Origin of the sequence: Xanthomonas sp. XNM01 (assembly GCF_014851915.1) — a bacterium.
Lineage (GTDB): Bacteria > Pseudomonadota > Gammaproteobacteria > Xanthomonadales > Xanthomonadaceae > Pseudoxanthomonas.
This window is the reverse complement of record NZ_JACVAP010000007.1, coordinates 1-57,032: the sequence shown is the minus strand read 5'-3', so window position 1 is coordinate 57,032 and position 57,032 is coordinate 1. Positions and strand designations below refer to the sequence as shown.

Genomic DNA, 57,032 nt, shown 5'->3' with positions numbered 1-57,032 from the left:
CGGCCGAGCACGTCGGCGATCGCCTCGGCGGCCAGCGTGGCCTGTTCGGGGGCGTTGACGCAGGGCGGGCAGGAATGCGGGATCCGCAGATCGATGCTGCAGCCGGAGATCTGCGCGTGGCCCTCGCACAGCGCGCGCAGGCGCTTGAGCAACTCGTCGTGCACGTCCCGCGACAGCGAGCGGATCGTGCCGCTGAGCGCCGCGGTGGACGGGATGATGTTGTGGGTGGTGCCGGCCTGCAATGAACCGACATTGATCAGCGCCGCTTCCATCGGGTCGATGTGGCGGCCGACGATCGCGCCGATGTCCACCGCCAGGCGCGCGGCGACCTGCAGCGGATCGTTGGCGCGGTGCGGCGCGGCGGCATGCCCACCGACGCCCTCGACCGCGATCTCGAACACCGCCAGCGACTGCAGCGTCGGACCGCTGCGCACGCTGGCCTGGCCGCCCGGCAGCGCCGGCATGTTGTGGAAGGCGTAGACCTCGTCGCAGGGCCAGCGCGTGAACAGGCCGTCCTCGACCATCTTGATCGCGCCGCGTCCGCCCTCCTCGGCCGGCTGGAAGATCAGCACCACGCGGCCCGTGGCCGGCGGATGCGCGACCAGATACTCGGCGGTGCCGAGCAGGGCCGAGGTGTGGCCGTCATGGCCGCAGGTATGGGCCACGCCCGGACGCTGCGAGCGGTAGGGCAGCTCGCCCCGCTCGTCGGCGACCTCATCCATCGGCAGCGCGTCCATGTCCGCGCGCAGGCCGATCGACAGGCCCGGCGTGCCGCTGTCGATCACCGCGACCACGCCGGTGCCGCCCAGGCCCGTGTGCACCTCCAGGCCCAGGCCGCGCAGCACCTCGATCACCAGCGCCGAGGTGCGCTCCTCCTCGAAACCGAGCTCGGGCCAGGCATGGATGCGCTGGCGCCAGGCGGTCATGCGCGGGGCGAGAGCGAGCAGCGGGGCGGGAACAGCAGCCATCGGGCGGAACTCCGGAACGTCATCGAACGGCCGATCACACCAGAGCGCCGCCGGCTTGTCACGGCCGCGGACCACGCGCGCCAGCGCAGACCGCCTGCGTCCATCGCGACACTGCGGGCGGACAGCACGCCGCCGGTGCCGGCTTCATCGTGCGCTGACGGGTGCCGGTCCAGCCTGTGGCCGATCCCAGACAGGAGCCGACCATGCACCGCCTTCTCCCCGTCCTCTGTGCCGGCGCCGCGCTGACGCTGTCCGCCTGCACCAGCACCCGGGTCGCCTCGATCGAACCGATCGACGGCCGGATCTCCGGGCAGTGCCACGTGGACATGGTGCGCGGTGCGGTCGGCCTGGCGGCGGCCGCGCCGACCGTCGAGCGGGCACGCGTGGACAGCGACAGCCTCGAGGTCCGGGTCGTGCCCGGGCAGCCCGACCGCCCGGCCAGCGCCACCCTGCCCGAGGCCGAACCCGTGAGCGATGGCGGCCCGCGGCTGACCATCGAGACCGGCGACAACAACGCGATCACCGCGATCTACTGCGGCTGAGCGGCCAGCGGCGCGGGCCTCAGCGCCCGCGCTGCCGGTGCGCGCGGCGCAGGAAGGCCAGCGCCGCGCGTTCCCATTGCCGCTCGCCGCGGCAGTCGGTGCAGAAGCGCTGCAGCCGGCCCTCGCGCCAGCCTTCGAACACCACCGGGTCGATGTACGCCGAGCGGCACACCGCCGGGGTGTTGCCCAGGCAATCGGCGACCTCGCGCGCGACCGCCGCCTGCACCCGTCGCAGCACGGTCGGTCCCTCGGCCGGCGGATGCGCGCGCAGCGCGCGGATCGCGGCCAGGGTGCCGCCCCAGGTGCGGAAGTCCTTGGCGGTGAAGTCCTCGCCCAGCACCTCGTGCAGATAGGCGTTGACCGCGGTCGAGTCCACCGGCACCACCTGGCCATCGTCGTCGCGGTACTGGAACAGCGACTGCCCGGGCAGTTCGCGCACGCGCCGGATCGCGGCGACCAGCCGCCGGTCGTCGATCACCGCGTCGTGCCACTGCCCGCTCTTGCCGCGGAACCGCAGCTGCGCGCGGCCGTCGCGGACGAAGGCGATGTGCCGGTTGCGCAGCGTGGTCAGGCCATACGACTGGTTGTCGCGCAGGTAGGTGACGTTGCCCACGCGCAGCAGCGTCTCGTCCATCACCGCCACCACGATCGCCAGCACCTTGTCGCGCGGATGGCCGCGCAGGCCGAGGTCGCGGCGCAGGCGCCGCCGCAGCGCCGGCAGCGCCTCGCCGAAGGCGACGATGCGTTCGAACTTGCCGCTGCCCCGATGGCTGGACCAGTCCGGGTGATAGCGGTACTGCTTGCGGCCGCGCACGTCGCGGCCGGTCGCCTGCAGGTGGCCGTTGGGCCGGGCGCAGATCCAGACATCGCGCCAGGCCGGCGGGATCGCCAGCGCGCGGATCCGCGCCAGCGTGGCGGTGTCGGTGATCCGCGCGCCATCGGCATCGCGGTAGACGAACCCGCGGCCGGCGCGGCGACGGCCGATGCCGGGTGCGGTATCGCACAGGTAGACCAGGCCGGCCTGACGCGCCGCCTGGCGCGAGGCGTCATCGGCGACCGGCAGCGGACTGGAAGGCATGGTGTGTGCGGGCGACGGGGGACATGGACCGAGTCTGGCCACGACCATGCCGCGGCCGCGTCAACGCGGGCACCGGCTGGTTAACGCTTCGCGAATGCGGCATCTTCCATCCTCCTTTTCCCCATTGCTTCCCGGAGGTCCCATGCGTCCGCACTCCTCGCGCCTGCTCGTGCTGCTGCCCGTCCTGATGGCCCTGGCCGCCTGCGCACCGACGCCACCGGACGAGGACGCACAGGAACAGGAACAGGCCCTGGTCGATGCGCAGCAGGCCGCCGACTCGGCCGCCACGCCGGCCAGCGACTCGGCCGCCACGCCGCCACCGGCACCGACCTGCGACGCGACCCAGGTGCAGGGACTGATCGGCAAGGCCGGCGACGAGGCGACCGTCGAACAGGCGCGCGTCGATGCCGGCGCCGAACGCGCACGCACGCTCGCGCCGGGCCAGGCGGTGACGATGGAATTCGACGGCGCACGCCTGAATGTCGAGGTCGACGCGGCCGGCAACATCGTCTCGCTGCGTTGCGGTTGAGCGCACGCACGACGATGACGCGGCATACGCACCAGGACGGAGCGGGACGCACATAAACGCCTGAAAAAAGGCCGCTTGCGGCACTGCACCAAGTTGTGCTCTAGTCGGGATTCCGGTGGCATTCAGGTAGCGTCGGTTTCGAAAGAAACCGTGCGCGGTGCCGCCTTCGCTCCGCTTCCGGCTCAGCACCGGTTGCCTGCTACTCGAGGCACAGATGGCCCCCCGCAACCGCCAAGGGCTTTACGACCCCAATTCGGAACGCGATGCCTGTGGTTTCGGCATGATCGCGCAGCTCGACGACCAGCCTTCGCGCGCGCTCGTCGATACCGCCATTGCCGCGCTGTCGCGCATGACCCACCGAGGCGGCGTCGCCGCCGACGGGCTCACCGGCGATGGCTGCGGGTTGCTGATCCGCAAACCGGAAACCTTCCTGCGCGCTTTGGCGCAGGAAGCGGGGATCGCCCTCAAGGCCACCGCGCGCTTCGCCTCGGGCCTGGTGTTCCTGCCGCACGACGCCGCCCAGGCTGCGCATTGCCGCGACGTGCTGGAAGCCGAGCTGCACCGCGTCGGCGTGTCCGTCGCCGGCTGGCGCCTGCCGGCGACCGACCCGGACGTCTGCGGCCAGCTGGCGCGCGACACGTTGCCGGCGATCCAGCAGCTCTACGTCGAAGCCGGCAGCGCGCAGGACGAGGCCGCGTTCACCCTGGCCCTGTTCCTGGCGCGCCGCCGCGCCGAACAGCGCCTGCATGAGGTCGCCGACTTCTACGTGGTCAGCCTGTCGCCGCACGCGATCGGCTTCAAGGGCATGGTGCTGCCGGACAAGCTGGCGCGGTTCTACCAGGACCTGCAGCGCGCCGATCTGGCTTCCAGCGCGATCGTGTTCCACCAGCGCTTCTCGACCAATACCCTGCCGCGCTGGCCGCTGGCGCATCCGTTCCGGATGATGGCGCACAACGGCGAGATCAACACGATCGAAGGCAACCGCCAGTGGGCGCAGGCCCGCGGCAAGGTCTGGAAGACGCCGAAGTTCGACGTCGCCGAGTTCGAGCCGATCATCTCGATGCACGGCTCGGATTCGCAGAGCCTGGACAACATGCTCGAGCTGCTGGTCTCCGGCGGCATGGAGCTGATCCAGGCGCTGCGCATCCTGGTGCCGCCGGCGACCCAGTCGCTGGAGTTCAAGGACGCCGACCTGGCCGCGTTCTACGAGTTCTACGGCCTCAACAGCGAGCCGTGGGACGGCCCGGCCGGCATCGTCTCGATGGACGCGCGCTACGCCGCCTGCACGCTGGACCGCAACGGCCTGCGCCCGTCGCGCTGGCTGCTGACCTCGGACCGTCACTTCATCGTCGCCAGCGAGGCCGGCGTGTGGGAAGTGCCGACCGAGCGCATCGTGCGCAAGGGCAAGCTCGGCCCGGGCGAGATGATCGCCATCGACCTCAAGCGCGGCGACCTGCTCGACTCCGAGGCGGTGGACCGGATCAACCGCGGCCGCGCGCCGTACAAGCAGTGGCTGCAGCAGGGCGTGACCTACCTGCAGACCGAACTGATCGACCCGTCGCTGGCCGAGGAGCCGTTCGACGAGAAGACGCTGCGCAGCTACCACAAGCTGTTCCAGCTCAGCACCGAGGAAGTCGAGCAGGTGCTGCGGCCGATGGCCGAGACCGAGCAGGAAGCCACCGGCTCGATGGGCGACGACATCCCGATGGCGGTGCTGAGCCAGCGCGCGCGCCCGCTGTACGACTATTTCCGCCAGGCGTTCGCGCAGGTCACCAACCCGCCGATCGATCCGCTGCGCGAGGACTGCGTGATGTCGCTGTCCACCCAGCTCGGCCGGGAGACCAACATCTTCCATGCCGGCCCGGAGACGGTGAACCACGTCATCCTGAACTCGCCGGTGCTGAGCCAGCGCAAGCTGCGCCAGTTGCTGAAGATGCCGCAGTACGAACAGCGCAATCGCCTGATCGACCTGTCGTACGGCAGCGAGGAAGGCCTGAAGGCCGGCATCGAGCGGATCTGCCGCGAGGCCGAGCAGGCCGCGCGCGACGGCGTGGTCATGCTGCTGCTGTCGGACCGCTATCCGGTGCAGGACCGGCCGATGGTGCACGCGCTGCTGGCCACCGGTGCGGTCCACCACCACCTGTGCCGCGCCGGGCTGCGCTGCGACGTCAACCTGATCATCGAGACCGGCACCGCGCGCGACGCGCACCACATGGCCTGCCTGCTCGGCTTCGGCGCGACCGCGGTGTATCCGTACCTGTCCTACCAGACCCTGTTCGACATGGGCCGGCGCGGCATCCTGCAGCTGAAGAAGGGCGAGGTCGCCCAGGTCGGCCGCAGCTACCGCAAGGGCATCTACAAGGGGCTGTCCAAGATCATCTCGAAGATGGGCATCGCCACGATCGCCAGCTACCGCGGCGCGCAGCTGTTCGAGATCGTCGGCCTGGAATCCGATGTGGTCGAGCTGTGCTTCACCGGCGCGCCCTCGCGCGTGGGTGGCGCCGGTTTCGAGCGCCTGGACCGCGACGCGCAGGCACTGCGTGCGGCGGCCTGGAACGAGCTGAAGAAGCCCGAGGTCGGCGGCGTGCTCAAGTACGTGCACGGCGGCGAGTACCACATGTACAACCCGGACGTGGTCATGACCCTGCAGCGCGCCGCGCGCACGGGCGAGACCAGCGACTGGCAGGCCTACACCGACGCCGTGCATGCGCGTCCGCCGTCGGCGCTGCGCGATTTCCTGCAGCTCAGGCCCGCGGCCGAACCGCTGCCGCTGGAGCAGGTCGCGCCGGCGTCGGACCTGCTGCGCCGCTTCGACAGCGCGGCGATCTCGCTGGGCGCGCTGTCGCCGGAAGCGCACGAGGCGCTGGCCATCGCGATGAACCGCCTCGGCGGGCGCAGCAATTCCGGCGAAGGCGGCGAGGATCCTGTCCGCTACGGCACCGAGAAGCGCAGCAAGATCAAGCAGGTCGCGTCCGGCCGCTTCGGCGTCACCCCCGAGTACCTGGTCAATGCCGAGGTGCTGCAGATCAAGGTCGCGCAGGGCGCCAAGCCCGGCGAAGGCGGCCAGCTGCCCGGGCACAAGGTCAACGAACTGATCGCACGGCTGCGCTACGCGCGACCGGGCATCGGCCTGATCAGCCCGCCGCCGCACCACGACATCTATTCGATCGAGGACCTGGCCCAGCTGATCTTCGACCTCAAGCAGGTCAATCCGCAGGCGCTGGTGTCGGTGAAGCTGGTCTCGCATGCGGGCGTCGGCACGATCGCCGCCGGCGTGGTCAAGGCCGGCGCCGACCTGATCACCGTGTCCGGCCACGACGGCGGCACCGGTGCCAGCCCGATCAGCTCGATCCGCTATGCGGGCGGGCCGTGGGAACTGGGCGTGGCCGAGTCGCACCAGGCGCTGGTCGCCAACGACCTGCGCGACCGCGCGATCCTGCAGACCGACGGCGGCCTGAAGACCGGCCTGGACGTGGTCAAGGCCGCGCTGCTGGGCGCCGACAGCTTCGGCTTCGGCACCGGCCCGATGATCGTGCTGGGCTGCAAGTACCTGCGCATCTGCCATCTCAACAACTGCGCCACCGGCGTGGCCACCCAGGACGAGCGCCTGCGCGAACAGCACTTCACCGGCCTGCCCGAGCGCGTGGAGAACTACTTCCGGCTGATGGCCGAGGAAGTGCGCGGCTGGCTGTCGCTGCTGGGCGCGCGTTCGCTGGACGAGATCGTCGGCCGCACCGACCTGCTGGCGCAAATCGATGCCGCGCCGCGCGAAGGCGTGCGCGTGGACCTGTCGCGGCTGCTGCATCCGGCCCCGCGCGATGCCGACCGCTGCGCCGCCGCGCGGCTGTACGAGTCGCCGGACAGCCTGGCCACGCAGCTGGACATCCAGCTGGCCGATGCGATCGCGAACAGGTCCGGTGGCGAGCACCGCTACCTGATCCACAACACCGACCGCTCGATCGGCACCCGCCTGTCCGGCACGATCGCCAGGGCACACGGCAACCACGGCATGGACGCGTCGCCGCTGACCCTGCACTTCCGCGGCACCTCGGGCCAGAGCTTCGGCGCGTTCAACGCCGGCGGCCTGCACATGGAACTGGAAGGCGAGGCCAACGACTACGTCGGCAAGGGCATGGCCGGCGGCCGCCTGGTGGTGCGTCCGCCGCGCGCGGCCCGCTACGAGGCGCGCAGCACGCCGATCCTCGGCAACACCTGCCTGTACGGCGCCACCGGTGGCGAGCTGTTCGCCGCCGGCCGTGCCGGCGAGCGCTTCGCGGTGCGCAACTCCGGCGCGCTGGCGGTGGTGGAAGGCGCAGGCGACCACTGCTGCGAGTACATGACCGGCGGCGTGGTGCTGGTGCTGGGCAAGGTCGGCCTGAACTTCGGCGCCGGCTTCACCGGCGGCCTGGCCTACGTGCTCGACCAGGACCGCGACTTCGTCGACCGCTACAACCACGAGCTGATCGACATCCACCGGATCAGCCCGGAAGGCTTCGAGAGCTACCGCCAGCACCTGCACACGCTGATCGGCCGCCACCGCGAGCTGACCGGCAGCATCTGGGCGCAGCAGATCCTCGACGAGTTCCGCGACTACGTCGGCAAGTTCTGGCTGGTCAAACCGAAGGCGGCCAGCATCGAGTCGCTCGCCGACTCGCTGCGTCGCGCCGCCTGATCCCAGCGACTGCGCACCCTCTCCCGTCCGCGGGAGAGGGACCGGGACGCGGCCCGCCGCCGCCCCCATCCGCCCTCCGGGGCAGCGTCCGCCGCGACGTGGGCCCAGGCCCCGACCACGACGGAAGGCACCAGCCAGGATTTCCTTCGATGAGCCGCAAGCACGTTTTCCAGTTCCTCGACCTGCCGCGCGAGATGCCGCGCCGGATTCCGCTCGAGCTGCGCACCGCCGGCGACTGGGGCGAGCTGTACGGCAAGTTCGGCCTGCCCGAGGCCCAGCACCAGTCCGGCCGCTGCCTGGACTGCGGCAATCCGTACTGCAGCTGGAAGTGCCCGGTGCACAACGCGATCCCGCAGTGGCTGCAGCTGGTGCAGGAGAACCGCATCCTCGAGGCGGCCGAGCTGTGCCACAGCACCAACCCGCTGCCGGAAGTCTGCGGCCGGGTCTGCCCGCAGGACCGCCTGTGCGAAGGCAGCTGCACGCTCAACGACGGCTTCGGCGCGGTCACCATCGGTGCGGTCGAGAAGTACATCGTCGACACCGCGTTCGCCCAGGGCTGGCGCCCGGACCTCTCCGAAGTGACGCCCACCGGCCACCGCGTCGCGGTGATCGGCGCCGGCCCGGCCGGCATCGGCTGCGCCGACCGGCTGGCACGGGTGGGCATCAAGGCGGTGGTGTACGACCGCTACGAACAGATCGGCGGCCTGCTGCAGTTCGGCATTCCCAGCTTCAAGCTCGACAAGGCGGTGATCAGCAAGCGCCGCGAAGTGCTCGAAGGCATGGGCATCGAGTTCCGCCTCGGCGTGGAGATCGGCCGCGACATCACCGTCGACCAGCTGCTCGCCGAGTACGACGCGGTGTTCCTGGGCACCGGCGCCTACCGCTACACCGATGGCGGCCTGCCCGGCCAGGATGCCGACGGCGTGCTGCCGGCGCTGCCATTCCTGGTGCAGAACGGCCGCATCGTCGGTGGCAACGATCCCTGGGGCCGGCCGATCGCCGGCTGGGAAGACCAGATCAAGCTGCCCGAGCTGGCCGGCAAGCGCGTGGTCGTGCTCGGCGGCGGCGATACCGGCATGGACTGCGTGCGCAGCGCGATCCGCCTGGGCGCCGGCAAGGTCACCTGCGCCTACCGCCGCGACGAGGCCAGCATGCCCGGCTCGGCACGCGAGGTCGGCAACGCGCGCGAGGAAGGCGTGCGCTTCCTGTTCAACCGCCAGCCGCTGGCGATCGAGACCGACGCAGACAATCGCGTCACCGGCGTGCGTGTGGTCGAGACGCGCCTCGGCGAGCCCGACGCGCGCGGCCGCCGCAACGCGGTGCCGGTCGAGGGCAGCGAGTCGGTGATCGAGGCCGACGTGGTGGTGATCGCGTTCGGCTTCTCGCCCGAACTGCCGCCGTGGCTGCAGGCGCAGCAGGTGGAGGCCACGCCGAACGGCCGCATCGTCGCCGGTGGCGGCGAGCGCCTGGACTACCAGACCACGCATCCGCGGATCTTCGCCGGCGGCGACGCCGTGCGCGGCGCCGACCTGGTGGTGACGGCGGTGGCCGAAGGCCGCGACGCGGCGCAGAGCATCGCCGAGCTGCTCGGCACGCAGATCCCGGCCAGCACCGCCCACGTCGGCTGAGATGCGCGCGGCGGCGTGCAGTCGCCGCGCGCAGCGAACGATCCGCATGCGGCGGCACGCGCCGCGGCAGATCCTCCTTCGCCGCCCGTGCCGGTCACGGCGAGGCTGCGGTCGCCGCGGCCACGACGCTGCCGGGGCGGGGATGGACTGGGCGACAATATGCGCATGAACGCCCTCTCCCATGGCCGCCTGCTGCGCGACCAGTCCCTGTCCGCCATCGCCGCCGGGTTCGTGACCGTCCTGGTCGGGTTCGCCAGCTCGGCGGCCATCGTGTTCCAGGCCGCGCAGGCGCTGGGCGCCACACCGGCGCAGACCAGTTCGTGGATGTGGGCGCTGGGCCTGGGCATGGGCGTGACCTGCCTGGGCCTGTCGCTGCGCTGGAAGATGCCGGTGGTGACCGCATGGTCGACGCCGGGCGCGGCGATGCTGGTGGCCTCGGCCGCCGGCGTGCCGATGAGCGAGGCGATCGGCGGCTTCCTGCTGTCGGCGCTGTTGATCACCATCGCCGGCTTCTCCGGCATCTTCGAGCGGATGCTCAGCCGGATTCCGGTCCCGCTGGCCGCCGGCATGCTGGCCGGCGTGCTGCTGCGCTTCGGCCTGGATGCGTTCGCCGCGATCCAGACCGAGCCCGCGCTGGTGCTGGGCATGCTGGGCACCTACCTGGCCGCGCGCCGCTGGTGGCCGCGCTACGCGGTGATCCTGACCCTGGCCGCCGGCATCGGCATCGCCGCACTCGCCGGCTCGCTGCACGTGGCGGGGCTGCGCCTGGAGCTCGCCCGCCCGGTATGGACCACGCCGCAGCTGAGCGTGGCCGCGGTGCTCGGCATCGCCCTGCCGCTGTTCGTGGTGACCATGGCCTCGCAGAACGTGCCGGGCGTGGCGGTGATCCGGGCGTCAGGCTATCCGGTGCCGATCTCGTCCGCGGTCGGCTGGACCGGTGCGGTCAACCTGGCGCTGGCGCCGTTCGGCGCGTTCGCGCTGAACCTGGCGGCGATCACCGCGGCGATCTGCATGGGCCCCGAGGCGCATGCCGATCCGGCCCGACGCTACATGGCCGCGGTCTGGGCCGGCCTCTTCTACCTGCTGGTCGGCGTGTTCGGCGCGACCGTGGCCAGCCTGTTCGCCGCGTTTCCGCAGGCGCTGGTGCTGGCCATCGCCGGCATCGCCCTGCTCGGCACGCTCGGCGGCAGCCTGGCCGCCGCGCTGCGCGAGGCGGACGAGCGCGAGGCGGCGCTGGTCACCTTCCTGGTCACCGCCTCCGGCCTCAGCCTGGCCGGGATCGGCGCCGCGTTCTGGGGCCTGATCGCGGGCGTGGTCGTGCGCGTGGCCCTGCGCCGCCGACGCTGACGCCGCCGACGCACGTCACGTCACGTCACGCGGACAGGATGTCCCCGCATCGCGGTCCGTCATCGGCGGCGGCGCGGCGCCATGCCTGCCACCTGCGTACGGCGCCGGACCTGCGCATGAGATGCGGCGCATCTCCACACGTCGTCCGACGCGGTTGACTGCGCCAGACGCGCAACGCCATGGCGCCGTGCTGCGGCCGGCGGATCGCGCCGCCACGCGCCGTCCCGGCATGCATCGGCAACCGGCAACCCATGCAGTCCGGCCTCTGCCGGGTCCATCGCGGCGCGCGGGTGAACCATGACGCGCATGCCGCCAGTCGCCCCCCGCCACGTCGCCGGGCCCCCCGCGCGTGGCCGGCGTCCGTCCCACTCCACCGCTCCACGCGTCGGTACCGAACGGCGCGCGGCGGACGCCCGGGCGGGTCACGCCCCTGTCATCGGCCGCGGCCACACTCGCCGCGCTTCACGACAGGGGGATCGGCATGGGTGGCTTCTGCAAGCGTGGCGCGATGGCGCTGCTCGCCGGCATCGCGCTGGCATCGTCGGCATGGGGGCAGGACGATGTGGAGCGGCTGCGTGTCCACGGCTCGCATTCGGTCGGCAGCGACCTGATGCCGGCGCTGGTCGAGGACTGGCTGCAGGCGATGGAGTACGGCGGAATCCGCCGGGTGCGCAGAACGGCCGCGCTGCTCGAGGTCCATGCGGTGCGCGACGGCGTGCCGCTGGTGGTGGAGATCGACGGATCCGGCAGCGCCGCCGGCTTCGCCGCGCTGGTCCGGGGGGACGCGGAACTGGCGATGCTGGCGCGCGCGCCGGATGCGCGCGAGCGCGATGCGGGCTGGCAGCTCGGCGACCTGGCCTCGCCGGAACAGGAGTACACGATCGCGCTCAACGGTGCGGCGGTCCTGGTCCACCGCGACAACCCGGTGCAGGCGATCGACCTCGCCCAGCTGCGGGCGCTGCTCGCGGGGGAGCTGCGCGACTGGTCGCAGCTGGGCGGCCGCGCCGCACCGGTGGCCCTGCAGGTGGGGCCGGCCGACGGCGGCCTGCACGAATTCCTGCGCGAGCGCCTGGGCGCACCGGCCGCCCCGCGGACGGGGGCGCTGCGGCGTCACCGCGACCTGCGCAGCGCGGCGGCCGCGGTCGCGCGCGATCCGCTGGCCGTGGCCGTGGTCGAACTGAGCACGCCGCTGCCGCCGGGCACGCGCACCCTGGCCGTCTCCGACGGCGCCACGGCGATTGCCGCCGATGCCGCCGGCGTCCGCAGCCGCGACTATCCGCTGGTGCGCGCCTACCGCCTGTATGGCGGGCAGATGATGTCCGCGCTGGGTCGCAGCTTCGCGCTGCATACGCTGACCCCGCGTGCGCAGCGCGTGGTGCATGCGCGCGGCCTGGCATCGCTGCAGCTGGCCACCGCGGAGACGGCGCCGGACCCGGCCGGGCTGCCGCAGGATTACCGCGACGCGGTCGCCGGTGCACGCCGGCTGCCGGTCGCGCTGCGCTTCAACCTCGGTTCCCTGAGCACGCCGTTCGACAGCGGCTCGGCGCAGGACATGGAACGGGTAGCGGCGTGGATGCGGCAACCGGAGAACCGCGGCCGCGCGCTCAGCGTGGTCGGTTTCGCGCCCGAGGATCCGGGCAGCCGGATGTTCGCGACGATGACCTCCAGCAGCCGCGTCGACATCGTGGCGGCCTGGCTGATCGAACACGGCATCGCGGTGCAGCGCAAGCGCGCGCTGGGCGCGCAGCGGCCGCTGACCGGCGGCAGCGATGCCGGCGCACGCGCACGCAACGAACGCGTCGAGCTGTGGGTGCTCTGAGCCACCGCGACGCGCCGCACCCGACGACGGCACCGCGCGCGCGTGAGGTGATCGCGCGCGGGTAGACTGGCCGCTCCACCGTGATCACGAAGGAGTGCGGATCCATGCGCCTGGGGCTTGCCGCCAACCGCCTGCACCACAGCACCGAAGACGCCGCGCTGTTCCGCCTGCTGCGCGCCAGCGGCCAGGGCATCCGCGAGCTGGGCCTGGACCTGCATGCGGTGGGCCGCACCTACGATGCGATCGTCGCCGCCGGCATGCTCGGCGGGCACGCCGGCCTCAAGCGCTATCCGTACGGCCGCGAAGGCGGCCTGATGAAGCTGGTCGCCGAGGTCGTCGGCATGGAGTCGCCCGAGCGCACGCTCGACGGCGCGATCTACCTGATCGATCCGGTCGATCCCTCGTCGATCTTCCCCGAGGCGATCGCGCTCAAGCGCCAGTGCGTGATCCAGGGCAAGCCCTTCATCTCCACCGTGGCCAGCGCCCGCGACTGGATCGAGAACGAACGCATCCATGCCGGCCTGGCGCCGGACCCGGGCGCCGACCGCTTCCACGCGTTCGAGTCGCAGACCCTGGCGCTGATCGCGCACGACGCGATGAAGCCGCAGATGCTGGCCTTCGCCGCCGAGCACTACGACGTGCTGTCGCGGTTTTCCCGGCGCGTGGCCACCGGCACCACCGGCCAGCGCCTCAACGAGATGGCCTGGAGCCAGGGCTGGCCTCAGGACACGCCGTGGGTGCACCGCTTCCACAGCGGCCCGATGGGCGGCGACGCGCAGATCGCCGACCTGGTGCTGGAGCGGCGCTGCCAGCGCGCGGTGTTCTTCGAGGACCCGCACGTGGCGCGCCAGCACGAGGCCGACATCCAGCTGCTGGAGCGCGCGGTGACCACGGTCACCGACGAGGCCGTGTGCATCACCTCGCCGGCGGTCGCGGCGCGCTGGGTCGCCGCGGTGCGGCGCCGCGCCGGGCAGCGCGCGGCCTGAGCGGAGCGCCGCGATGTGCGTGGTCGCCTTCGCCTGGGACGTGCATCCGCGCTGGCGGCTGGTGCTGGCCGGCAACCGCGACGAATTCCACGCCCGCCCGACCGCGCCGCTCGCGCGCTGGGACGATGCCCCGTCGATCACCGGCGGCCGCGACCTGGAGGCCGGCGGCACCTGGCTGGGCGTCGACGACAGCGGCCGCTGCGCACTGGTGACCAACGTGCGCGACCTGCGCGCACCGCAGGACGGCCTCTCGCGCGGGCTGCTGGCCAGCGACTGGCTGCGCGGCGGACAGGGCGCCCTCGCCCATGCCGCCGCACTGGTCCCGGCCGCGTCGGGCTATCGCCCGTTCAACCTGCTGCTGTTCGACCGCCGGGACGGCCTCTGGCTCGGCAACCGGCCCGGCACGCGCCAGCAGCCGCTGGCAGCCGGCGTGCATGCACTGTCCAACGCCGAGCTGGATACGCCGTGGCCGAAGACGGTCGCGCTGGCCGCGCGCATGCGGCAGTGGCTGCGGACCGGCAGCGAGGACGTGCGCGACCTGGAGCCCCTGTTCGCCGCGCTGGCCGACGACACCGTCTGGCCGGACGCGGACCTGCCCGATACCGGGATCGGCCTGGCGCGCGAACGCTGGCTGTCGTCGGCCTTCATCCGCGGACCCGTTTACGGCACCCGCGCCAGTACCGTGGTCGCGCTGGACCGGTCGGGCGGCGGGCTGGTCATCGAGCGCCGCTGGGGACCGGACGGCGTGGCGCTGGGCGAGACCACGCTGACCCTGCGCCGCTGAGCGGCCGGCGCGTCGAGGTCGGTGGCATGAGGCGTCGTGGATGCGCCGCCGGCGCATGCCACGCCCGCGTCAGCCGGAGGCGGCCGGGCGCAGTTGCAGCAGCCAGTGCGCGCCGCCGGTCGAGGATTCCTGCGGCAGCGGCTCCAGCTCGATCTCCCACTGGCGCAGCCGCCCGGCGCCATCCTGCAGCTGCAGCGCCGCGGTCTGGCCCACGCCCGGCTCCAGCCGGTCCTCGAGCAGCTGCAGCGCCTCCTGGCCGGCGCCATTGCGGACCGGCAGCGCGGTCAGCCGGCATCCGATCAGGCTGCCGGTGTCGAAGCCGCATTCGGCGGCGAAGGCGGGATTGGCGAACACGATGCGGACCGGCGCGTGCGGCGAGGCGCGCTCGACGATGCCCACCGGCGCGCGCAGGCGCATCAGGGTGGCCTCGAGCATCGACACGTCCTTCTGGTAGCGCTTGCGCTCCATCAGCTCGATCAGCACGCGCAGGTTGCGCGCCGACTCCAGGTGCAGCTCCGACCAGGCGCGCGCGCGGCCGCGCACCGTGGTCTGCCACAGCTCGAAGCTCTTGCGCGGCGACAGCCGCGCGCCGTCGAAGTCCTGCAGCTTGGACAGGTCAGGATTGCCGGCCCAGTTGACCGTGCGCACCTGCTCGCGCCGGGTCCACAGCAGCGCGCTGCGCGACTGCGGCAGCAGCGGCACGAAGATGAAGCCGGCCGCCTCCGCGGCCAGATCCTCCAGCAGCGGGAAGACCTCGCCGATGGTGTCGGTGTGCATCGCGCCGATGGTGCCGGACGTCGGCACCACCGCTCCGCCCTCCTCGATCGCGCTGCGGATCCGCAGCAGGCCGTCCTCGTCCGGCAGGCGGCCATGGCGGGTGACGCGGTCGCCGTGGAAGATCGCCACGCCGTCGGCGTCGACCACCTCGACCAGGTCCGGCGCCATGTCCGCCAGCATCTGCGGGGTCATGCTCTGGGCTTCGCTGAAGGCGGTGATGAGCTTCTCGCGCACCGTCATCAGCAGCTCCTCCTCGCGGCTGCGCTCGATCGCCGCGAGCCCGCCGACGCGGGCCGACAGCGCGCGGCTGACGGTCTCGGCCACGTCGCGCATGACCTGGCTGACGAAGTACGGCGCGTAGTGGTGGCAGGCGATCAGGCCCCACAGACGGTCGTTGACCACCAGCGAGGTCACCAGGGTCGCGCTGACGCCCATGTTGCCCAGGTATTCGCAGTGCACCGGCGAGACGCTGCGCAGGCTGACGTCGCTCAGGTCCAGCGGCTGGCCGTCGCGCGGGTCCAGCGCTGGCTCGATCGGCACCGGCGTGTACCCCACATCGACGATCTGCCGGATCCGGGTGCGCAGGTACAGCGCGCGCGCCTGCGCGGGGATGTCGGTGGACGGGTAATGCAGGCCGTAATAGCTCTCGAGCCCGTCGCGGTGGGCCTCGGCGATCACGTCGCCGTGCCACTCGTTGTCGAAGCGGTAGACCATGACGCGGTCGTAGCCGAGCAGGCTGCGGATCGCATTGGCCGCCCGCTGGCTGGCCTCGGCGATGGTCGGCGCGACTTCCAGCTCACGCAGGATCGGCACGGTGTCGGCCATCACCGACTGCACCAGGCCGCCGCCCTGCGCCGGTTCCAGCTCCACCAGCCAGCGCTCCGGCGCCAGATGCCAGGCGGCGACCCAGCCCGCGTCATCCGGGCGCAGGCGCAGGCGCACCGGCGTGTGCGGCAGATGCGCGTGACCGGTGCCGGAGCCGACCTGCGACAGCGTGCCGACCATGGCCAGCAGCTCGCGGTGGTCGCGGCCGACCACGCCGCCGTCGTCCACGCCGAGCACCCGCGCGGCGTTGGCGCTGGCCTGGATCACGCGCCCGTCGGCCGGATCGATCGCCAGCAGCACCCCGTGCGGCTGGATCGAGCCGGGGATGTGGATGGGTTCGCGCGCGCAGGCGTCGAGGTCGACGGGAGCGTTGTTCATCGGGTCGTGCATGCCAGGTGGTCGTGGAAACAGCCGAACATGGTCCTGGCCCCGCCGACCGCGAGCCGCTGCGAGGCGGCATCGGGCAGGGCCGCCTGCAGGCGTGTCTGGAAGTCGCGCCAGGCCGGTGCGGCCGGCGGATCGAAGTAGCTCAGCGCCGCGCCCAGTTCCGGTCGGCGGTCGCGCACATGCCGTGCGATCAGGCGCCCGCCGAGCGAGGACCCTTCGATCACGTAGAGCATGCCCCAGCGCTCGGCCGCGGACGGGGCATCGGGAATGGCCTGTCCGCTGCCCGCCTCGGCCGGGATGTCCAGCGCATGCAGGTCGGCCAGCAGCCGCGGCGTGCGCCAGGCGTAGTGCCAGCCGATGGACAGCCCGTCGAGCCAGTCGTGATAGCGCGTCTCCCAGGCCGACAGCAGCGCCAGGTGCCGCCGCAGGACGTCGACATAGCGCTCGCGCGACAGGCCGGGGTCGAGCAGGGCCGCCATCGCCGGCAGCGCCTCCACCGCCGCGTGCACGTCGCGGGTCGCCTCCCGCAGCCGTTCCCAGGCGCCGGGCGGCGGGGACGATGACGCGTCCGTGTCGGTCAGCGCGGTGCGATCCATGGGGTGCGGTGGTGTGAAGGGCGGGCGCCAGCCTAGCAGGCCGTGTCCCGCTGGTCCGTGTACCGGCACGCACCCGCCACGTCCCGCTCATGCAGCTGAACGGCGCCGCGTGGACCGCCGGTGCGTTCACCCGGCGCTGAGGTCGGCGTGGGCAGGCTGGCGCCCCGTTCCCATATCAGGAGTCCGGCAATGCGTACTTCGATCGGCACCAGCCTGCTTGCAACCGCCCTGGCGCTCGGCCTGTCCATGGCCGCCCCCGGCGCCGATGCGCGCGACCGCAAGGGCGACGCGACCATGACCGGCCAGCAGGTCCGCGAACTGCTGACCAGCGAGGGCTACACGAAGATCGACGACCCCGAGTTCGAGGACGGCATGTGGGAGACCGATGCCACCAGCGCCGACGGCAACCGCGTGGACGTGCGCGTCGACCCGGCCAGCGGCAAGGTCTACGCCGAGGACATCGTCTCGCGCCTGAGCGCCGAGGACATCAAGGCGCGGGTGACCGCCGCCGGCTATTCCAAGGTGCATGACGTCGACTACGACGACGGCGTATGGAAGGCCGATGCCGAACGCCAGGACGGCAAGAACGTCGAACTGAAGATCGATCCGAACGACGGCCGCATCCTGGCCGTCGAGAACGACTGACGCGGCGGCGCGGTCGCCGCCTCCGCGGTGGTGCGGCGCGCGGCGGCCGCGCCGGCCGTCAGGCCGTGGGCGTGTCGCCTGCCACCGGCGGCGTCCGCGCCGCACGGTACCAGGCCACGCCCCAGGCGCCGGCCAGCAGCAGCGCCGCCAGCAGCCACGGCGCGCCGGGCAGATGGGCCGGTGCGTCGTCGCCGATGAAGGCCGCGAACACGCCGGCGAACAGCATCGGCCCGAACACGCCGGCCAGGCTGACCAGGCTCATCAGCGCGCCCTGGATCCGGCCCTGTACCTCCGGCCCGACCTCGCGCGTGATCAGCGCCTGGGTCGATGGCGAGGCCAGCGCCCACAGCGCGCTGACCGGCAGGCCCAGCAGGAACACCCATCCGCTGCCGGCCAGTCCGTAGATCACGAAGCCCGCCACGCCGCAGCCCAGGCCGAGCAGCAGCGTGCGCCGCTCGCCCAGCGCGCGCACGATGCGCCCGACCAGCACCGCGTTGACCACGATGCTGCAGACGCCCACGCAGGCCAGCACCCAGCTGACCTCGCGCGGTCCCCACGCGAAGCGGTAGTCGGCGAACAGCACGAAGATGCTCGGATAGACGAAGTGGGCCAGGTTGGCCAGGAACACCACCGCCGCCAGGCCGAACACCTGCGGATGGCGCTTGAGCAGCATCAGCGCGCCGAACGGGTTGGCATGGGAGAGGTCGAAGCGCGGCGCGCGCCGTTCCGGTGGCAGCGACTCGGGCAGCACGAACCAGCCGTACAGCACGTTGAGCAGCGCCAGCCCGGCGGCGAACCAGAACGGGAAGCGCAGGTCGATGCTGCCCAGCCAGCCGCCGACCAGCGGCCCGGCGACGAAGCCCAGGCCGAACGCCGCGCCAATCAGCCCGTAGCCCTTCGCGCGCTCGGCCGGCGTGGTCACGTCGGCGATGTAGGCGTTGGCGGTGGTGAAGCTGGCCGAGCAGATGCCGGCGATGATCCGCCCGGCCATCAGCATGCCCAGCGAGCTGGCCAGCGCCATGAACACGAAATCCAGGCCCAGTCCGAGGCAGGACACCAGGATCACCGGACGCCGCCCGAACCGGTCCGACAGCGCACCCTGGACCGGCGTGCAGACGAACTGCACCGCCGCGAACACCATGCCGAACACGCCGACCCAGCGCGCGGCGCTGGCGACGTCGCCGCCGGTGAATTCCTCGACCAGGTGCGGCAGCACGGGAATGATCACGCCGAAGGACAGCACGTCGATCAGCACGGTGACGAAGATGAAGACCAGGGCCCCGCGGCGGACGCCGGGCCGGTGCGGGGATGCGGTCACGCGCGCGATGCCGGGTGGGAAGGCGCGAGTGTAGCGGCAGCGCGCGGGGCACGCGCCGCGGCCGCAGCGCCCTGACATCCATGGATGTCAGGGACGCCGTGCGCAGGCCGGCGCGCGTTACAGCAGCGGCGTCACCGAGATCGTCTGCACCAGGGTATGGCTCGCGCCCGGCGCCAGCTCGACCACTTCGGGACCGGCGTTGGCCGGCTCCAGGCACAGGAAGCCGCGCCAGTGGTCGGCGCCGACGTCGGCCATCCGCGCGGCGGCCTGCGCACCGGGATTCCACAGCACCAGGGTGCGGCTGCCCTGCACGGCGATGTCGATGCGCCGCTTCAGGCCCGGGTCGTGCAGCTGGTAACGGCCGCCGCCGTTGCCGTAGATGCGGTCGGCGCGACCGGGATCGCGCGGGTCGGCCAGCACCCAGTCGCCCTGCTGGCGGTGCGGGTTGAAGCCGTCGTTCTTGTCCAGGAAGGTCAGCCCGTCCAGCCCGCTCACGCGCACCTGGTTCACGTCGGAGACGCGGAAGTAGTTGTGCAGCGCCTGGGTGAAGCGCACGGTGTCGGCGCCGGCGTTGGTGGTGATCAGCCGCTGCTCCAGGGTGCGGCCGATGCGCAGCTCCATCCGCAGGCGCAGCGCCAGGTCGTCGAACACCGGCGGCAGCAGTTCCAGCACCACCGTGCCGTCGACCTCGCGGCGGGCGCTGCCCAGCTGCCACGGCATCGTCCGCACCAGGCCATGCGAGGGCACGTCCTTGCCCTGGTCCTGGCGACCGAAGTACGGCCAGCACACCGGCGTGCCGCCCCGGGTCGGCGACGGCGGGCCCTGGTTCAGCGGCGACAGCCAGAACACGTCCTGCTGGCCGGCCGGCACGAACGACAGCACATGGCCGCCGAACAATCCGATCGCGGCCGTCGCGTGCGGGGTCTCCACCAGCAGCGCCTCCAGGCCGTTGAAGCTGCCCAGGCGCAGGCCGGGTACGTTCTGTTCGCGCAAGACGGCGGTCCTCTGGATCGCGGGGGAAGGCGACTGCAGCAGCTGCGGATAGGCGGCCGGCAGGGTGAACGCGGTGCCGCGCGGCGGCGGCGCTTCGGCCTGCAGCGCGGCCAGGATCTTCGTGCCGGCGCGGCCGTCGGCGGGGGTCAGGCCCAGCCGCTGCTGCTCGACCACGATCGCCTGGCGGCTGGCGCTGCCGATCATGCCGTCGACCTGGCCGATCGCATGGCCGCGCGCCAGCAGCAGGGTCTGCAGCTGGCGGCGCTGGGCGCGGTCCAGGCCGGGATCGTCGGTCGGCCAGGCGGCGACCAGGCCGGCACCGCCGCGCAGGCGGTCGGCCAGGGTGCTGATCGCCAGCGCGTAGCTCTCGGCGGCGTTGTAGGAAAAGATCGCGTCGTAGTTGCGGAACACCAGGAACGCCGGGCCGTTCGCACCGGCCGGCAGCAGCACCGCGGCCGGCTGGTCGGACGGCGCGATCGCGCTGCCGTCGATGCCGGTGACACCGCGCGCGACCCAGTCCGACAGCGGGCGGCGCTTGGTCCGTCCGGCCAGCCCCGCATCGAAGCCGGCCGGCAGCCGCACCTCGTGGCCCCACGGTTGGCCGCTGCGCCAGCCAGCGCGCTTCAGATAGTTGGCGGTGGAGGCCAGCGCGTCGGGAATGCTGTCGACCAGGTCGCGGCGGCCGTCGCCATCGCCGTCCACCGCGATCCGCGCGTAGGTCGACGGCATGAACTGGGTGTGGCCGAACGCGCCGGCCCAGGAGCCGGTCAGCTGCGGATCGCGCAGGTCGCCGCTGGCCAGCAGCTTGAGCAGGGCGATGAACTCGCCGCGGAAGAACGCCTGGCGCCGGCCCTCGCAGGCCAGCGTCGCGAGCGACACCCGCAGCGGGCGCTTGCCGGAGACGCGGCCGTAGTCGCTCTCCACGCCCCAGACCGCGACCACGGTGACCGGATCGACGCCGTAGTCGGCCTCGACCTTCGCCAGCAGGTCGCGGTGCCGGTCCAGCATCGCGCGGCCATCGGCGACGCGCTGGTCGTCGACCAGGCCGGCCAGGTAGTCCCAGATCGGGGTCTTGAACTCGGGCTGGGCGTCGAGCAGCTTCAGCACGCTGCGGTCCGGCTGCAGATCGGCGGTCAGCCGGGTCCAGGCGTCGGCCGGCAGGCCCTGCTTCACCGCCTCCGGCTGCAGGGTCTGCAGACAGCGCGCGAACGCCGGATCGGGCGCGATGGCGGCGGTCGCGGCGTCCACCGGTGACGTGGCGGTCTGCGCGGCGACAGGCAGCGCACAGCAGGCCAGCAGGCCGAACAGCAGGGAAGCGGATCGCGTCATCGTGGGGTCCGGCGGCACGGCGGGCCATCATAGGCGAGGCGCGCCGGCGCGGTCGTGCCGCGCCGCACCGGAAGCGCAACCCGGATCGGCCATCCGCGGTGCGCCCGCCCCACGGCGCGAACAGGACGCACGTATCCGCGCGATCCGCCGCCCGGTGCCCGGCACCGCGGACACACGCTCAGCGCAGCTCGCCGTCCAGGTAGTACCAGCGGCCATCCTCGCGGACGAAGCGGCTGCGTTCGACCATCCGCACCGCGCTGCCGCCACCGACCCGGTAGCGGGCGACGAACTCGACCTCGGCGCTGTCGGCGCCGGTGACCGCATGCTGCTTCACCTGCAGGCCCAGCCAGGTGGTGCGTGCGCCGGGCGCATCGTCCAGCGGCAGTTCGTCCGCGCCGGGCCGCGTGGACGGGTGCCAGCTCGCCAGCAGGTAGTCGCGCAGCTTCAGCACGTAGGCGCTGTAGCGCGAGCGCATCAGCGCGGGGGCATCGGGCGCGGCCTCGCCGGCGTGCCAGCGGCCGCAGCAGCGCGTGTAATCGGCCGCCGCACCGCAGGGACAGGCCTGGCGCGCGGCGGTGCTCAACGGCGGCCGGTCTCGATGAAACGCAGGAACTCGGCGCGGGTGCGCGCGTCCTCGCGGAAGCTGCCCAGCATCTTGCTGGTGACCATGCTGACGCCGCGCTTGTGGATGCCGCGGGTGGTCATGCACTCGTGCGCGCCTTCGACCACCACGCCCACGCCCAGCGGCTGCAGCACGTCCTGGATGGTCTGCGCGATCTGCGCGGTCATCTTCTCCTGCACCTGGAAGCGGCGGGCGAAGGTCTCGACCACGCGCGCCAGCTTGCTGATGCCCACCACCTTGCCGGCCGGCAGATAGCCGACGTGGACCTTGCCGATGATCGGCGCCATGTGGTGCTCGCAGTGGCTTTCGTACTCGATGTCGCGCAGCACGATCATCTCGTCGTAGCCGGCGACCTCCTCGAAGGTCCGCTCCAGGTAGGCGCGCGGATCGTTGCCGTAGCCGCTGAACCAGTCGCCATAGGCTTCGGCCACGCGGCGCGGCGTATCGAGCAGGCCCTCGCGGGTCGGATCCTCGCCGGCCCAGCGCAGCAGGGTGCGCACGGCGTCCTCGGCCTGGGTCTGGGTGACGGGGGTGGCGGGATCGGTCTTGTCGGTCATGGGAACGGCGCCCGGACAGGGGGCGAGCATCGTACCCGACCGGCAGCGGCCCGCCCCTGCTTTCCGGTGAACCGCCGGGCCACCGGCATCGCCGGCCCGTGCCGCCATCAGGGCCGATCGCGGTCGCGCGCCCGGCACGTGGGCGATCCAGCCGCCTCGTGCCGGGCCGCTGCCCGGCGAAGCGCGCGGGAACGGCGGAGCACGCATTCCCTGGCACACCCGCGCGCCGGCGCAGGCCCGTCCGGCGTGCGCGTGCCTGGCGTGGCGGCCAACTCCGCAGATCCTGCCGGCGGGTCCGGCCGTGCCAGTGCGGCAACGGCGCGAAGCCCCTGCATGGCCGGCCGCGCGCGTGCGATCGCCGCCGTCGAGGTCACCGCTGAAACCATTGCGGCGGCCGGCGCGTGGCGGCCGTGCCTGCTAGCATTGAGCGGCTCTCCGCACAGCCGCCGGCTGCGACGGCGACGCCTTCCTCCCCTCTTCTGCCGAGTGCTGCCGTGTCCTTCTTCTCCACCGTCGAACTGGTCCCGGGCGATCCGATCCTGGGACTGACCGAGGCCTACAACGCCGATGCCCGCCCGACCAAGGTCAACCTGGGCGTGGGCATCTACTACGACGAACAGGGCCGCATTCCGCTGTTGAAAGCCGTGCGCCAGGTCGAGGAAGCGCTGGCCGCCGCCGGCCGTCCGCGCGGCTACCTGCCGATCGACGGCCTGGCCGCCTACACCCAGGCCACGAAGGAACTGCTGTTCGGCAAGGACTCCGAGCTGCTGGCCGCCGGCCGCGTCGCCACCACCCAGACCGTCGGCGGCAGCGGTGCGCTGCGCGTCGGCGCCGAGCTGCTGCGCAAGGTGCTGCCGCACGCCACCCTGGCGCTGAGCAACCCGAGCTGGGAGAACCACCGCGCGGTGTTCTCCGCCGCCGGCTTCGAGGTCGTCGACTACACCTACTTCGACGCAGCCAGCCACGGCCTGGATTTCGCCGGCATGCTGGCCGACCTGTCCAAGCTGCAGCCGGGCACCACCGTGCTGCTGCACGCCTGCTGCCACAACCCGACCGGCGCCGACCTCACCGTCGCGCAGTGGAAGCAGGTCGCCGCGTTGCTGAAGGAACGCCAGCTGTTCCCGTTCGTCGACATGGCCTACCAGGGCTTCGACAAGGGCATCGCCGAGGACGCCGCCGCGATCGGCATTCTGGTCGAGGCCGGCATCGACAGCTTCGTCGTCGCCAGCTCGTACTCCAAGTCGTTCTCGCTGTATGGCGAGCGCGTCGGCGCACTGACCGTGGTCGCGCCGAGCGCCGACCAGGCCAAGGCCGTGCAGTCGCAGATCAAGCGCATCATCCGCCAGATCTATTCCAGCCCGTCCACCCACGGCGCGGCGCTGGTCGCCGGCGTGCTGTCCAGCCCGGAGCTGCGCACGCTGTGGGAGCAGGAACTGACCGAGATGCGCGAGCGCATCCACGCGCTGCGTGGCGGCCTGGTGCAGAAGCTGGCCGCGCTGGGCGCACCGGAGTTCGGCTTCATCGAACGCCAGGCGGGCATGTTCTCGTACTCGGGCCTGAGCAAGGTCCAGGTCGACCGCCTGCGCGACGAGTACGGCATCTACGCCGTCGGCACCGGCCGCATCTGCGTGGCCGCGCTGAACCAGCGCAACCTCGAGTACGTGGCCCAGGCCGTGGCGACCGTCTCGAAGGACTGAGGCGGGCCGGCAGCGCCGGCGCATCCACGCTGGGAACGAAGCCGGGAGCGCGGACGCCTCCCGGCTTTTTCGTTGCGGCGAACCAGCGCGATGGCCCTGGCTCGAACGCGCATCGGTTCCGCCATCGGCGGCATCCGCCAGACGGCCGTGCTGCACGATGTGCTCCGGCCAGCAGCGGCGCCATGCTGTCAGCGCTGTCAGTGCCGCGGGGCACGCGGCATCGCGCAGGCGAGCGTCTCCAGCACGGCCGCGCGGGTCGTCTTTGTCGTGCGCAGCGGCGACAATACGCGCCCCCTCGCTGCAAAGGCCGTCCTCGATGTCGCGTACGTCGCTGACCCGTTTCCTGATCGAAGAACAGCAGGCCGGCCGCATCGGCCCGGAACTGCGCCAGCTGATCACGATCGTCTCGCGCGCCTGCAAGCGCATCTCCATCGCGGTCAGCAAGGGCGCCCTCGGCGGCGTGCTCGGCGATGCCGGCACCGGCAACGTGCAGGGCGAGGCGCAGAAGAAGCTGGACGTGCTCAGCAACGACATCCTGCTGGAGGCCAACATGTGGGGCGGCCACCTCGCCGCCTGCGCGTCGGAGGAGATGGACCACAGCCAGCCGGTACCCAGCGAATACCCGGTCGGCGACTTCCTGCTGCTGTTCGATCCGCTGGACGGCAGCTCCAATATCGACGTCAACGTCTCGGTCGGCACCATCTTCTCGGTGCTGCGCTGCCCGCCGGGCGTGGCCTGCGCCGGCGACGAGCACTTCCTGCAGCCGGGCACGCAGCAGGTCGCGGCCGGCTACTGCATCTACGGCCCCAGCACGATGCTGGTGCTGACCCTGGGCAACGGCACCCACGCGTTCACGCTGGAGCGCGAGGAAGGCAGCTTCCTGCTGACCCAGGCCGACATGCGCATTCCCGAGGACACGAAGGAATTCGCGATCAACATGTCCAACCAGCGTCACTGGGAAGCGCCGATGCAGGCCTATGTCGGCGACCTGCTGGTCGGCAGCGAGGGTCCGCGCGGCAAGGACTTCAACATGCGCTGGATCGCCAGCATGGTCGCCGACGTGCACCGCATCCTGACCCGCGGCGGCATCTTCATCTATCCATGGGACCGCAAGGACCCGACCAAGGCCGGCAAGCTGCGGCTGATGTACGAGGCCAACCCGATGGGCCTGCTGGTCGAGCAGGCCGGCGGCGCGGCCACCGACGGCCGCCGCCGGATCCTGGAGATCCAGCCCGACCAGCTGCACCAGCGCGTGCCGGTGTTCCTCGGCTCGAAGCACGAGGTGGCCGAGGCGACCCGCTACCACCTGGAGCACGATCAGGCGCAGGCCAGCGCGCACTGAGCGTCCGGTGCCGGCGGCATCGCCTCCGGCCCTGCATCCCCATCGTCCGCGCGGCTGCGGACACGGTCGCGCCCCCGGCGTGACCGGCATCACGCCGCGCTGACATCCCGCATGCGACGTTCGCCGATCGGTTCCAACAAGCGCCGGACATCGGCGCGTCCGCGGAGGATCCGTACGCGGCCGCTGCGGACATGATGTCCGGCGATCCTGCGTACACCCGCGAACGCGCGTCCAGGGCGGCATCGACGCGAACAGGGGGATGGATGGGACGCAATCTGCCGGGCTTCGGCACACGGACAGGCCACGGACGCACGGCCACGGGCCGGCACGCACTGCCGTCGGTCGATCGCGCACGCAGCGGCGCGCACGCAGCGGTGGACATCGAGGACGACGGCCTGGCCGAGGCCGTGGTGTTCCTCGACGCGGGGCGCAGGCTGTTCGCCTCCGATCCGCTGACCAGGGGCGACGTCGCCGACTACTACCGCCAGGTCGCGCCCTGGCTGCTGCCCGAGGCCGCCTACCGTCCGCTCGCCCTGCGTGCCGTAGCGCCCGACGGGGCGCTGGCCGACGCGCAGATGGACCATCGCGCCGGCCTCGGCAGCTACGTGCATCCGTTCCCGCGGCACCCGCAGGGCGGCGACGGCACCGGCTTCTACATCGGCGGCGTCACCGGTCTGCTGCAGCTGGTCCAGGCCGATGCCTTCGAACTCGAAGCCGGCGCGGCCACGATCGGGCAGCCGACCGGGCCGGACCGGCTGGTGCTGGGCCTGGACGCGGCGCCGGCACCGCTCGCCGATGCCGCGCTCGCGCTGCGCACGCGCCTGCAGTCTCACGGCCTGGCCAGCTTCGTCCGCCTCAGCGGCGATGGCGGCCTGCACGTGGTCGCACCGCTGGCGCCGGGCGTCGACTGGGAGACCCTGCAGGAGTTCGCGGCCGCGATCATCGAGGCGCATGCCGCCGGCCGGGACGGCGACCTTGGCGTGCGGATCCGCGCACTGGCCACGACGCCGGCGCAGACCGCGACCTGCAGCTGGTCGCTGCGGCGGGGGCCGGCCGGCATCGGCGTCGCCATGCCGCTGGGCTGGGATGCGCTGGCCGGACACGACCTGTCCGTGCCGGTCGCTCCGGCCGCCGCGCTCCGGCAGGCCGCGCGGCTACGCGAGGATCCCTGGGCCGGCATGTCCGCGCTGCGGCAGACGCTGCCCGGCTGAGCCGCGCCGCCTGCCGACCGCCACTCGCGCCGGGTCCGCGACGACGGCACGCACCGCCAGCCCGCGCCGGCCACGAAGGACGGCGCGATGCCGCTGCGCGGCACGCCGCAAACATCACGAACGGCTGACGCAGCCCATGCGACGGTGCCGGTCCCGTCGCTGGAGACGCGCCCATGGCCCGCCCGATCTGGACCGGCACCCTGTCCTTCGGACTGCTCAACGTTCCGGTCTCGCTGATGTCGGGCGAGCGCCGGATCGACCTGCAGTTCCGCATGCTCGATTCGCGCGACCGCAAGCCGGTGCGCTACGAACGGGTCAACGCCGACACCGGCGAGGAAGTGCCGTGGAAGGACGTGGTCAAGGCCTACGAGTACGACAAGGGCAGCTACGTCGTGCTCGAGCAGGAGGACATCAAGGCGGCCGCGCCGGAAAGCCATGAGACGGTCGAGGTCGAAGCCTTCGTCGACGCGACGCAGATCGACCCGCGCTACTACGAGAAACCCTACCTGCTGGTGCCGGGCAAGAAGGCCGAGAAGGGCTACGTGCTGCTGCGCGAGACCCTGCGCAGTTCCGGCCGGGTCGGCATCGCACGCGTGGTGATCCGCACCCGCGAATACCTGAGCGCGGTGATGCCGCACGGCGATGGCCTGGTGCTGATGCTGCTGCGCTGGCCACAGGAACTGGTCGACCCGGAGGACTACAAGCTGCCCGGCGAAAGCCTGGCGAAGTACCGGATCAGCGACAAGGAGGTCGCGATGGCCTCGCAGCTGATCGACTCGATGTCCGGCGACTGGAATCCGGACGACTACCACGACGAGTTCCGCACCCGCCTGCAGGCCATCCTGCGCAAGCGGATCAAGCAGAAGGGCGGCACCGCCAAGGTCGAGGACGAGGTGGCCGACACCCACGAGGACGCCAGCACCAACGTGGTCGACTTCATGTCGCTGCTGCAGAAGAGCCTGGACGCCAAGAAGCGCACGCCGGCGAAGAAGACCGCTGCTGGTGCCGCGTCGGGAAGCACGGCCAGGGCGCCGGCCAGGAAGGCGGCGAAGACGACTGCGAAGAAAACCGCGAAGAAGGCAGCGAAGAAGACCGCCGCCAAGCGCACCACCAGACCCCGCAAGGCGGGCTGAGCCATGTCGCTGCGCGACTACCAGCGCAAGCGCCGCTTCGACGCCGGCGGCACACCGGAACCGCAGGCCGATGCGCCGGGCGGGCCCTCGCGGCGCCCGATCTTCGTCGTGCAGCTGCATCACGCCAGTTCGCGCCACTACGATTTCCGCCTGGAAGCCGATGGCGCGCTGAAGAGCTGGGCCGTGCCCAAGGGTCCGTCGCTGCGTCCCGGCGAGAAGCGGCTGGCGGTGCAGGTGGAGGACCATCCGCTGTCCTACGCCGGCTTCGAGGGCGACATCCCCGAGGGCCATTACGGTGCCGGCCATGTCGACGTATTCGACCACGGCACCTGGGCCTGCGACGGCGATCCGCTGGAAGCGATCGCCGCCGGCAAGCTCGACTTCGTCCTGCATGGCGGCAAGCTCGAAGGCGGCTGGAAGCTGGTGCGCACCGCGCCGCGCGGGCGCCAGCCGCAGTGGCTGCTGATCAAGCGCGACGACGCAGGCGCGGCGGATCTGGAGGCCGACGACCTGGTCGACTCCGCGCCGCGGCGTTCCGCGCCGACGCGAGGCCGTGCCGGGAAGGCATCGGGCGCGAACAGGACCGGCGCCGGACGTAGTACCCAAAAGCCCGCACCTGCCGCACGGCGCCGGCGGCGCGCCGATGCCACCTGGCACAGGCGCGCCCTCGCCCTGCCCGGTGCTCGCGACCGCCCGCATCCGACCGGCTTCGCCGCGCAGCTGGCGACGGCGCGCAGCGGCGCGCCGAGCGGCGAGGACTGGCTGCACGAGATCAAATGGGACGGCTACCGGCTGCTGGCCGACCTGGTCGATGGCGTCGCCACGCTGCGCTCGCGCGGTGGCCTGACCTGGACCGGCGATTTCCCGGAGGTCGCCAGGGCCATCGAAGCGCTGCCGGTCGGCGATGCCCGGCTGGACGGCGAACTGGTGGTGCTGGACGCCGATGGCCGCAGCGATTTTTCCGCGCTGCAGCGGGTGATCGACGGCACCTCGAAGGCGCCGCTGCGTTACGTGGTGTTCGACCTGCCCGGCCTGGCCGGAGTGGACCTGGCCGGCACGCCGCTGCAGCAGCGCAAGGCGCTGCTGCGCCAGGTGCTGGGCGAGGAGCCGGGCATCCTCGCCTACAGCGACCACGTGCTCGGGCATGGCCCGGAGGTGTTCGCCGCCACCGGCGACAAGGGCTTCGAAGGCATCGTCAGCAAGCGCGTCGACGCGCGCTACGTCAGCGCGCGCAGCCACGACTGGGTCAAGGTGAAGCACGAGAACACCGACGAGTTCGTCGTGGTCGGCTACACCGACCCGAAAGGCGCACGCAGCGGCTTCGGCTCGCTGCTGATGGCCAGACCCGGGAAGTCCGGCGGCTGGCAGTACGTCGGCCGGGTCGGCACCGGCTTCGACGATGCGATGCTGGCCCGGCTGCTGCCGTTGCTGGAAGCGCGTGCACGCGGGGACGGCGTGGTCGCGCTGCCGGCGCATGTGCCGTTTTCGCTGCGCAGCGTGCACTGGGTCGAGCCGGAGCTGGTCGCCGAGGTCGCGTTCCGCGGCTGGGGCAAGGAAGGCCTGCTGCGCCAGGCCGCGTTCAAGCGGCTGCGCGCGGACAAGCCACTGGAGGATGTGCAGCCTGCGCCCGCGCTCAGCGCACGCTCGACATCGGCCGGCGAGCGACGGACGGCCGCGAAGCGCTCCAGCGCCGCGCCGGCACCGAGCGCACGCGGGACGGACGACGCGGGCGACACCGTCACGATCAGCAGCCCGGACCGCGTGGTCTATCCGTCCACCGGCATGACCAAGGCGCAGGTCGCCGACTACTACCGCGCGATCGCGCCCTGGCTGCTGCCGGAGGTCGCACGCCGGCCGTTGTCGCTGCTGCGCTGCCCGGATGGCGTGGCCGGCGACTGCTTCTTCCAGAAACACGAAAGCCGCGCGCTCGGTACGCACGTGCATGCGGTGCCGCTGCGGCAGAAGAGCGGCATGGAGGACTACCTCTACATCGAGGATGCCGCCGGCCTGCTCGAGCTGGTGCAGATGAACACGCTGGAGCTGCATCCCTGGGGCGCGGGCGTGGACGATCCCGAGCATCCCGACCGGCTGGTGTTCGATCTCGACCCGGGCGAGGGCGTGGGCTGGAACCAGATCCGCGCCGCGGCGCGCGACATCCGCGCCAAGCTGCAACAGGCCGGCCTGGAGAGCTTCGTGCGCCTGTCCGGCGGCAAGGGCCTGCATGTGGTGGTGCCGATCGCACCGGAAGCCGACTGGGAGCAGGCGCGCGACTTCAGCGAGGCCTTCGCCCAGGCCTTGGCCGCACAGGCGCCGGACCGCTACGTGGCGACGATGAGCAAGGCGAAGCGGCGCGGGGTGATCTTCGTCGACTGGCTGCGCAACGGGCGCGGCAATACCAGCGTCTGCTCGTGGTCGCTGCGCGCACGGGACACGCCGGCGGTCGCGGTGCCGCTGCGCTGGGACGAACTGGGCCGAATCGCATCGCCGCAGGCGTTCAGCCCGGACAAGGCGCTGGCGCGCGCGCGGCGCCTGAAGGCCGATCCCTGGGCCGGCTTCGCGACGCTGGCGCAGCGTCTGCCCGGCATCGGCTGAGCGGCCTGGTCAGTGCGCGGACCGCTGCCGCGCCTTGCGCAGACTGGACAGACCAAGCAGGCCGAACACCACCGTGAACGCATACAGCACCGGCCTGTCACCGATCATCGCGCGGGCAGCCCAGCAGACCGCGGCAAGCGCGTACAGCAGCGCGTCAAGCTTCGCCTTCCTGGATGCATCCATTGCATGTCTTCCTCCGGTAACACCACGACGGCAGGCAGCCGCGGGCGTGCCCCATCCTGACCGGCACGGCCTGGCACGGCAACCACCGTTCATCGCCATGGCATCAGCGGGCAGGAGCGGACGGGCGCGGATCCGGCTGGTCCAGCGGCTGCAGCCGCGGGAAGCGCATGCCCTCGAAGTCGATCGCGATCACGCGTCCGTCCTGCACGTCGAAGTCGAGGAAGCGGCCGGCACCGGGCATGAACTCGACCCGTAGCTGCTCGTCGGCATCGCCGCCGTCGGCCACCGCGTCGAGCACGCCCCAGCGCAGGCGCAGCCGCGCGTCCGCATCCAGCGTGACGGTGATCGTGCCGAGCAGCGGGTCTTCGTAGCGCCCGCCATACGCCGCGCGCGGCAGCGCCAGCCGCCAGGGGCGCGCGGCGATCTGCGCGCGTTGCCGGGCGATCGTCGACGGGAGTGCGAGGGCCTGCGCCTGCAGCGCATCGAAGCGCGCCGCGACGCGCGCCTGCAGGTCGGGCTCGTGCAGCAGCGTGCCGTAGGCGTAATCGGCGACCAGGCTGGTCAACCGCGGCGCGAGCACGTCCTCGTTGGCCAGCACCACCAGGGCGAGGCCGGCGTCGGGCATGAACGACAGGTGCGCATGGAAGCCGGCGAAACCGCCGAAGTGATGCAGCAGCCGCCGGCCCTTGTACGCGCCGGTGTACCAGCCCCAGGCGTATCCATCGCGCGCGAAGTCCTGGTAGTGCGCGTCCACCGCCACCTGCGGCTGCTGCGACTGTGCGATCAGCGCGCGCGGGATCCCGCCGCTGTCGCCGCCGGACAGCTGCGCTGCCAGGAAGCGGGCCAGGTCCGGCGCGGTGGAGACCACGCCGCCTGCCGCGTGCATCGTCGCATCGGTCTTGGACAGCGGCAGCGGCCGCTGCGGTGTGATGGACCCGAGCGAGTAAGGCCGCGCCAGCGTCCATCCGGCACGCTGCGCATGGTCCATCGAGGCACTGGTGTGGTGCATGCCGAGCGGCTGGAAGACGCGCGCCTCCAGCTGCTGCTGCCAGGGTATGGCCGAACGCCTGTCCAGCCAGGCGCTGAACAGGTTGTAGCCGACATTGGTGTAGCGGAACGTGCGATGGGGCGTCTCCGGATCGGCATGCGTACGCGCGACCAGCGCCTGTCGCGATGCGGCGTCGTGCACGCCGCTGAACGCTGCAGCCCAGGCCAGGTCCGGGTTGTCCACGCCGGAGGCGTGGAACAGCAGCTCGCCCGCGGTCACCGCATCCGCGTCGATGCCGTCGAAGGCGACGTCCGGGAACATCGTCCGCAACGGCGCCTGCAGGTCGAGCCGACCATCCGCCTCGGCCAGCAGCGCGTTCAGCGCGAACATCGGCTTGGTCGCCGAGGCGATGTAGAACACCGTGTCGCGCGTCACCGGCACCTGCGCATCGATGTCGGCATGGCCGGAGTAGGCTTCGTGGACGATACGACCATCACGGAGGACGATGATCGCCAGCCCGGGCGCATAGCCGGTCGCACGGCGGCTATCCTCGATCAGGCGATCGAGTGCGGTGAAATCCGGTGCGGGCATGGCGGCGATCGCGCATGGCGATGCCAGCGCCAGGGCCGTCAGGGCGGCCGGCAGCAGGGACATGAAGGGCCCTCCGGGGAAGGCGGCGTGGCCGCAGCCGTGGATGGTGCGGCGTCACGCACCGGAGGGCGGCGCTGCGCCCTCCGGCGGTGGGTTCACTTCAGGCGGCGCTCGAGCAGGTAATAGGCCAGGTTGCCCAGGCCGGTGGCGCCGATCAGCAGGCCGACCACGCCGGGCGTGACCCGGTCGGTGGCCAGCAGTTCGACGATGCCGAAACCCAGCGCCAGCGCGACCAGCACGCAGCCCCAGTGCAGCGAGGCCAGGCGGCGACGGGCGGTTTCGCCGTCCAGCACAGCGCGCACCAGCTCTTCCGAGCCGCGGGCCTCGACGATCCGGCGCCGGTTGAACGAGTCGACGACCGACTTGATGGTGTAGGCGATGCAGGCGAACAGGGCGACGGGGACGAGCAGGTTCAGATCCATGTGTGGGCCGCGTGGTGTGGGTGGATGTGCACTGGGAGACGGCCGGCGGGCGATCGGTTGCAGCACCGGCATCGGCGTCGCATGGAGCTGCACCGTGGCGGCCGCCTCGCCGTCCGGTGCCGCGTCCACGGCGTTCCGCACCGGACAGGACAGGACCGGTCGCACGCCGCTTGCAACCGTTCCGCCCGTCGCCGTATCCCTGTATGCCATGCCCTGCCCGCCCACCGACATCGACGCGCGCCTGCGTGCGGACCGCGCCCTGGCCGACGCCGCGCTCGCCGGCCGGGCAGGTGCGTTCGAGGAGCTGGTGCGGGCGCACCAGGGCCTGTGCTGGCGCGTGGTCGAGCGGATGGTCCGGCACCCGGAGGACACCCGCGAGTTGTGCCAGGAGGTGTTCCTGCGGATCCACCGCACGCTGCACCAGTACCGCGGCGAGAGCCTGCTGAAATCCTGGGTGGCGCAGGTCGCCTGGTCGGTGGCGCTGCGGCACCTGGAGAAGAAGCGGATCCCGCTGGCCGATGCCGGCGACGACGACGAAGGCGTGTCGCTGCTGGAGCGGATCGGCGATGGTGTCGACCTGGAGGCGGGCATGATCGACGGCCAGCTCCACGCCCACCTGCACCGGGCGATCGACGCGCTGCCGCCGCTGCAGCGCACCCTGCTGACCCTCTACCATCTGGACGAACTGTCGATCGGCGAGATCGCGGCGATGACCGGCCTGGCCGAGGGCACGATCAAGAGCCACCTGTTCCGCAGCCGCAAGCGGCTGCGCGAGATCCTGGAACCCCGCATCGGAGTCTTCGCATGAGCCACAGGCCAGTACCGCCGGATCCCCGCGAGTGGGACGCGCAGGAACAGGGGCGGCGCCTCGGCACGGCTGGTCGCGTCGAGGATGCCGATGTGGCCGCCTACCGCCACATCGCCACCGCGCTGCGCACGCAGCCGCTGCCGGCGCCGCCGGCGGACTTCGCCGCGCTGGTGGCCGCCGCCGCCGCACGCGAGGACCGCGGGCTGGAGCGGCGGCTGTCGCGCGCCCTGCTGTCGGTGTTCGCGCTCGCCGGCGTGGCGGTGGTCGCGCGCTACGGCCTGCAGTGGTGGCAGCCGCTGGTGCAGGGCATCGGCACCGATGCGCTGGGCTGGCTGCTGGCGGCCGCCGGCTGCATCGGCAGTTCGTGGCTGCTGCGGCGGGCGCTGGCCGGCGCGCCGCAGCGCCCCCCGTCGCCGGCAGGCACGCGGCGCTGACGCCTGCGTGCCGGTAACGCCTTGCTGCCGCCGGCGGCGGGCGGCCTCGCAGCGCCGGTTCCGACGACGGCCTTCGGCACCGCCGGGCGACGCGGCGCGCCGGTGTCCGCCTTACGGCCGGGAATCGCCGTTGCAGCAGCCGCCCCAGTGCGGCTGCCTGCTGGTCTGGCCGATGCCGGGGTTGAAGCGGTTGGTCGGGTCCAGCGCGCGGTAATGCGCGGCCAGCGCCGGCTTGGCCGGGTACAGGTGGCCGACGTTGTGCTCGGCCGGGTACTCGGCGCCGCGCGCGTCCAGCAGTGCCCACATCGCGTGCTCGATCGCCAGCGGATCGCCCCCCTTCTTCACGATGTAGTCCTGGTGGAACACGTGGCAGAAGAAGTGGCCGTAGTAGAGCTTGGACACCAGCGCGTCGTCGATGGCCGCGGGCAGGGTCTCGACCCAGTCGCGGTCGTTGCGGCGCAGGGCGATGTCCAGCGCGACGATGTCCTCGACCTGCTTCGCATGCACGGCGCGGTAGCGGACCGCGGCGCTGGCCACGGCGAAGCGGTGCAGGAAGGCCTTGCGGCCTTCGTCGGCATCGCACTGGAAGAACGCGCCATCGGCGCTGCCGGAGAAGTGGTCGGCGAGGAAGGCCCCGGTGACGGCTGCATCGCTCTGGGCGACACGAATCACCAGATGGTGTTCGTAGCGCTGCCGCCACTGGCGCATGCGCGCCGGCAGATGACTGGGCAGGCGGTCCATCAGCCACTGCACCAGCCGGTCGCTGACGTTGCGCAGGCCCAGCGCTTCGAACACGCCGTCGACGCGGCTCTTCAGCGCGAACGCGCGCGGCACGCTGGCGGTGCCGAAGCGGTCGATCAGCAGGAACACGTCCTTGCCGTACCGCTCGCCGATGTCGAAGGCCTCGCGGTGGATGTATTCGCCGGCGATCGGCAGGTCCGGCAACGCGGTCAGCAGGTGGCGGCGGATCGCGGTGAGGTCGTCGGCGCGGTTGCTGCCGATGTAGAACACGGCCGAGGCCTCGCGCGGGAAGGTATCCAGCCGCACCGCGAACACGCACAGGCGGCCGGCCGAGCCGGAGGCCTCGCGCAGACGTGTCGGGTCGGCGTTGTAGCGGGCCGGCGTGTCGGCATCGACCTGGCGCACGTCGTGCGCGTAGCGGTTGTCGGAGGCCACGCGCAGCGCATCGTCGACGATGTCGGCGGCCGTGTACCCGCCGGCCTGCAGCCGGGTCAGGATCGTCTCGGGCGTGTCGCCCAGCGCGATGCCCAGATGGTTCACCAGCTGCAGCCGGCCCTGCGCATCGACCTGCGCGTACAGCGCCAGCTCGGTGTAGGCCGGGCCGCGCCGCACCAGCGCGCCGCCGGAGTTGTTGCACACACCTCCCAGCACCGAGGCGCCGATGCAGGACGAACCGATCACCGAGTGCGGCTCGCGGCCGAGCGGCGCCAGCGTGCGTTCCAGCACGTCCAGCGTCGCCCCCGGCAGGCACACGACCTGGCGGCCGTCATGGATCGGCTGCACGCCGGCCAGGCGCAGCGTGCTGACGATCACCACCGGGCGGCCGTAGTCGTCGCCATCGGGCGTCGAGCCCCCGGTCAGGCCGGTGTTGGCCGCCTGCATGATCAGCACCGCATCGGCCGCGACGACCGCCTGCAGCACCCGCCACAGTTCAAGCAGCGTGCCCGGCCGCGCCACCGCCAGCGCCGCGCCACCGCCGAAGCGGTAGCCGCTGCGGAAACGGCGGGTGGCCTTGTCTCCGGTCAGCACGTGGCCGGCGCCGACCGCCTCGCGCAGCTGGCGCAGCAGCGCGTCGGTGCCCGCGGCTGATGTGCCGGCTACCGCCATGAGCACGCGCCGGCGCGGGCGCCCATGGCGCCGTCGTTCCGATCGGGACGAAGCCGTCCGGCGGCGGACAGCGGCGCAGGGCGATGCATCAGGGACAAGGGCCGCTCCCGGGCCGGAACAAGCACCCGATTACAACGCGCATCGGCGCCGCGATCAATCGCAGGGAACCGGCGGTGCGAGCGAGCGCATGCGCCCGCTCAGTCGACCGCCATCGCCCGCATGTACGCCTCCAGGCCGCGCTCGGCCCGGTCCTCGAAGATCTCGCCTGCGGCGGCGAGCGGGCCCATCCGGTCCGGACGGAAACTGCGGAAATCCGCGCGCATCCTGCACCACGCGCCCAGGGTCCAGCTGCCGCCCCAGAACGCCAGGCACAGCGGTTCGACCTCGCGCTCGGTCTCGGCCAGCTGCTGGTCCCGGTAGGAAAAGCGCAGCACCTCGCGCCGCTCGATGGCCGCGTGCAGCCGGTCGATGATGCCGCTGCTTTCGAAGCGCCCGCCCAGGTCCGGCGCATAGATGCGGATGCGCGCCGCGCGCTCGCGCAGTTCGGGCGGCAACGCGGCTTCGATCTTCAGCAGCGCGGCACTGGCGTTGAGCCCCAGGCGTGCGCCGCCGAACGCGCGTACGAAGCGCGTGCCGACCACCAGTGCCTCGAGCTCATCGGCGTTGAACATCAGCGGCGGAATGTCCGCGCCCTTGCGCAGCACGTAGCCGACCCCGGCCTCGCCCTCGATCGGCACGCCCGACAGCTGCAGGTCGGCGATGTCGCGATAGACGGTGCGCAGCGAGACCTGCAGCGAGTCGGCCAGCGCGCGCGCCGGCAGGGCGGAGCGGCGTCCACGCAGGGCATGGACGATCAAGAACAGGCGGTCGGCGCGGCGCATGCGGCATCATCGCGTGCCGTGACGGGGGCGTTCAACGCGCATGCGCCGCCCGCCCCTGCCGGTGGCTGCCGGTCGTCGGCGCCAGGCGCATCACCTCCGGCGGTGCGGCGAGCACCGACCGCAGCGCATCGCCGATGTCGGCATGCCGGGCCAGCGCCTGCAGATGCCGCCCGTGCGCAGCGGCATCGGCGAACCACGTGCACCAGGCCAGGACCCGGCGGTCGTCGTGCACGGGCAGCGCGGGAAACGCGTTGTCGCGTGGATCGCCGGCCAGGCAGGCGAACGGACGTCCGCCGATGGCCGCCAGCGCCGGGACCAGCCGCTGCGCGAAGAACCGCAGTTCCCCCGCACCGGGCATCACCCCGAGGCGACAGACGGTGACCGCCAGCAGCGCGTTCGGCGCCGCGGGCGTGGCGCCGGCGACGAAGCGCTCCAGGTCGGCATCCGGCCAGGCAGGACGCAGCAGGTGCACGTCGTCCGAATCGATCATCGTCGCGTTGGCGTCGCCGCGGTGCCGCTGCCAGACGGGGCCGCGGTAGAAGGCGTCCAGCGCAGCGGCGCGCATGTCCATCCGCGGGAATGCGCGCAGCCAGACGAAGCGGTCGGGATCGTCCAGGTCGCGGAACGGCCCGAGCACCTGCATGCCCAGCGCCTCCTGCGGCGCCAGCAGTTCGCGTTCGAACAGATCGATCAGCGCATCGCGACGGCCGGGATGCAGCCGGTAGCGGCGCAGCTCGACCACCGGCGGATCCGCGGGGGCGACCGGGACGGGCATGACGCTCATGCGGCGCGGGTGAAATGCATGCGCCAGTTGGTTTCCCAGCTGGCGCCGTCGTCGACCGAGAACGCCTGCTCCCACAGCGCGCGGCCGGACGCGATGCCCGACCAGACGAAGCGCACCAGCACCGCCCGGCCGCGCAGCGTGTGGCGGCCGTAGAACGTGCCGACGCCGTTCTCGAAGCGGCCCACCACCGGCGCCTCCAGCACGCCGTCGCGGTTGCTGGCCCAGTAGATGCTCCAGCGCCGGGTCTTCAGGTTGAACAGGCGCAGGGTCATGCCGCGGAAGCCGTTCTCCCAGTCGGTCACGAACTCGTCGACGTCGCCGACGCCGTTGAGCACCGGCCAGCAGGCGCCGGTGGCCGGAAATTCCTCCCAGTCGTCGCTGCCGGCCAGGCGCTCGCGCAGGCGCTCGTTGCGGATCGTCCAGCGCCCGTAGAGGAAGTCGAAATCGTGGCGGCCGTCGTGCGCGCCGTGCTGCGGTGTGGCCGGTGCGCTGGCCGGGCCCTGTGCCTGCGGAGTCATGCGGCATTCCCTGTCGGTGACGTGGCCGACAGGATCGCGGGGGGCTGCTGACAGCCTGGTGTCAGCAGGCTGCGTCCGGAGCGGAGGTGTCGCTGCGGCTGTGGGCCGGACCGGAAGATGGGAAACCACTGGCCGATCGCCGCATCGCCTCGACATGATCGCGACGAAGACGGATGCAACGGGCGACCTGGGCGATCTCGCCTGGCGCGGCGCTTCCCGGCACGGCGGCGCCCGCTCGGTCCGCGCAGCCGGTGCCGATGCGGCCGGGTCGGCGCCGGCCGCATCGGCTGCGACCGAGGTGCCGCAGCCGGCGCTGCAGCGCGGGTCGGGCCGCGGCCGGTTCAGGCTCGCTGGGCGAAACAGCCATGGAAGCCGAGCGGCACCGTGTACGGCAGCCAGGCCTGGGCCAGCGGGCCGTCCTCGATCCGGCGCGCGTCGAGCACGGCGATGCCGCTGCGCTGGGTCTTCGCGTCCAGCAGGGTGCCGACCACCCAGCCGTCGTCGGCATCGCGGCTGCCGGGGCGCGGCACGAACACATGCTCCTCGGCCAGCACGTCCTGGCCATAGCGCCAGGCACGGCGCCGGCCACGCTCCAGGTCGAACGAGGCGACCGCGTTGAAGTACGGCGCGGTGGCCCCGCCTTCCTTCGTCGGCGCGTACAGGCGCGCGCCGCGGTCGCCGGCCGTGCGGGCGTCGAACAGCGGGAACTCGATGCCGCCGAAGCCGGTGTCCTCCCAGCGCGCGCCGCCGCTGCGCAGGTCCAGCCGCAGCTGCAGCACGGTGGACGGCGAGTTGACCGCGTGCGCGGCGTCGCCGGCCACCGCCTCGCGCATCACCGAATGGGCACGGTCGATGTCGTCGTGGCGCACGGCGCGCAGCACGATCTCGCCGTTGCGCTCGTAGGCGTCGCCGAAATGGTAGATCGCGGCGAAATCGGCCTCGAACCACTGCGCGGTGTCCGGCGCGTCCTTGGGCACCACCGCGATCCGGCAGGCGCGCTGCGGGGCGAAGCGCATCCGCTCGAAGAAGGTGCCGCCGGTGTCGCCGTAGTCGAACGGCAGCAGCACGAACACCAGGTGGCGGTCGGTCATCGCGAAGGCGTGCTGGTAGCCGAAGATCGGCGTGTCCAGCACGCTGGCGCTGCGCAGCGCGCCATCGGCGCCGATGTGCCAGATCATGATGCCGGCGCCGCCCATCAGCGCGATCGAACCGAAGTTCCAGACGCTGCCGTCGCGGTCGACCAGCGGATGCGCGGAGAACGGCACCGTGGCCAGGTCCGGGCGCCAGGTGACCGGGCCGATCGTGGACAGCTGGTCCGGGTCGAGCTCGAACGCCGAGCCGGCCTCGCACAGCGCGAACAGGCGGCCATTGATCATCGTCACCGAGGTGTTGGCGGTGTTGGCGTCGTCGTTGTTGCGCACCGGCTGCATGTCCGGAACGGTGGTGCCCGCGCTCATGTACAGGAAGCGCCCGGCCTTCTGCTCGCGGGTGAACTTGGGCGTGGCGACCATCCGCGCGTGGTGGGTCAGCGTGCCATCGCCGTTGAAGCGCCAGCCATGGACCATGCCGTCGCCATCGAACCAGTGCTCGTAGCGGAAGCCGTTGCGCTCGGTCCAGGCCGGGCCGTTGCGGTACAGGGTGCCGCCGAAGCCGGCGGGCAGGCGCCCTTCCACCTGCACGGTGGCGGGGCCCAGCGTCTCGCTGGTCACGCTGCGCCAGCCGGCCAGCCAGGGCGCGTCGCGCAGGCCGTCGGCGAAGCGCGCCGGGTCGCCGGCCAGGGCCGGGAAGCTGCGCAGCGCGGTGGCGCCGATCACGGCGGTGGTGGCGCCGGACAACAGGGAGCGGAGGAAGCGGCGGCGATCCATGGCGGGCCTCGTCTGGTTCGAAGGGGCGATGCGCGCTCAGCGCAGGGTGACGTCGATCGCGGCGCCGGCGGCCGGCAGCGCGATGCGCGCCTCGTCGAAGGTCGGCTTGCGCATCACGTTGGGGTTGTTGCTGAAGCCGTAGCCCTCGACCGGCATGCCAAGGACGTTGCTGTCGAACTGGCCGTTGCCGTTCTCGTCGTGGGTCACCATCACCGCGTAGTCGCCGGCCGGCAGATCCTTGAACACCACCTGCGCGGTGTCGCCGGACGGTGCCAGCTGCCGGGCCTGCACCGGCGCGGCCTTGCCGTCCCAGCCGGCGCTGCCGTCGACCAGGGCCACGTTGATGTGCCCGGTCTGCACGCGCACGTCGTGCAGGGTCACGCGCAGCTCGGCGGCGTGGGCGGCGGACGCAAGCATCACGGCGGACAGGGCAGCGGCGATCAGGGCGGTGCGGTGCATGGCGGCGTCTCCGTTGGGTGTGGAGCCAGTCTGCGCAGCGGCGCTGCCGCCGATCAGGGCCGCCGGTCATCGATCCGGGGTGCCGGAAGTCACTTTGTGCACCCGCCCCATTGCCGCCCGCGCACGGCGCCGTGCAGCATGTCGTCATGTCGCCCCGTCCCCGCTCCTTCATCAGCCCGCTCAGCCTGGCCGGCCTGGTCACCGTGCTGGCCATCGGCCTGTCGCTCGGCTTCGAGCCGGGCCGGCAGACCCTCGTCCGCTGGAGCCTGCTGGGCACCTTCGTCGCGCTGTTCCTGATCCACGACCGCCTGACCGAACGCGGCCGCCTGCGTGCCGCGGCGATCGCCGCGCAGGCGGCGGTCGCGCTGCTGATGGTCTGGCTGGAGCCACGCATCGGCACCACGCCGATCCTGCTGGTGGTGGTCATCGCCCAGCTCGGCATGCTGTGGCCGCCGCGGCGGGTGCTGGCCGCGGCGATCGTGCTGAACACCGCCCTGTACCTGCTGCTGCACGACGCCGGTTTCAGCAAGCCGCTGCTGCTGGTGATGATCAACGGCGGCTTCCAGGCCTTCGCCGCGCTGACCGCGCATTACGCGCGCAGCGCAGAACGTGCGCGCGACGACCTGGCCCGGGTCAATGCCGATCTGCTCGCCACCCGCGCCCTGCTCGCCGACAGCGCGCGCGATGCCGAACGCCTGCGCCTGTCGCGCGAGCTGCACGACGTGGCCGGGCACAAGCTCACCGCGATGCGGATCAACCTGCGTGCGCTGACCGTGGATCCGGCGCTGGCCGGGCGCAGCGAGATCGTGCTGGCCGAACAGCTGTCGGCCGAGCTGCTGGCCGACATCCGCCGCGTCGTGCAGTCGATGCGCGACGACCGCGGCCTGGACCTGGCCACCGCACTGCGCGCCCTCGCCGCCCCGTTTCCACGCCCGCAGCTGCAGCTGGGCATCGCCAGCGACGTGCGCGTCACCGATCCGCTGGTCGCCGAAACCGTGCTGCGCTTCGCCCAGGAAGCGCTGACCAATGCCGCCCGCCATGCCGACGCCGATACCGTCTGGCTGGACATCACCACCGAGGAGAACCACTTGCGCATCGACATCCGCGACGACGGCCAGCGTGGCGAACGCATCCGCGAAGGCAACGGCATCGCCGGCATGCGCGAGCGCCTGGCCGAACTGCACGGGCAGCTGGAACTGGCCAGGACCGAACGCGGCGGCATGCACCTGACCGCGAGGCTGCCGGCATGAGCGGGGTTGCGATCCGCGTCGCCCTGGCCGACGACCAGGCGCTGGTCCGCGCCGGCCTGCGGGCGCTGCTGCAGGGTTTGGGGATTGTCGTCGTGTTCGAGGCCGACGATGGCCAGGCCCTGCTCGACCGCCTGCTGGAGCAGCCGGTGGACGTGGTGCTCAGCGACATCCGCATGCCCGGCATCGACGGCATCGAGGCGCTGCGCCTGCTGCGCGAACGCGGCGACGCCACGCCGCTGCTGCTGTTGACCACCTTCGACGACAGCGACCTGCTGCTGCGCGCCAGCGAGGCCGGCGCGCAGGGCTTCCTGCTGAAGGACGCCGCGCCGGAAGACCTGCACGATGCGATCCGTCGCGTCGCCGCCGGCGACACCCTGCTGCAGCCGGTCAGCACCGACCCGGTGCGCGCGCGCTATCGCTTCCACGACGAGGCCCCGCCGACCGACACCTTCGGCGAGCGCGAGGTCGCGATCCTGCGCCTGCTCGCCGGCGGCTATTCCAACAAGGAGATCGCGCGCAGCCTGTTCCTGGCCGAGGGCACGGTGAAGAACTACGTGTCCAACATCCTCGACAAGCTCGGCACCCGCGACCGCACCCGCGCCGTGCTGAAGGCCATCACGCTGCGGATCATCTGAGCCGACGCGGCGTCCAGCCGGCCGTCGCTGCGGCGCCGGCGTGGCGCCGGGCGAGGCCTTGGCCCACCCGGCGCCCCGGATCGTCAATGCGCGGCGTGCGCGTGTCCGTCGCCACCGGCGTCGGCGCCGATGCGGAAGCGCACCGTGCGTTCGCCGGCCTGCTCGAACACCAGGGTCACCTCGGCCTGCTGCAGCGTCTGCAGGTCGGCCACCGGCTGCATGAACATCAGGTGCAGCCCGCCGGGAGCGAGCACCACGTCCTGCCCGACCGGCAGCGGCAGCCCGTCGGTCAGCTCGCGCATCTTCATCACCTCGTCCTCCATCCGCATCTCGTGGATCTCGACGTGGTCGGCGACGGACGTGCGCAGGGCGAGCAGGCGATCGTCCTGCGGGCCGCCGTTGTGCAGCGTCATGTAGCCGCCGGCGACCGGCGCACCGGGGGGCGGGAGGCGGATCCACGCATCGCGCACCGCGATGCCGGCTTCGGCCTGGGCCGGTGCGGTCTGTGCGGGTGCGGCCCCGCTGGCGGCCGGGGCGTGCGCGGCATGCTCGTCATGGCCGCCGGAGCAGCCGGCAAGCAGCGCCAGCGCAAGCAGCGACGCTGCGGGAATCCAGTGGGGTCTGTTCACGGTTCGGTACATCGGGGTCATCCTTCCTCGGTAACGGCGGGCACCGCGCGCGGTGCGGCCAGCAGGTGGCCGACATCGGCGACGAAGTCCTCGAGTGGCTGCGTATGCCGCAGGCCGACGCGCAGTTTGCCATCCCGGTCGATCAGATAGGTCCAGGTGCTGTGGTCGATGGAGTAGCCGGCGCCCATGTCCACCTTCATGTACACCGCATCGAAGCTGGCGACCGCGGCATCGACCTGCTCGCGGCTGCCGCGCAGGCCGACGAAACCGGGGTCGAACGCGTCCACGTAGGTCTTCAGCAGCGCGGCGCCGTCGTGCTCGTGGTCGAGGCTGATGAACAGCACCTCCAGGTCGCGCGCGGACTCGCCCAGCGTCTCCTTGATCTGCTTTGCGCGCACCAGCGACATCGGGCAGATGTCCGGGCAGCGGGTGAAGCCGAAGAACAGCAGCACGACCTTGCCGCGATAGTCGGCCAACGTGCGCGGGATGCCGTCGGCGTCCTCGAGCTGGAACTGGCGCTCGCTGCCGCGGCGGCTCAGGTCGACGCCGCGGAACGCCTCGGCCCCTGGCTGGGCAGGTGCGGCAGGACGGCAGCCGGCAAGCAGCAGCGCGCACAGTGCGGCCAGTGCCAGCAGCAGCGGCCGGAAGGGAGGGCGGGCGGGAACGGACGCCTGCGCGGAACGCGCACACGCGACATCCGGACAGGCCGGAGCGGTGTGATGCATGGGACGGTGACCTCGACGACGGGGCTTCGCAGGGGGCTGCCCGCTGCGCGGCGCCGCGACCATCAGGTCACGCCGACCGGCATCGGGCAACCGCCAGTGTCGCCCGCGGGGCCTCCTGGTGGCCTGCGACCGAATGTCGCACCCCGTGCCGCGGTCCGGAAGCAGGCCTGCCATGCATGACCCGCTGCCGTGGCAGACCCAGCACGCCGATGATCGGACGCGGTCCCTCCTGCAGGCGGACCGGAGCGGCCATGCGCCGGATCCCGGCTGCTTCGCTGACCGCTGCATCGACGCTCCCATCGGTCGGCAGGCGCAGCGCGGGACGCACGCAACCGATGATGGCCACCCGTCTGCTGGATGCCCACGCATCGCACGGCGACGACGCTGCGCCGGTGGATCGCCCCGGCCGAACGCATTGCCCGCTGCACGCCCCGGAGCGCCGGGACAGGCACGCGCTCCAGCGAGGAGCGCGTGGCACCGCAGGCCGCGGCCGCGGCCGTCGCCGCGGCGGACGTGCAGGCCGGCGCCTGCGGTCAGCCGCCGATATCGCCGCCCTGCGCGCCGGACGGCCGCTTGACCAGCTTGCGCTGCAGCGTGCGCCGGTGCATGCCGAGCAGACGCGCGGCGGCGGAAACGTTGCCGTCGGTCTCCTGCATCGCCTGCTGGATGTGTTCCCACTCGATCCGGCTGAACGGCGTCATCGCCGGCTCGACGTCCTCGTCCGGCGCCGGGCCGCCGCTGAGCACGCGCAGGATGGTGTCCACGCTGACCGGCTTGGGCAGGTAGTCGTCGGCGCCGCGCTTGATCGCCTCGACCGCGGTGGCGACGCTGGAGTAGCCGGTGACCAGCACGATCATCGCGTCCGGCAGCGCGGCGCGCAGCGGCTCGATCAGGTCCAGGCCGGACTCGGCGCCGAGCTTGAGATCGACCAGCACGAATTCATGCGGTGCGGCCTGCGCCTGCGCGATCGCCTCGGCGCGGTCGGCGGCGGTGGCGATGGTGAAGCCACGCCGCTCCAGCGAGCGCTTCAGCGTGCGCAGGTAGACCACGTCGTCGTCGACCAGCAGGCCCGTGTGCATCTCAGCGCTCCATCCGCAGTGGCAGGACGAACTCCACGCACAGGCCTTCGCCATCGTCGGCCGCTCGCATCGACAGCGTACCGCCGAGCCGCTCGACCGTGGCGTGGCTCAGCGCCAGGCCGATGCCCAGGCCACCGGGCTTGCCGCTGGAGAACAGCGTGCCGGGCAGGAAGGTGCGCTGTTCGCTGAGGCCGGCGCCATGGTCGCGGATGCTGCCGCGCAGCCCGTCCGGGCCGGTGTCCAGCTGCAGGTCCACGCGCGCCGACCCGGCCGCCTGGCTGGCATCGGCGGCGTTGTTGAGCAGCACCTGCAGCAGGTGCGCAATCGCCACCGGCACCCGCTGCTGCGGCGCCATGCTGCCGCCGCGTACCAGCTGCACGGCCGGCCGCACCAGCAGCCAGCGGTCGATCACGCCCTCGATCTCCATCGCGCCGCTGGCGTCGCCGTCACCGTCGATGGCGTTGGCCGGCAGCGCCAGTTCCTGCACGCGGTCGCGGCAGACGTCGACGATCGCGCGGATGCCACGCAGTTCGTCGGCGACGTCCGGCCGCTGCTCCTGGTCGATCAGGTCGTCGAGCATCAGCGTCATCGAGCCCAGCGGCGTGTTCAGCTCGTGCGCCACCGAGGCCGCGTGCGTGGCCAGGCCCATGATCCCTTCGTTGCGGGCGAAGCGTTCGCGCAGCAGCGACAGCTCCTGCTCGCGGTCGCGGATCGCCGTGGCCAGACGCGACAGGAAGTACAGCGCCACGCCGGCGGAGATGACGAAGTTGACGACCATGCCCCACAGGTGCAGGTCGAAGCCGCTGGCGGCGGCGCCGTGCGCATGCGGCAGCGGCACGCCGACCAGCATCGACACCAGGTAGCCCAGCCCGCACAGCGCGGCGGTGGCGTACATCCAGCGCAGCGGCAGCGCCAGCGCGGCGAACGCGATCGGCATCAGGAACAGCGAGGTGAACGGATTGGCGATGCCGCCGTTCCAGGCGATCAGCCAGGTCAGCACCGCCACGTCGACGGCGATGTGCGCAAACGCCTCGGCCGCCGAGGTCTCGCGCGGGTGGCGGGTGCGCCAGGCCGCATACACGTTGAACAGCATCAGCGCGCCGATCCCGCCCCACAGCGGCAGGGTCGGCACCGACAGCCCGAGCGGACCGATCACCACGGTCGCGGTCGCGACCTGGCAGGCGATCGCGATCCAGCGGAGATTGGACAGCAGGCGCAGGAAGGCGGCGTTGCTCGGGGTCATCGCCCGATTATAGGGAGCCGATGCCGGCGACGATCTGCGACAGAGTGTCGCAGCCGGGGCAGGCGCGGCCGGGTCGCGGCGACGCCCGAGCGCCCCGCATCGCCGGCCGGTCCGTGCCGATGCGCTGGTAACCGGCCGGCCGACAGCGGCCGGTTACCAGCGGTAGCTCAGCTTCGCGTACATGCGCCGGCCCAGCAGGTCGTAGGTCATCGTGTCGGTGTTGGCGTCGGTATAGCTCTGCACGAACGGCGCCCTGCGGTCGAACAGGTTGTCCACGCCCAGCGACAGCGACAGCGCCTCGCTCACCGCATGGCCGATGACCAGGTTGTGATAGGTCACCGCCGATGCATGCGCACCGATGTCGCCGGGGGCGGCGTTGATGTCGTCGACCGCCCCGATGTACTGGACCGTCCACGCACCCGACCAGGCGCCGCGCGTCGCCGACAACGAGGCCAGCGAACGCCATTCCGGGTAGCTGCCGCGGCCACCCGTGGTGAGCCCGGCATAGGCGATGGTCGGGCCGCCCGGATACGGCACCAGGTCGTAGCGGCGCAGCCAGCTGACATCCCAGTCCAGCGCGAGCTGCCAGTCGCCGAGTGCGAATGCGTGCAGCAGGCCAAGGTCGACGCCGCTGGCGCGTTCGCTGGCGGCATTGACCGGCTGCGAGGACAGGAAGTCGATCTCGCCGGTGAGCGGGTTGCGGGTGACGTGGCTGGCGCCGCAGAACGGATGCGACAGTTCCGGCGTGGCATGGCACAGCGCCAGCTTGGTGCCGCCGGCCACGCTCTGGATCGCGTTGTCGATGCGGATGTCCCAGTAGTCGACGGTGACGGTGAGTCCACCGGCAAACGCCGGGGTCCACACCGCGCCGATGGTCAGCGTGCGCGCATCCTCCGGCTGCAGGGCGATGTTGCCGCCGGTGGTTGTCAGCACCGTGTTGCCCAGCTGCACGTAGCCGGCCGGCACGCCGGCGGCCTGGCAGCTGCGGTACACCGCGTCGGTCGCGGCACGCGCGCTCCAGCCACTGCACGGGTCGGCGGTGACCAGGTTGCCTTCGCTCAGCCCGCCGAACAGCTCGGGCACGTTCGGCACCCGGAACGCGGTGGAGCGGTTGGCGCGCAGCTTGAAACCCGGCGTGACCTGCCAGTCCAGGCCGAGCTTGTAGGTGGTGTCGGCGCCGAACAGGTCGTAGTCGGAGTGGCGCACGGCCAGGTTGAACACCAGGTCGCGCGCCCAGGTCTGGTCCTGCAGCAGTGGCACGGCCAGCTCGACGAAGGCCTCGCGTGCGGTGTACTCGCCCTCCACGCTGTCCTGCGCGTTGCTGTTGGCGATGCCGGCCTGGATCAGCGGATCGGGATGGCGCCAGCCGCGGTCCCTGCGGATCTCCACGCCGGTCGCGAAACCGACCCAGCCGGCCGGAAGTTCGAACAGCGGGCCGTTGAGGTTGGCGGTGAAGGCGCGTTGTTCGTTGCCGCCGGTGTCGCGCGAGGTGAACAGGATGTAGTCCAGCACCTCGCGGCTGACGTCGCCGTACCCGAGGTAGTCGGCGCAGGGGATCGCCGCGCCCGGCGTGCTGCTGCACTGCGTGGTGTCCAGCGTCCGCGCGACCTTGAGCAGGTCGGCCACATTGGTCGAGCCGTCGACGCCTTCGGTCCGGCCCCAGTTCAGCGCCGTGCTCCATTCCCAGCCGATGCCGAAGCGCCCTTCCAGGCCGAGCACGGCGCGGGAGGTGTCGGTCTCTTGGTAGAAATCGCGCGGGCCGGCCTCGGCCAGACGGCGCCGCTGCAGGGTCAGGCGCTGCCCGGTCGGATTGGTCGGATGGTCGGCCTCCAGCACCACCGGCCGGTACTGGCCGATGGACCCCGGCGTGGCCATCTGGTTGGACCGGCGCTGCGTGTACAGCAGCTCGGTGAACAGCCGCAGGTCCTCGCCCAGCGCGACATCGCCGAACACGCCGGCGCTAGTGCGCCTGATCGGATTGACCGCGTTGAGCATCGCGTTGGAATTGAAGTTGTGCTTGGCCGCGTAGCGCTCGTAGAAGTCGCCGTCGCCGCCCGGGGTCTGGTTGAAGTTCACCATCGTCCCGTCCGCCAGCAGCGCGCGGCCGCCGATGGTGGCCGAACTGCCGACGCACTGCAGCGCGCCATCGACCTCGCCCAGCCCGCAGGCGGCGCGGCTGGCCATCGGCACGGCCTTGCTCTCCGCATGGCTGAGCAGCGTGGTCAGCGAACCGCGTTCGCCCTGCCAGCCCCAGATCAGATCGTAGGCGGTGTCCTCGCCGTCGCCGTGCGTGGTCTGGCCGTAACGCACACCCAGCTCCAGCCCTTCGACATCGCGGCGGGTGATGATGTTGACCACGCCGGCCACCGCGTCGGCGCCGTAGATCGCCGAGGCGCCGTCCTTCAGCACCTCGATGCGTTCGATCAGCGCGACCGGGATCGCGTTGAGGTCGACCGAACTGTTGGCGCCGGTGCCGCCGTTGACCACGCGCCGGCCGTTGAGCAGCACCAGGGTGCGGTTGATGCCCAGCCCGCGCAGGTTCACCTGCGAGGTGCCGTAGCCGTTGCTGGTCCAGTAGGCGTTGGTCTGGTTGCCGGCGAAGCCGGCCGAGGCCGGCAGCCGCTGCAGCAGCACGTCCACCGAGGTCGCGCCCGAGCGCTGGATCGCCTCGGCGTCGATCACCGCGACCGGGCCGACGCCTTCGATCTGCGCGCGCTTGATGTGGCTGCCGGTGACGGTGACCGTGTCAAGCGTGGTGGTGGCGCCGGCATCGGCGGCCGGCAGCGACTGGGCGGCGGCCTGCAGGCAGGCGAGCGAAAGCAGCGCGCCGATGGCGTGGGCGAGCGGATGCTGGATGGACATGCGATGCGTTCTTCGGAAGTGGGGGTGCCACGTCCGCGCTGTCGCCGGTCCCCATGGCGCGGCCACTCTAGCGCCGCGTCCCGCGCCTGCCCCTGCGACCGAATGTCGCAGACCGCCTCAGTGCGCGCGCACGCCGCGCAGCACCGGCGCGCCGTCGCGCACGTCGGTCCAGACCAGCCAGGCCGCATCGCCGGCCACCGCCAGGCGCGGCATGCCGCTGGCGCGGCCGCGCGCGGCCAGGGTGCCGGCCTCGATCCGGCGCGCGTTGCCCAGCGCACGGTCGTAGCGGCCCAGCAGCATGCGCTGCGACTGGTCCGGCATTTCCTCCAGCCAGCTCACCAGCACGTGGTCGTCGGCCAGCGCGATGCTGGCCCGGCCCAGTACCGGCCCGCCTTTCGCGACCGTCACCGGCGCGGCGAAGGTATCGCCGGCATCGTCGGAGCGCGCGGCGCGCAGCTCCGGCACGCCATCGGCTTCGGTGTACCAGGCCACCCACACCGTGTTGCCCTCGGCGGCGACCACCGGCCCGTTCACCGGGCAGCCGGCGATCAGCCAGCCGTCGGCGTGGACATCGCGCGGCGCGGTCCAGGCATCGCCTTCAAGGCGGACCAGGCGGGTGTCGCGCACCTCCGTGCTGCTGCGCCCGCGGTAGACCACCACCACGCCACGGTCGGTCATCGCTGAGGACGTGGTGCAGCAGTCGCAGGTGGAGTCGTCCAGCGGCCATTCCTGCACCTTGCTGCCCGTGCCGTCATGGATCGCCGCGCGCAGCATCATCGCGTCGCGGCCGTGTCCGTGATGGGCGACGTGCCCGTCGGCTGCGGAATGGGCATGGGCATCGTGTCCTGCACCGGGCTGTTCGCTGTTGGCGGTGCGCGCAGCGAGGGCCGCACGCTGGCGGCTGTCGAGCCAGGCCATGCCGAGCTGGCTGGCGCCCTGCCGCCAGAAGGTCACGAAGCCGTGGTCGCCCCTGGAGCGTTCCAGGTTGACCATCTGCGGCGCCGACCAGGTCGCGCCGCCATCGGTGGAGCGCACCAGGTCGATGCCGTAGTCCATCCGCGCCGGGCCGGTGCTGCGCAGCCAGTGCGCCCACAGCGAGCCGTCCTCCAGCGCGTAGACGTGCGGCGTGTCGGCCCAGTTGAGGAACCAGTCGTCGCCTGCCGCCACCCGCATGCGCGGGGTCCACGGCGAGGCACCCGCCTCGATCCGCGGCGCGCTCGTGCTCAGCGCCAGCACGTGCCGTCCGTCGCCGGCCGGTTCCACCCAGCCCAGCAGCAGGTCGCCGGCCGGGGTGGTGGTCAGGTCGGGATGGGCGGCTTCGCCCTGCACCGGCAGCGTCCAGGCGTCGACCCGGCTGAAGGCGGCGGCGTCGGCCGGGGCGGCATCGCGCTGGCAGGCGGCGAGCAGCAGGACGGGCAGCACCAGGCTGACGGCGCAGCGCGCGGATCGGAGGGACATCGGAGGGGCTCGCCGGGCAATGCGCGACAGGGTACCGCGGGGTCCGCTGCGGGCACTGCGGCGTTTTGTCGCACCTCCCGCCGCGGCCATGGCGGCAGCACGGTGTGACGCATCCGGGCTCGGACGGCACGGGAACGCGGCCGGCGTCGCGTGGCCGGCGCGGAGCGCGGGCGGTCCGGATCGGGCGCGCCCGCAGCGCCACGACGGTGCCGGCATGGAGGCCCGGCCGGCGCCGCACCCGCGATCCCGCGATCCCGCGATCGTGTCGGTCATCGGCCACCGCACGTCGAGGCAGGGGCCGCGGCGCCGGCGACCGCGCCGACGTGTATGCCGGATCCCGCGCGTTCCCGCGCAGACGCAGTGCCCCCCGCAGGCACGCGCATCACGCAGCGCCGGTCACGCTGCCGCATCCGCACCCGAGGACACAGCGATGCGCCCACACAATCCAGCGCGCGACGATGCGCGCGACGCAGATCAAACCGAACGGACGGGTCCCGCAGGACAGCGCGTGCAGCCAGGCACGGACACCGATCCGCATCCGCCCGCCGGCGGACTGAACCCGGAGCTGGGCGACCTGGACGCCGCCGCCGATCCCGATCACGCGCCGGACGAAGACGACGACGGGCTGCCCGGGAAGGCGGGGGGCGGCCTGGTCGGCGGCTGAACGCGACGCCCCGGCGACGGATCACGACGACGGACACGGCCGTTCCGTGCCGGTGAGGGTCCGTGGCGTGCGCCGCTGCCGTGCGCGCCGTGACAACGCGCTCGCCACGTGGCGGCGTGCCAGGACCGGCCCGGTCCGGGTGCCGACACCGCGCCGACCCCATGCTTTCGTGTGATGGCGGCGTGCACGCGCGCGGCCTAGCATGCGGCAGGTTGGCGGCCCTCCAGCCGTCGCTCTCCCCCGGCACCTGACCCATGGCGACCGCCGTCCATCCGCTGATCCACGTGCGTTCCTACGGCGCCGACAGCACCGTGGACCGGCATGACTTCGCCCAGATCGTGCTGCCGCTGGCGGGCCAGCTGAGCATGGATATCGCTGGGCACGAGGCGGTGGTCGACCGCAGCACCGCCGCCTACGTGGAAGCCGGCGCGCGCCACGACCAGGTCAGCCGGCACGTCAACCGCGCGCTGATCCTGGACCTGCCGCAGCGGGCATTGGAAGACAGCGTGCTGGAGCGCCTCGCGCTGCGTCCCTATCGGCCGCTGGACGCCGAGGCCGGCAGCCTGGTCGACTACATGGGCCATGTCCTGGCCCGCGGCGCAATGGCGCCGCAGCGGCTGGCGCTGTGGCTCCCGCTGCTCATCGATGCCCTGCTCGGCGATGCGCCGCGGCCACGGTCGCGGCTGGCTGGCCTGGTCGCGGCGATCGAGGCCGCGCCCGGCCGGGCGTGGAGTGTGGAGACGATGGGCGCGCACCTCGGCCTCAGCGCCAGCCGCGTGCACGCGCTGTTCCAGCAGGAGCTGGGCCAGACGCCGCATGCCTGGCTGTCGGCGCTGCGGCTGGCGCGGGTACGGCAGCTGCTGGCCGGCAGCACCCTGCCGATCGCCGAGATCGCCCTGCGCCACGGCTACGCCGACCAGAGCGCGCTGACCCGCGCGATGCGCCATGCGACCGGGACGACGCCGGCGGCCTACCGCCGCCAGGCAGGAGAGCAGGCCCAGACCAGGCGAGACGCGGACAAGACCGGCCGATCCGGCTGACGTACGCTGCGCGCCTTCCCGAGGTCCGGAGCCGGCATGGCAGGCAGCAACAACACCGTGGTGGGCGTGGCCTGTGGCATCGGTGCCGGCGCGCTGTGGGGCCTGGTGTTCCTGGCGCCGGCGCTGGTCCACGAGTTCGGTCCGCTGCACCTGACCATCGGCCGCTACCTGTTCTACGGCCTGTTCTCGGCGCTGCTGATCGCACCGCTGCTGCGCGGCCTGCTGCCGCGGCTGGGCCGCCGCGAATGGCTGGCGCTGGTGTGGCTGGCACTGGCCGGCAACGTCGTCTACTACCTGCTGCTGTCGGCCGCGGTGCAGAGCGGCGGCATCGCGATGACCTCGCTGGTGATCGGCTTCCTGCCGGTGGCGGTGACGATCGTCGGCAGCCGCGACCAGGGGGCGGTGCCGCTGCGCCGGCTGCGGCCGTCGCTGGCGCTGTGCGTGGCCGGCGCGCTGTGCATCGGCTGGCAGGCGCTGGCGATGCCGGCGTCCGGCTCGGTGTCGCGGCAGCTGCTCGGCCTGGGCTGCGCGGTCGGCGCGCTGGTGTCGTGGACCTGCTACGCGGTCGGCAACAGCCGCTGGCTGGTGCGGCTGGACCACGTCTCGGTGCACGAATGGAACCTGCTGACCGGCCTGGTCACCGCCCTGCTGACCGTGGCGCTGATCCCGCTGGCGGTGCTGCTGTCACCCGAACCGCAGAACGGCGCGGCCTGGGCCAAGCTGATCGGCGTGTCCGCCGGCGTGGCGCTGGTCGCCTCGATCATCGGCAACGCGCTGTGGAACCGGATGAGCCGGCTGCTGCCGCTGACCCTGGTCGGGCAGATGATCCTGTTCGAGACGCTGTTCGCGCTGGTCTACGGCTTCCTGTGGGACGCCCGCTGGCCGACGCTGCTGGAAGCCGCTGCGTTCGTCCTGGCCATCGCCAGCGTGGTCACCTGCCTGGCCGCGCACCGCCGGCCGACGCTGCAGCAGGTGGTCGCGCACTGAGTGTCGGCGAGGGCCCTGCCAGCGCGATGCCCGGCGCACGAGGCGGGACGGCCCATCCGTGATCCGCGCAGCACAGCGAGGGCCGACCGGCGCCGGCCGGCTCAGGCCGGCAGCGTCACCGATACGCGGGTGCCACGCCCCAGGCTGGAGCTCACCCCGATTCCGGCGCCGAGCGCATGCGCGGTCTGCCGCACGATCCACAGGCCAACGCCCAGCCCTTCCGAGGCCGGCTCGGCCTGGGTGAAGGCGCAGAAATAGCTTTCGACCGCGTCCGGATCCATGCCGATGCCGGTGTCGGCGACCTCGATCCGCACCCCGGCCGCATCCTGCACGCACTGGAAGTCGACCGCGCCACCGCGCGGCGTGTACTTGATCGCGTTGCCGGCCAGGTTGCCCAGCACGATCTCCAGCAGGGTCGCGTTGGTCCTGGCCACGACATCGCTCGGATGGAAGCGCAGGGTGATGTCGCGCCGGGCCGCGGCCCGCTGCCAGGACCGCGCCAGCGCATCGAACACCGGCTGCACCGGCGTCGGCACCAGCGCCGGGGCCGACACCCCGGCGTGCCCGGTCGCCGCGCCGATCAGTTCGCCGAGCCTGTAGCGGATCAGGTCCAGGTCGGCCTGGGCGGCGTCCAGTTCCTGCCGCTGGGCCTCGCTGGCGCCGACCGCCGCCTTGCCCAGCGCGTACATCGCGCCACGCAGCGGCGATTTCAGGTCGTGTCCGGCCGCGGCCAGGACCCGGGCCCGATGCGCGTTCAGCTCCTCCGAGGCCGCCAGCATCCGGCGCAGCTCGAACTGGGCCATCACCTGCCGCGCCAGCGCGCGCAGGGTTTCGGCCTGGGTGTCGCTCAGCGTGCGCGGCACCACGTCGAGCACGCAGACCGTGCCCAGCGGCTGGCCGTCCGGCGTCTTCAGCAGCGCGCCGGCGTAGAAGCGCAGGCCGGGCGCGCCGGTGACCAGCGGATTGGCGGAAAAGCGCGGATCGCAGGTGGTGTCGGGCACCTCCAGGAACTCGTGCTCGAGCAGCGCGTGGGCGCAGATCGAGGTATCCAGCGGCGTCTCGCGCACGCCCAGCCCGATCTCCGCCTTGAACCATTGCCGCTCGCTATCGACCAGGTTGATCACCGCGATCGGCGTCCCGCACACGTTGGAGGCGATCCGGGTGATGTCCTCGAACACCGCTTCGCGCGGCGTGTCGAGGATGCCGTAGGCGTGCAGCGCGGCGACGCGCTTGGCCTCGGCCGGGCCGGGCAGTTTCGGTGCGGGCTGGTGCATTGAGGATCCCTGTGAGGCCGCGCATGGTCGCACGTTCCCACAGGGCGGACGCGGTCTCATGGCATGCATGCGCGGGCACCGCTTCGCCGCGGCGCCCGCTGGCGGACCCGCCCGCGCTGGCGCATGGCATCCACATCGCCGACCATGGCCGGCCCACGTCGCCCCGCCCCCGCGGGTCGCTCCTGTTCCATGCTCCGGGATGTCCTGTGCTGAGTGTCATTGCAGTCGTTCTTGCGTCGTTCCTCGTCATCCGTGTGGTGTGGCCGCTGCGGCTGCCGGTTCCGGTCCGCCTGCTGCTGGCCCTGGCCGTCTACGGCATGGCGCTGCACCACCGCATCGTCGCCAGCTTCGCCGGCACGATGGCCTCGCCCGAGATCCCGGCGCTGGCCATCGCCACGCTCGGCACCGGCTTCATCACCCTGCTGCTGACCGCACTGTTCGTGCTGGCGCTGGACCTGCTGACCCTGCTGCTGTGGGCGCTGCGCCGCAAGGCGGCGGTCGCGGTCCTGCGCCGGCCGATGCTGCGGCCGGGCGCGGCCGGCGTCGCGCTGCTGCTGTCGCTGTACGGCACCTGGCAGGCGATGGCGGTGCCGCAGGTCCGCCAGGTGGAAGTGACCATCGCCGGGCTGCCCGCCGCGTTCGACGGCTACCGGATCCTGCAGCTGACCGACATCCACGCCAGCCGCCTGCTGACCGGCGACTGGGTCGCGCAGGTGGTCGCCGCCGGCAATGCGCAACACCCGGACCTGGTGGTCATCACCGGCGACCTGGTCGATGGCAGCACCACCGCCCGCGCCGACGACGTGCGTCCGCTGGCCGATCTGCGCGCCACCGACGGGGTGATCGCCATCACCGGCAACCACGAGTACTACAGCCAGTACTACGACTGGATGCAGGCGTTCCGCGCGCTGGACATGCTGGTGCTGGAGAACAGCCACCTGCAATTGCGCCGTGCCGGTGCGGCGCTGACCATCGTCGGCGTCACCGATCCGGTGGCCGTGCGCTACCTGCAGCCGCCGCCCGACCTGGACGTGGCGCTGGAAGGGGCGGACCCGTCCGCGCCGGTGATCCTGCTCGACCACCGCCCCACCGCGGCACGCGCCAATGCGACGCGCGGCGTGGCCCTGCAGCTGTCCGGCCACACCCATGGCGGCCACATCGTCGGCATGGACCAGCTGGTCAGGCGTGCCAACGGCGGCTTCGTGTCCGGCCTGTACCAGGTGGACGGCATGCAGCTTTACGTCAGCAACGGCGCCGGCCTGTGGCCGGGCTTCGCCTCGCGCATCGGCGTGCCGTCGGAGATCACCGTGATCACGCTGCGCTCGGTGCGGAACCAGCAGCAGTAACGCCGGGCCGTCGCGCTCCGGTGCCACACGTCAGCGCGGCCGGAGAGCAGCGCAGTGGCGCCGCGTCGCCGGCTCATCGGCGCGCGATGGCGGCGCCGTCTTCATCCATGCCGTTCGGCAATGCGCTGCACAGGCGTTGCCCGGGCTGCGGGCGACGCTGGCCGGAGTGCGCGGTCAGCCGAGCGGCGCCGGGCTACTGCCCGGCCGGCGGCTGCCAGAGTTCGACCTTGTTGCCCTCCGGATCGATGACCCAGCCAAACCGGCCCTGCTCCGAGGTCTCGGTCCTGTCGACCACGTTGCACCCCTCGGCGCGCAGCGCGACGAGCAGCGCATCCAGATCCGCGACCCGGAAATTGATCATGAACGACGCGGTGCCGGGCGCCATGTAGTCCGTGTCCTGCGCGAACGGACTCCACAGGGTCATGCCTGGCGCACTGCCGGCGCCGCCCCACGGGAAGATCGCGCCACCCCAGTCGGCGACATCCAGGCCCAGATGCTCCCGATACCAGGCGCCAAGCGCCTTGGGGTCTGCCGACTTGAAGAAGATCCCGCCGATTCCGGTGACACGCTGCATGGCCATCTCCACGGGTGACGTGCCTGGTTGAGTACGCCCGACGACTCGACTCAGCTTACGACGCGACTGGGCTGTGGAATAGCGGCACTGAGCGAGCCTGACTCACAAAGTGACGCCACCGCTGACACGGCTGATCCCCGTGCATGAGCGAATCCGATGAACGAGAGAGGCATTCGGTTGCGATTTTCTTATTCTGGTCTGGATCAGAAACACCAATCCGACAAGACCGATTAAGGACATGCAATCTGGCAACGCTGTGATCGCCCATCACTCTGGCGAGTGGCACCACCGCAACATCCACGACAACAATGCCAAGCAAAAGCCTCAAAGCTCAGGCGAGGCGATCATGCATCCGGAGTTGACGGGAAGCTCCTTACGGCGTTGTTAGGCCGCACGCAGCCGGATGCCGCGGGACAACGATCACTGAAGGGACCTCCACACAAAGTCTGAGAGCAAGAACTCCGTTGCTGGAGGGTCCTTTCCAAGCCAAAAAACTGCGACAGCTCCTGTAGCAGGTGCTGTTACAACAGCCAACCCACTACCGCCGCGATCTACCAACGAGATGCCGCAATCGGATCTCACTCCCGCTTCCGATGCGGTACCGATCATGACGGACGCAATCTCCAAGTCATCGATGCTCACCTCCTCCTTAGCGAACTCCATCGGCAGAAGGCGGGCAAGGATCCGCTCCACTCTAAGCGATCCCATCTCATGTCCCGACTCCGTCATTGTCGGGACACTGCGCATCGTCCAAGCCGTGCCGTCTATCCAGATCAGCTCGAGATGCCACGAGCAATCGGATGACTGCGACGCCGGCCACGCAATGCGCGAGACCTTCTTGCCGCGGTAGTCGGCCAAGTCGCTGCTTGTAAGTCCAACAAGCTGGATCGGTAGGAACATGCGGCCTAACGCTTGAATTAAGTGGTGATGGAGGCCTGCGGCAGCGCGCACTACTGGGGGCGTCGCTTCCAGGCCTGCGGACATGCGGTCCGGCTGCTGCCGCCGCGCGACGTGCGGCCTTATGTCCGCGGGAACAAAACCGACCGTG

47 protein-coding genes and 2 pseudogenes (1 of these 49 running past the window's edge) are annotated in these 57,032 nt (G+C 72.0%); 23 read left to right on the top strand and 26 right to left on the bottom strand.

Going from position 1 to position 57,032, the window contains the following annotated elements; genetic code table 11:
• Positions 1–968: the 5' portion of an amidohydrolase gene (locus tag IB242_RS19085; RefSeq protein ID WP_192283292.1), read on the bottom strand. It extends 199 nt beyond the left edge of the window; the window shows 968 of its 1,167 coding nt (coding positions 1–968); the start codon lies at positions 966–968; its stop codon lies off the left edge, out of view.
• Positions 969–1,171: 203 nt separating this feature from the next.
• On the opposite strand from IB242_RS19085, the gene IB242_RS19080 reads away from it, so the two are divergent.
• The gene (locus IB242_RS19080; protein WP_192283290.1) at positions 1,172–1,510 is read left to right on the top strand and encodes a hypothetical protein; all 339 of its coding nucleotides are present in this window, start codon (positions 1,172–1,174) and stop codon (positions 1,508–1,510) included.
• A gap of 19 nt (positions 1,511–1,529) precedes the next feature.
• Here the strand turns inward: IB242_RS19080 and IB242_RS19075 are convergent, their stop codons facing one another.
• A complete protein-coding gene (locus IB242_RS19075) occupies positions 1,530–2,588 on the bottom strand; it encodes a DNA topoisomerase IB (RefSeq protein WP_225540868.1) in 1,059 nt (352 codons plus the stop codon).
• 142 nt (positions 2,589–2,730) lie between these two features.
• On the opposite strand from IB242_RS19075, the gene IB242_RS19070 reads away from it, so the two are divergent.
• From IB242_RS19070 to IB242_RS19040, 7 genes are all read left to right on the top strand, one after another.
• On the top strand, positions 2,731–3,117 hold the full coding sequence (locus IB242_RS19070) for an I78 family peptidase inhibitor (protein WP_192283286.1): 387 nt from the start codon (positions 2,731–2,733) through the stop codon (positions 3,115–3,117).
• Between the two features lie 214 nt (positions 3,118–3,331).
• Positions 3,332–7,789 carry a glutamate synthase large subunit gene (gltB, locus tag IB242_RS19065; RefSeq protein ID WP_192283284.1) on the top strand — a complete coding sequence of 1,486 codons (4,458 nt, stop codon included), beginning with the start codon at positions 3,332–3,334 and terminating at the stop codon, positions 7,787–7,789.
• A gap of 149 nt (positions 7,790–7,938) precedes the next feature.
• Positions 7,939–9,417 (top strand): FAD-dependent oxidoreductase, encoded by a 1,479-nt coding sequence (locus tag IB242_RS19060; RefSeq protein ID WP_192283282.1) that lies wholly within the window; start codon positions 7,939–7,941, stop codon positions 9,415–9,417.
• A gap of 165 nt (positions 9,418–9,582) precedes the next feature.
• Positions 9,583–10,764, top strand: coding sequence for a benzoate/H(+) symporter BenE family transporter (locus IB242_RS19055; protein ID WP_192283280.1), 1,182 nt, complete (start codon positions 9,583–9,585; stop codon positions 10,762–10,764).
• A gap of 481 nt (positions 10,765–11,245) precedes the next feature.
• Complete coding sequence (locus IB242_RS19050; RefSeq protein ID WP_225540867.1) at positions 11,246–12,583, top strand: substrate-binding domain-containing protein; 1,338 nt, start codon at positions 11,246–11,248, stop codon at positions 12,581–12,583.
• Between the two features lie 104 nt (positions 12,584–12,687).
• Complete coding sequence (locus tag IB242_RS19045) at positions 12,688–13,569, top strand: methylglyoxal synthase (RefSeq protein ID WP_192283272.1); 882 nt, start codon at positions 12,688–12,690, stop codon at positions 13,567–13,569.
• Between the two features lie 13 nt (positions 13,570–13,582).
• Complete coding sequence (locus tag IB242_RS19040) at positions 13,583–14,353, top strand: NRDE family protein (protein ID WP_192283270.1); 771 nt, start codon at positions 13,583–13,585, stop codon at positions 14,351–14,353.
• 69 nt (positions 14,354–14,422) lie between these two features.
• Here the strand turns inward: IB242_RS19040 and IB242_RS19035 are convergent, their stop codons facing one another.
• Together IB242_RS19035 and IB242_RS19030 are read right to left on the bottom strand one after the other, a co-directional pair.
• Entirely contained in the window at positions 14,423–16,345 is a 1,923-nt protein-coding gene (locus tag IB242_RS19035) for a GAF domain-containing protein (protein ID WP_192283268.1), read from the bottom strand.
• Positions 16,330–16,938 (bottom strand): biliverdin-producing heme oxygenase, encoded by a 609-nt coding sequence (locus IB242_RS19030; protein WP_192283260.1) that lies wholly within the window; start codon positions 16,936–16,938, stop codon positions 16,330–16,332. The genes IB242_RS19035 and IB242_RS19030 overlap by 16 nt, the downstream gene beginning before the upstream one ends.
• A 189-nt stretch (positions 16,939–17,127) precedes the next feature.
• Between IB242_RS19030 and IB242_RS19025 the strand changes: the two genes are divergently transcribed.
• Positions 17,128–17,583, top strand: coding sequence for a PepSY domain-containing protein (locus IB242_RS19025; RefSeq protein WP_192283257.1), 456 nt, complete (start codon positions 17,128–17,130; stop codon positions 17,581–17,583).
• Between the two features lie 58 nt (positions 17,584–17,641).
• Here IB242_RS19025 and IB242_RS19020 read toward each other — a convergent pair whose 3' ends face one another.
• From IB242_RS19020 to folE, 4 genes are all read right to left on the bottom strand, one after another.
• On the bottom strand, positions 17,642–18,910 hold the full coding sequence (locus IB242_RS19020) for a TCR/Tet family MFS transporter (RefSeq protein WP_343237179.1): 1,269 nt from the start codon (positions 18,908–18,910) through the stop codon (positions 17,642–17,644).
• Positions 18,911–19,018: 108 nt separating this feature from the next.
• Entirely contained in the window at positions 19,019–21,223 is a 2,205-nt protein-coding gene (locus tag IB242_RS19015; RefSeq protein ID WP_192283253.1) for a lytic murein transglycosylase, read from the bottom strand.
• Between the two features lie 178 nt (positions 21,224–21,401).
• Positions 21,402–21,806, bottom strand: coding sequence for a YchJ family metal-binding protein (locus IB242_RS19010; protein WP_225540866.1), 405 nt, complete (start codon positions 21,804–21,806; stop codon positions 21,402–21,404).
• Positions 21,803–22,402 (bottom strand): GTP cyclohydrolase I FolE, encoded by a 600-nt coding sequence (gene folE / locus IB242_RS19005; RefSeq protein ID WP_192283251.1) that lies wholly within the window; start codon positions 22,400–22,402, stop codon positions 21,803–21,805. Before folE ends, IB242_RS19010 begins: the two co-directional genes overlap by 4 nt.
• 494 nt (positions 22,403–22,896) lie before the next feature.
• Between folE and IB242_RS19000 the strand changes: the two genes are divergently transcribed.
• The 5 genes from IB242_RS19000 (at position 22,897) to ligD (ending at position 30,377) form a co-directional block, all read left to right on the top strand.
• A complete protein-coding gene (locus IB242_RS19000; RefSeq protein ID WP_192283249.1) occupies positions 22,897–24,099 on the top strand; it encodes an amino acid aminotransferase in 1,203 nt (400 codons plus the stop codon).
• Positions 24,100–24,415: 316 nt separating this feature from the next.
• Positions 24,416–25,441, top strand: a complete 1,026-nt coding sequence (locus IB242_RS18995; protein WP_192283247.1) for a class 1 fructose-bisphosphatase — start codon at positions 24,416–24,418, stop codon at positions 25,439–25,441.
• A gap of 263 nt (positions 25,442–25,704) precedes the next feature.
• Positions 25,705–26,652, top strand: coding sequence for a DNA polymerase domain-containing protein (locus IB242_RS18990; protein ID WP_192283245.1), 948 nt, complete (start codon positions 25,705–25,707; stop codon positions 26,650–26,652).
• A 173-nt stretch (positions 26,653–26,825) separates the two neighbouring features.
• Positions 26,826–27,785 (top strand): Ku protein, encoded by a 960-nt coding sequence (locus IB242_RS18985; RefSeq protein WP_192283243.1) that lies wholly within the window; start codon positions 26,826–26,828, stop codon positions 27,783–27,785.
• A 3-nt stretch (positions 27,786–27,788) separates the two neighbouring features.
• Positions 27,789–30,377: a DNA ligase D gene (gene ligD, locus IB242_RS18980; RefSeq protein ID WP_192283235.1), complete on the top strand. Its 2,589-nt coding sequence runs from the start codon at positions 27,789–27,791 to the stop codon at positions 30,375–30,377.
• Between the two features lie 9 nt (positions 30,378–30,386).
• Here the strand turns inward: ligD and IB242_RS18975 are convergent, their stop codons facing one another.
• The 3 genes from IB242_RS18975 to IB242_RS18965 form a co-directional block, all read right to left on the bottom strand.
• A complete protein-coding gene (locus IB242_RS18975; protein WP_192283233.1) occupies positions 30,387–30,560 on the bottom strand; it encodes a hypothetical protein in 174 nt (57 codons plus the stop codon).
• Positions 30,561–30,663: 103 nt separating this feature from the next.
• Complete coding sequence (locus IB242_RS18970) at positions 30,664–32,202, bottom strand: serine hydrolase (RefSeq protein ID WP_192283231.1); 1,539 nt, start codon at positions 32,200–32,202, stop codon at positions 30,664–30,666.
• 92 nt (positions 32,203–32,294) lie between these two features.
• Positions 32,295–32,621, bottom strand: coding sequence for a DUF6249 domain-containing protein (locus tag IB242_RS18965; protein ID WP_192283229.1), 327 nt, complete (start codon positions 32,619–32,621; stop codon positions 32,295–32,297).
• A 208-nt stretch (positions 32,622–32,829) separates the two neighbouring features.
• On the opposite strand from IB242_RS18965, the gene IB242_RS18960 reads away from it, so the two are divergent.
• The gene (locus IB242_RS18960) at positions 32,830–33,429 is read left to right on the top strand and encodes a sigma-70 family RNA polymerase sigma factor (protein WP_192283227.1); all 600 of its coding nucleotides are present in this window, start codon (positions 32,830–32,832) and stop codon (positions 33,427–33,429) included.
• Positions 33,426–33,863, top strand: a complete 438-nt coding sequence (locus IB242_RS18955; RefSeq protein WP_192283225.1) for a hypothetical protein — start codon at positions 33,426–33,428, stop codon at positions 33,861–33,863. The genes IB242_RS18960 and IB242_RS18955 overlap by 4 nt, the downstream gene beginning before the upstream one ends.
• Positions 33,864–33,974: 111 nt before the next feature.
• Here the strand turns inward: IB242_RS18955 and dld are convergent, their stop codons facing one another.
• From dld to IB242_RS18925, 6 genes are all read right to left on the bottom strand, one after another.
• Complete coding sequence (gene dld / locus IB242_RS18950; protein WP_192283223.1) at positions 33,975–35,711, bottom strand: D-lactate dehydrogenase; 1,737 nt, start codon at positions 35,709–35,711, stop codon at positions 33,975–33,977.
• A 197-nt stretch (positions 35,712–35,908) separates the two neighbouring features.
• Entirely contained in the window at positions 35,909–36,592 is a 684-nt protein-coding gene (locus tag IB242_RS18945) for a YafY family protein (RefSeq protein ID WP_192283221.1), read from the bottom strand.
• 31 nt (positions 36,593–36,623) lie between these two features.
• Complete coding sequence (locus tag IB242_RS18940; protein WP_225540865.1) at positions 36,624–37,376, bottom strand: NIPSNAP family protein; 753 nt, start codon at positions 37,374–37,376, stop codon at positions 36,624–36,626.
• Positions 37,373–37,894 carry a hypothetical protein gene (locus tag IB242_RS18935; RefSeq protein WP_225540864.1) on the bottom strand — a complete coding sequence of 174 codons (522 nt, stop codon included), beginning with the start codon at positions 37,892–37,894 and terminating at the stop codon, positions 37,373–37,375. Before IB242_RS18935 ends, IB242_RS18940 begins: the two co-directional genes overlap by 4 nt.
• Positions 37,895–38,235: 341 nt before the next feature.
• Positions 38,236–39,759, bottom strand: coding sequence for a carotenoid oxygenase family protein (locus IB242_RS18930; RefSeq protein WP_192283219.1), 1,524 nt, complete (start codon positions 39,757–39,759; stop codon positions 38,236–38,238).
• 36 nt (positions 39,760–39,795) lie between these two features.
• Complete coding sequence (locus IB242_RS18925; RefSeq protein ID WP_192283217.1) at positions 39,796–40,218, bottom strand: DUF2141 domain-containing protein; 423 nt, start codon at positions 40,216–40,218, stop codon at positions 39,796–39,798.
• On the opposite strand from IB242_RS18925, the pseudogene IB242_RS18920 reads away from it, so the two are divergent.
• Positions 40,217–41,468: pseudogene (locus tag IB242_RS18920) on the top strand (histidine kinase). The gene IB242_RS18925 and the pseudogene IB242_RS18920 overlap by 2 nt on opposite strands.
• Positions 41,465–42,103: a response regulator transcription factor gene (locus tag IB242_RS18915; RefSeq protein WP_192283213.1), complete on the top strand. Its 639-nt coding sequence runs from the start codon at positions 41,465–41,467 to the stop codon at positions 42,101–42,103. The pseudogene IB242_RS18920 and the gene IB242_RS18915 overlap by 4 nt, the downstream one beginning before the upstream one ends.
• An 83-nt stretch (positions 42,104–42,186) precedes the next feature.
• Here IB242_RS18915 and IB242_RS18910 read toward each other — a convergent pair whose 3' ends face one another.
• The 6 genes from IB242_RS18910 to IB242_RS18885 all read right to left on the bottom strand — a co-directional run bounded on the left by IB242_RS18910 (position 42,187) and on the right by IB242_RS18885 (position 50,099).
• Positions 42,187–42,732, bottom strand: a complete 546-nt coding sequence (locus IB242_RS18910) for a copper chaperone PCu(A)C (protein ID WP_192283211.1) — start codon at positions 42,730–42,732, stop codon at positions 42,187–42,189.
• Between the two features lie 17 nt (positions 42,733–42,749).
• Positions 42,750–43,457: an SCO family protein gene (locus tag IB242_RS18905; RefSeq protein WP_192283209.1), complete on the bottom strand. Its 708-nt coding sequence runs from the start codon at positions 43,455–43,457 to the stop codon at positions 42,750–42,752.
• A 533-nt stretch (positions 43,458–43,990) separates the two neighbouring features.
• The gene (locus tag IB242_RS18900) at positions 43,991–44,536 is read right to left on the bottom strand and encodes a response regulator transcription factor (protein WP_192283207.1); all 546 of its coding nucleotides are present in this window, start codon (positions 44,534–44,536) and stop codon (positions 43,991–43,993) included.
• A gap of 1 nt (position 44,537) precedes the next feature.
• Positions 44,538–45,779, bottom strand: a complete 1,242-nt coding sequence (locus tag IB242_RS18895) for an ATP-binding protein (RefSeq protein ID WP_192283205.1) — start codon at positions 45,777–45,779, stop codon at positions 44,538–44,540.
• Positions 45,780–45,932: 153 nt separating this feature from the next.
• Entirely contained in the window at positions 45,933–48,641 is a 2,709-nt protein-coding gene (locus IB242_RS18890) for a TonB-dependent receptor (protein ID WP_192283203.1), read from the bottom strand.
• 117 nt (positions 48,642–48,758) lie between these two features.
• Positions 48,759–50,099: a sialidase family protein gene (locus tag IB242_RS18885; protein WP_192283202.1), complete on the bottom strand. Its 1,341-nt coding sequence runs from the start codon at positions 50,097–50,099 to the stop codon at positions 48,759–48,761.
• 508 nt (positions 50,100–50,607) lie between these two features.
• On the opposite strand from IB242_RS18885, the gene IB242_RS18880 reads away from it, so the two are divergent.
• The 3 genes from IB242_RS18880 to IB242_RS18870 all read left to right on the top strand — a co-directional run bounded on the left by IB242_RS18880 (position 50,608) and on the right by IB242_RS18870 (position 52,790).
• Complete coding sequence (locus IB242_RS18880; RefSeq protein ID WP_225540862.1) at positions 50,608–50,763, top strand: hypothetical protein; 156 nt, start codon at positions 50,608–50,610, stop codon at positions 50,761–50,763.
• A 254-nt stretch (positions 50,764–51,017) separates the two neighbouring features.
• Positions 51,018–51,803, top strand: coding sequence for an AraC family transcriptional regulator (locus IB242_RS18875; protein WP_192283198.1), 786 nt, complete (start codon positions 51,018–51,020; stop codon positions 51,801–51,803).
• 36 nt (positions 51,804–51,839) lie between these two features.
• Positions 51,840–52,790, top strand: coding sequence for a DMT family transporter (locus IB242_RS18870; protein ID WP_192283196.1), 951 nt, complete (start codon positions 51,840–51,842; stop codon positions 52,788–52,790).
• 101 nt (positions 52,791–52,891) lie between these two features.
• On the opposite strand, the gene IB242_RS18865 is transcribed toward IB242_RS18870, so the two are convergent.
• Complete coding sequence (locus IB242_RS18865) at positions 52,892–54,064, bottom strand: GAF domain-containing sensor histidine kinase (protein WP_192283194.1); 1,173 nt, start codon at positions 54,062–54,064, stop codon at positions 52,892–52,894.
• Between the two features lie 206 nt (positions 54,065–54,270).
• On the opposite strand from IB242_RS18865, the gene IB242_RS18860 reads away from it, so the two are divergent.
• Positions 54,271–55,410, top strand: coding sequence for a metallophosphoesterase (locus IB242_RS18860; protein ID WP_343237175.1), 1,140 nt, complete (start codon positions 54,271–54,273; stop codon positions 55,408–55,410).
• 193 nt (positions 55,411–55,603) lie between these two features.
• Here the strand turns inward: IB242_RS18860 and IB242_RS18855 are convergent, their stop codons facing one another.
• Positions 55,604–55,984: a VOC family protein gene (locus IB242_RS18855; RefSeq protein ID WP_192283191.1), complete on the bottom strand. Its 381-nt coding sequence runs from the start codon at positions 55,982–55,984 to the stop codon at positions 55,604–55,606.
• A gap of 420 nt (positions 55,985–56,404) precedes the next feature.
• A complete protein-coding gene (locus IB242_RS20580; protein ID WP_225540861.1) occupies positions 56,405–56,884 on the bottom strand; it encodes a hypothetical protein in 480 nt (159 codons plus the stop codon).
• Between the two features lie 24 nt (positions 56,885–56,908).
• Between IB242_RS20580 and IB242_RS18850 the strand changes: the two are divergent.
• Positions 56,909–57,032 (top strand): annotated as a pseudogene (locus IB242_RS18850) (IS110 family transposase); the annotation flags it as partial.

Bases quoted from the DNA above. Each gene is read 5' to 3' on its own strand.
- IB242_RS18895 (WP_192283205.1), bottom strand. From the start codon at position 45,779: ATGACCCCGAGCAACGCCGCCTTCCTGCGCCTGCTGTCCAATCTCCGC.
- IB242_RS19030 (WP_192283260.1), bottom strand. From the start codon at position 16,938: ATGGATCGCACCGCGCTGACCGACACGGACGCGTCATCGTCCCCGCCG.
- IB242_RS18975 (WP_192283233.1), bottom strand. From the start codon at position 30,560: ATGGATGCATCCAGGAAGGCGAAGCTTGACGCGCTGCTGTACGCGCTT.
- IB242_RS18990 (WP_192283245.1), top strand. From the start codon at position 25,705: ATGGGACGCAATCTGCCGGGCTTCGGCACACGGACAGGCCACGGACGC.
- IB242_RS18855 (WP_192283191.1), bottom strand. From the start codon at position 55,984: ATGCAGCGTGTCACCGGAATCGGCGGGATCTTCTTCAAGTCGGCAGAC.
- IB242_RS19055 (WP_192283280.1), top strand. From the start codon at position 9,583: ATGAACGCCCTCTCCCATGGCCGCCTGCTGCGCGACCAGTCCCTGTCC.
- IB242_RS19075 (WP_225540868.1), bottom strand. From the start codon at position 2,588: ATGCCTTCCAGTCCGCTGCCGGTCGCCGATGACGCCTCGCGCCAGGCG.
- ligD (WP_192283235.1), top strand. From the start codon at position 27,789: ATGTCGCTGCGCGACTACCAGCGCAAGCGCCGCTTCGACGCCGGCGGC.
- IB242_RS18915 (WP_192283213.1), top strand. From the start codon at position 41,465: ATGAGCGGGGTTGCGATCCGCGTCGCCCTGGCCGACGACCAGGCGCTG.
- IB242_RS19015 (WP_192283253.1), bottom strand. From the start codon at position 21,223: ATGACGCGATCCGCTTCCCTGCTGTTCGGCCTGCTGGCCTGCTGTGCG.
- IB242_RS18940 (WP_225540865.1), bottom strand. From the start codon at position 37,376: ATGAGCGTCATGCCCGTCCCGGTCGCCCCCGCGGATCCGCCGGTGGTC.
- IB242_RS19035 (WP_192283268.1), bottom strand. From the start codon at position 16,345: ATGCACGACCCGATGAACAACGCTCCCGTCGACCTCGACGCCTGCGCG.
- IB242_RS18885 (WP_192283202.1), bottom strand. From the start codon at position 50,099: ATGTCCCTCCGATCCGCGCGCTGCGCCGTCAGCCTGGTGCTGCCCGTC.
- IB242_RS20580 (WP_225540861.1), bottom strand. From the start codon at position 56,884: ATGTTCCTACCGATCCAGCTTGTTGGACTTACAAGCAGCGACTTGGCC.
- IB242_RS18900 (WP_192283207.1), bottom strand. From the start codon at position 44,536: ATGCACACGGGCCTGCTGGTCGACGACGACGTGGTCTACCTGCGCACG.
- IB242_RS19025 (WP_192283257.1), top strand. From the start codon at position 17,128: ATGCGTACTTCGATCGGCACCAGCCTGCTTGCAACCGCCCTGGCGCTC.
- IB242_RS19080 (WP_192283290.1), top strand. From the start codon at position 1,172: ATGCACCGCCTTCTCCCCGTCCTCTGTGCCGGCGCCGCGCTGACGCTG.
- IB242_RS19070 (WP_192283286.1), top strand. From the start codon at position 2,731: ATGCGTCCGCACTCCTCGCGCCTGCTCGTGCTGCTGCCCGTCCTGATG.
- IB242_RS18960 (WP_192283227.1), top strand. From the start codon at position 32,830: ATGCCCTGCCCGCCCACCGACATCGACGCGCGCCTGCGTGCGGACCGC.
- IB242_RS19050 (WP_225540867.1), top strand. From the start codon at position 11,246: ATGGGTGGCTTCTGCAAGCGTGGCGCGATGGCGCTGCTCGCCGGCATC.
- IB242_RS18875 (WP_192283198.1), top strand. From the start codon at position 51,018: ATGGCGACCGCCGTCCATCCGCTGATCCACGTGCGTTCCTACGGCGCC.
- IB242_RS19045 (WP_192283272.1), top strand. From the start codon at position 12,688: ATGCGCCTGGGGCTTGCCGCCAACCGCCTGCACCACAGCACCGAAGAC.
- IB242_RS18985 (WP_192283243.1), top strand. From the start codon at position 26,826: ATGGCCCGCCCGATCTGGACCGGCACCCTGTCCTTCGGACTGCTCAAC.
- folE (WP_192283251.1), bottom strand. From the start codon at position 22,402: ATGACCGACAAGACCGATCCCGCCACCCCCGTCACCCAGACCCAGGCC.
- IB242_RS18945 (WP_192283221.1), bottom strand. From the start codon at position 36,592: ATGCGCCGCGCCGACCGCCTGTTCTTGATCGTCCATGCCCTGCGTGGA.
- gltB (WP_192283284.1), top strand. From the start codon at position 3,332: ATGGCCCCCCGCAACCGCCAAGGGCTTTACGACCCCAATTCGGAACGC.
- IB242_RS18995 (WP_192283247.1), top strand. From the start codon at position 24,416: ATGTCGCGTACGTCGCTGACCCGTTTCCTGATCGAAGAACAGCAGGCC.
- IB242_RS18930 (WP_192283219.1), bottom strand. From the start codon at position 39,759: ATGGATCGCCGCCGCTTCCTCCGCTCCCTGTTGTCCGGCGCCACCACC.
- IB242_RS19060 (WP_192283282.1), top strand. From the start codon at position 7,939: ATGAGCCGCAAGCACGTTTTCCAGTTCCTCGACCTGCCGCGCGAGATG.
- dld (WP_192283223.1), bottom strand. From the start codon at position 35,711: ATGGCGGTAGCCGGCACATCAGCCGCGGGCACCGACGCGCTGCTGCGC.
- IB242_RS18865 (WP_192283194.1), bottom strand. From the start codon at position 54,064: ATGCACCAGCCCGCACCGAAACTGCCCGGCCCGGCCGAGGCCAAGCGC.
- IB242_RS18955 (WP_192283225.1), top strand. From the start codon at position 33,426: ATGAGCCACAGGCCAGTACCGCCGGATCCCCGCGAGTGGGACGCGCAG.
- IB242_RS19040 (WP_192283270.1), top strand. From the start codon at position 13,583: ATGTGCGTGGTCGCCTTCGCCTGGGACGTGCATCCGCGCTGGCGGCTG.
- IB242_RS18970 (WP_192283231.1), bottom strand. From the start codon at position 32,202: ATGTCCCTGCTGCCGGCCGCCCTGACGGCCCTGGCGCTGGCATCGCCA.
- IB242_RS18870 (WP_192283196.1), top strand. From the start codon at position 51,840: ATGGCAGGCAGCAACAACACCGTGGTGGGCGTGGCCTGTGGCATCGGT.
- IB242_RS18935 (WP_225540864.1), bottom strand. From the start codon at position 37,894: ATGACTCCGCAGGCACAGGGCCCGGCCAGCGCACCGGCCACACCGCAG.
- IB242_RS18965 (WP_192283229.1), bottom strand. From the start codon at position 32,621: ATGGATCTGAACCTGCTCGTCCCCGTCGCCCTGTTCGCCTGCATCGCC.
- IB242_RS18905 (WP_192283209.1), bottom strand. From the start codon at position 43,457: ATGCATCACACCGCTCCGGCCTGTCCGGATGTCGCGTGTGCGCGTTCC.
- IB242_RS18890 (WP_192283203.1), bottom strand. From the start codon at position 48,641: ATGTCCATCCAGCATCCGCTCGCCCACGCCATCGGCGCGCTGCTTTCG.
- IB242_RS18925 (WP_192283217.1), bottom strand. From the start codon at position 40,218: ATGCACCGCACCGCCCTGATCGCCGCTGCCCTGTCCGCCGTGATGCTT.